A 40,689-nucleotide genomic window follows, 5' to 3' on the forward strand; every position below is an offset into this window, starting at 1 on the left:
GGTACGTGTGTGGCTTGAGAGCTGTTTGGGAAGCTAGGCCGTATCCTAAGGTTGCTGCAATTGGCCCAGCACCATAATTGCCGAGTTAATCTCACTATTCTAAATATACACAATGTTCTCGCATGAATGAGGCGGCGTAATGCTTTATAAACTAAGTAATTCCTGTGGATTAATGCAGGAACTCACCTTCACAACATCTGTGGTTGGTAGCTTCCCAAGGCCTAGGTGGCTAATCGAGGCCTTTGATAGGTATAATAAAGGTGAAGTCAGTAAGGAGGAACTTGATGAATACTTGGATGATGCTGTTAAGTTGACCGTTAAGGAGGAGGAGTTGGCAGGACTCGATGTATTAACCGATGGAGAGCAGAGAAGGACTAGCTTCGTGGCGTTTGTTGGTCAGAAAATACCTGGATTTAGGTTGATTTACGTGACTGATATTAATCCAAGGGCAATAGAAATAATGAAGCAATACAAGGCACAACTAACCTACTGGAGGGCAGTTGCTGTTGAACAAATAAGGGATTCAGTAATAGCTCTCGACGAATTCAAATTCACTAAGTCCGTCACTGATAGGAGAATCAAGATCACATTACCAAGTCCATACCTAATCATGTGGGAGACCTGGGATGCCAAATACTCAAGGCAGGTATACCCACAACCTGAGGATCTAGCCCAGGACTACATTAAGGTGCTTAGGCAAGAGATCATTAGGCTTAGGGATGCTGGTGTGGACTTCATACAACTTGATGAACCAATGCTTGGCGACTTAACGGAAGCAAAGGAGAATGAACCTGATAGGTATAGGAAAGTTATTGAGGCAATACATGGGCAGAAGTACAGGGGTTTCAAGAACGAGCTTTACCTAGCCAGGGACTTAGTGAATGAGACCGTCAAGGGAATTGATGGCGTAAGGATTGGGATGCATATGGATAGGTGGCCAAACCCGGACTCGCCATTCTATGGTATAGGCTTTGAGAGATTAGCACCCGAGGTTTATGATATAAAGGTTAGGCAGTACGTGCTTGAGTATGCAAGTCCAGGTAGTGGTGACCCAGCAGTATTTGCTAAGGATTTACCCAGTGATAAGGAGCTTGGGCTTGGCGTTATTGATGTTAGGAATCCACAGGTTGAGGATCCACAAATCGTCGTTCAAAGGGCTGAGAGGGTTGTGAAAGTTCTTGACCCAAGGAGGATATGGCTGAACCCTGACTGTGGGTTTGCGCCTGGTATGTATAGGAAGTTTGAGAGGAGGATAGCCTTCTCCAAGATACGCTCAATGACCGAGGCAGCAAGAATATTAAGGAAGAAATATGGCGAGAAGTAAGGATCACTTCTTTGAATGATGAGTACGGACCGGCTCGATAAAAATGAAGAGTGCTATCCTTGCTGATCAAAACAAACCCTAGGCATGAGTCAGTTAGGATACCCATCGTCACTAATCAGTTCCCAATTCATCATCATTCCGCTCTAATACCACAAGGTCTCTAAGTGGTTTTTACGCTTTAATGCCATTATTGATTAGATGATATCTCATCTCACTGAGTTTAATGGTGACGTATTCCTTAGAAATATATTAGTGAAAGGTTATTATAGTTATTAGGCGTTGATTCACCGTGACTGGAGCCTTAATAGATATTTTAAACATGACTGGCCAGTTAATAGCAATACTTAACCCAATAGGCGCCATACCAACATTATCCATATACATAATAAACATGGAACAAGAACAATTAAGGAGGGTCTACCAACTAGTTGGTATCAGCGTACCTTTACTAATGGTGATATTCGCAGTCGGCGGCAGGTACATACTACAGGCCTTCGGCGTTAACCTGGACGCCTTCAGGATTGCCGGCGGCGTATTGCTCATGGGCATTGCCATGGAAACCCTAATGGCCGGCGGTCCCAGAGCTGTTGGTGCCGTTAAGGAGCCCGAGGAATTCGTGCTAGTGCCAATAGTGACACCACTACTCGTTGGTCCAGGCACAATAACCGAGTTAATACTATTCTCGGCACTATACCCAATATACGAGGTCATAATAGCTGCATTAATAAGCTCAGTAGTCACATATGCAGTAATTAGGTTCTCACAACCACTACTCAAGAGACTGGGCAGCAATACGCTTAAGGTACTTGGCAGGTTCATGAGCCTGATAATCGCCGCGCTTGCCATAGGAATGATACTGACCGGTATTACAAATTACATAGAATCATTGCATATTAGTTAAGTTAAGTAATGAAATAAATAAAAACTTCCTGCCTAGCCAATACGTGAATACGATCAGATACCGTCCTCTTATAAATGCTTTTGAACCTAAATGCATTTTTATCCTTAATGAGTGAGCCCGTGCCGATACATGCTGAGGGTATATTCACAATGGGGATCGACGGCGGCGTATGGGAGAACCTCATTTTTGAGTACTTGGATGAGAATCATTACTACAGGGGCTTACTGAGGAATAGGGAGGGATTACTTAATGAGTTGAGGACTGTCATGAGGAATATGCAGGGCTTCCTGGATGAGGAGACTATTAAGATTAATGGTGAGGTTGTTAGGGCTAGGGTTATTGATGTTAGTCTCGGCTTTAGGGGCTCCTTCGATAGGCCCTACCTAGAGTTTTACATATACTTCAAGGGTAATCTGAGGCGTGGCGTTAATAGGTATGAGAATTACTATGAGGAGGAGGTTGCCGAGTATGATTATGAGATTGTCTGGTTCTTCCCGCCGGGTTTTAGGATTATTGAGTATGAATTTGCCGGGGAAGGCTCGGTAATGGGTGGTGGAAACATCCTGAGATTAATCGTGAGAAAAGGCCTTAAAGTTGGTAATTATGAAAGTATTATATTTGAGGTACCTTAAAATTTATAATAAACACTTTCAGGGTGCTATTGAATGCGTTCCTTATAATTTCCGGTATCATTGTTTGGTTGATACCTACGTCGCTGAATTTCGTAAATCATCGGCACAATGATCACTATTAGGGATAAACACCGCTATCATGATTACACCCTCCTAAAGTTCGATAAGCCCATACCCATTACTTATCCCGGATTTTCAAAGCCTTTTCTGCAAAAAGCCTAGTGTGAGTGAAATGCTGCATAATTAAGGTAACCTATTTCAAGAAGGTGCCGTGCTAATTCAAGCTCCTTAACTGCCTCTTCACGCATTTCCTTTAACCCTTAACTCTAGAGTAGTTTATATCCTTAAAACGATTTATATCATCATAATCGTGCAAATTTTCATAACGTTAAGTACTTACTCAATTCATCATTGTTTATTATACTTCTTAGTTGTTCGCGATCCTTTATTGGCCTTGCCGCAATTATTTTGTTCAGTATTTCCCTGCTCATGTGAGGGATATACTTAAGGAGTCTCTTTGGTGCCTCATTAACGTTAACTGGGTATGGCACGCCAATCACAGATCTAAAGCCGTGCTCAGACACGACAATGTCAATCCACCTCCCAAGCTCTATCTTGGTGGGTATGTAAATTAGCAGTGGGTATGAACCTACCTGCCTTGCGTACGTCCCATCCCCATAGTGAGTCTCTGTGAATACTCTCCTTAGTATTGTGCCCTTTGGCACAATCCTCCTGAGCATCTCATGGTCGAAGTTCCTCCTAACCCAGTACTTGAAGGCTAGGAAGTACTTCCTGTGAACCCTCAGTAATTGCCTAATCTCATCGGCTTGATTCCACAGCGGTGTCGGTGGTAGCACAAGGACCTGCCTAATGTTAACCCTCCTAACCCAAACATCATCATTAAGCAATCTCCTTAAGAATTCAATGTTTAACCTAAAGGTCTCCTTAGTCTCGCCGGGCAAACCAATGACAAAGTTAATGCCAGGCAGTAGCTCAGGCATTCCATTCCACCCCCTAACCCTACCCAACTCACTAATCGTCCTAACTGCGAAGTAGGCTTCGTCAGGCATCACCTTTAGGTTGTTCAATTTGACAACCCTTGGATCAGCGGTCTCGATACCCATCGCAGCCACGTCACCGGGCGTGTGGTACTTCATCAATACCTTCGTAACCTCAATACTCTCCCTGGGCCAGTGATAAACGGTGCCTGGATTAACATTGTCAATGTGTAGAGTCTCCAATTCGGGCGCCACGTTCCTAATACCAACGAGTAACTCCTCAATAGCCCCTGGGTTAGGCCTTGGGAATTCCAGCTTACCTGTGTCGTGGGCCATGTAAGTGTAGAAGTCGGCCTGCCTACCAAGTCTGAAGTGCCTAACCCCAAGACCATACAATGCCTCAACCTCTGCAATAATGGCCTTCACCTCCCTATACCTAACCGGGCCATACCTAACCGTGGCGCAGAAGGAACAACCACCTGAGATGTACCTTGGGCAGGACTTGTAGGTTTCAAGCTCAATGATTAAGTTCTTACCGTAATTGGGATGCTGTGTAACTATACGTGAGCCCAACACCGCAAATTGATTGATTAATTCATAATCAATGTGCATTAGGGCTGGCGAGACCTTCGATAATTGGTAATTATTTCTTAGTAATTCATAGATTACTAAGTCTACGTCACCCGTAACCACCAAGTCATAATACCCCTGGAACTTACTCCTTGGAATTGCTATTGTACCACCTGCCGAACCATAACCAAACCTAGCCACAGGGCCACCGAGAATCCTTATGGGTCTGGTAATTACACCTGTGATCTTCTCAATTTCCTCAAGCCTTATTGGTTCACCACCAAGATACTTACCTGGCGTTACGATGCCCGCTATGATAATGAGTACATGGGCTTCATTGGCAATCTTAACGAAATTAACCCAATCATTTCTAACCTGGTCAATAGTGAAGTACTTAACATCAATAGACTTATCAACGCTCCACACAGCACCAGCAATATAACGTGGATAAACATCTAGGTATGGTGGTACACCAAGTCCAGCTGGTTCATCAGTATACCCATCGAGTATTACCACTCGGTCCATGTCCCTATTGATTTTAATTTAAGGAACCTTTATATTTTTCATTGTATTATCAATAACTTCAACATACTCCAGGTCATTAAATATACCTGCCTGTTCATCAATGACCTGCCTCATGTACTCATCAAATGCTTGGCTCATGTAACTATAAACCTTCTCAACTTTTTCCTTAAATTTCTCATTACTAATTGGGTACACCCTAAGGCCAACCCTACCAAGGGCACTACGTACAATCATCCAGTGAGCAATAACCTCTTTATTATATAACTTAGAGATATCATTCCAACTAAGAAACCTATTATATAGCCAGTAAATCTCTCTCGTGAAATTCTTGGTGATTACGGCAAAGAACCTCTCTTCTCTACTCCTTATGGCTTCCCTACATGTATTAACGTCACTTAAGTACCTACGTAATTCATCATACAACTCCTCGCGGTTATTGTATATGGATATGTTGGTTATCGCCATTGTGAATTCCCTATCTTTAAGGAGGGCATTACAATCCTCATTAACATAAAGCCAAAGTGCTGTAGCCACGCTATCGAGAACACCCCTGAAAAATCTCTCCTCAAGTTCCCTTAAGTCACCCTCGAACACACTGCTTGAGTACTCGCCATCGAGCATTGCCTTAAGTCTCTTGAAGTCGACTATCCCTGCAAATACTAATTCGCCATTAATGAAAATACTCGGTACCGATCTAACTCCTCTCTCCATTGCGGTGTACGGATCCCTAGAGGTATCTATTATCTTAACAATATCTAGGTAATTCCACTGCTTCAGTAATCTAATTAATGTATGGCATGTTGAGCAGGTTGGGTGTATGAAGATCTCTATGTTTGTTTTGTTCACGGCATCGCGGTTAATAGCAACTTATTTTTAAGGGAATCGCGATTGCCATTAAATCCTTCACCCTGTGGCATTAATACCCAGTGAGTTGAGTAGTGTTGTTGCATTATTACTTAGGTAAACCCCATCCTGAATACTAGTCACTTGTAATGTTTGCGTAAGGTTTAATGGTGCTGAATAACCACTAACACTTAGTGTTGTGAATACACTCAGCTTTATTAGAAGTGGTACTCCATCCTGCGTCATGCATATCTCACTTGTAACATTTACAGGGACTGAACCAAGTCCCGCCTGGACGGCACTGGGCATTACACTTCCCAGTGTTGTGACATTCCTTGAAGCATAACAATATGCACTATACCCAAGTATTTTCTGGGTACCAATTAATGTGAATGATGATGAATTAACTATGGGGAGTGCTAGGTATACTAAATTGAATGTCTGATTTGCAGGAAAACAACCAGCGTACATGGGTTCGGCTACACACTGCACTATCGTTCCATTACTTAATTGCGTAGTTACTATGTAAAGGCTCATTTGAGGAGAGCTCGTGGTCGTAACAACTATGTACCTATCCATAGGTCCTCTCTGGCTATATAAGAAGAGGTATTCTTCAGTACTTACCTGCCCAGCTATATTTGAATAAACATAATAATTATAATTAGCTGTGTATGTATTATTATTGGTATAAGCAAATAATTCGTTAAAACTAGGACCTGTTGGTTTATAAATTATATGCGGGACAAAGACTAAAATCAGGACTACTATTACCACTACCACTATCGCTGTTATTAATACGTACCTTAAATTCATAATACATTACCGAGGATTTCACGCCAACCTATTAATAAATGTTTACCTACACGGCATTAAAACTTACACTGCACCCAGTAGTATGTACATAAGCAAAAACTATTATAACGTTAAACCATTAATGATTTAGTGGCCGACATATTTTATGACATTTATTATAAACGATTAATGGAATTGAATGAGAACCACAGTCTAAGAAGAATTAATACAATGCATGGTGTATTAAGTAAAATTATTGATGCCAGCGATATTAGGGATTTATGGAAATCACTTCCCACCTTCTCTAGGCATGATAATAATAAGGCAGTGGCTATTGATGGAGGCGTTAGGGAACTTGAACTTAGGGATGGAAGTGCCATAATAATCGCTAGGGCTATTGCAGTTAATAATATTGGTGAGCAACCAATTAAGGATGTGATTGTTGATTGGATACCCGTATTTACACCCGTTATTAAGTGGGTATTATTGTCGTATATAGAGAGCGAGGTTGCGCTGAGGACCATTGAGAGAGGTAAATATGACTTCCTGCTGTTAGATGGTAGTTTATATGCTAAGATTACGGCGTTAATCCACGAGTTAATATTAACGAAGGGTTTCTTAGATCTTTATTACATTCCTGAGGTTATAAGGGCATTGGAAAGCCTATATAATGTTCTTGAGAGAGCTAGGGAGTTAGGAGTTAATGTAATCTTTGTGGCTAAGGATTCTAAGTTAAAGATATTTAAGGACTACATACTATTTAAGGCACTTAAGGAGTTAATACTCAGTGACGTGCCCTTTGTTAATGTCAGTAAGGAACTCCTTGATATACTTAATAGGGGTATTGATTGGTATAGTATTGTTTGGATCAGGAATTATAGAAATAAGCTAATCTCATTGGCAAAGAATTACAATGGAACACACAGAGACTTAATTAGAATTGGCATTAGAATGGCACTGAGTCAATCAATATCTGATATTATGCTTCTAGAGGAGTTAGTTAGAATGCGGGGCATTAGGGCAGGTATAACCAGGAAACTACTAATAGGCGCAATGGACGCGTATCTAAACCATAAATCATTAACACAAATAGATAACCTATTAAAATTCATTAAGGATAGAATTGAAGACAGTGCTGGATTAAGAACCGTTGATGACTATGATAATCTAAATATTGATGAAGAACTAAATAAAGTTAGGAAGGTATTAATTAATTTTCCAAGAATAATCATGCTATACATAAAATTTAATGAAAGTGATACTCCAATATCAGTGGAAATACCTTACTATGACTGGCCAATGTTTAATCAAGGAGTTCCCTGGAAACTATTCTATGATAAAATTGATATTAGTAATCACCTAGGACTACTTATGAGCATGTACAAGGACCCCATTCATTATAATAAATTACTCTGGCTTGCTCATGAATATGCCAATTTTGGTGAGGATCAATTTCTCGAGTATGCAATGACTGCGGTGAGTAAGTTAAGAATACAGACCAAGAGAAGATTCGGTATGGCCTTCAACATCAACCTAAATCCCCAACCTGAGGATTTCCAAGAATGACCCAGTTAGAAGTGCACTATATACCTGACTATTCCCCGATAACCAGCAAGTCTCACAATGTCTACTTCTACGTAACTTACATACTTAAAGGCGATTATTTTTAGGAAATTCTTAATACCATTAACATGAATGTATGCCGAGAATATAACGTTACCCTTACTCTCCATTGAGGTACCATCAACCTCATTATTAAGTAAGTCGGGTAGTTCAAGTTCGTTGTATTGCCATGGCTCTGAATCAAGCCTTATGGCGTATAATTTTTCAATTGTTTTTCTTCCAAGCTTTAATTCATTTATTTTATTTATGATAACCTTTTCCTCAACATTAAGGGGTAAGGTTAAGTATGTTAATTCTTCATTAACAAAGAATTTATGTGGAGGCACTTTAAACGAATTAATCTCTATGTCATCAATAATCTCCTTAACTTTCACAGACTGTCTTAAGTATTCAGGAATTGAAGATGACATTACCCTCAAAATGATGGCTAAATAAGCAAGTTAAAAAAGCTATCTTATTACGATCCCTCTACAAACAATGGTCTAATTAATGTAACCTCAACTTCATCACCCTCATCAAACCCCTCCCTATTCTCAGGAACAATGAGAATACCATTACCCCTGACCAACGTACTCAGTACCCCACTACCTGTTAATGCAAGTGGATCCACATACACCTTACCATCTCTTCCCAAGTAAACCCTAACCCTCACAAATGACCTAGTATTAACTGGCGTTGATACCCTCCTGGTTAGAATGCCCCTGACAATGGGCCTTGGATCATCAGTAGCCCCCATCATATGAAGTAGTATAGGCCTTACAAGCACATCAAAACCTGTTGCGGCTGCAACAGGAAAACCACTAAGCATAAAGATAGGTTTTCCATTAACCACTGCTATGCTGTTTGGCTTTCCAGGCCTAATTGAAAGCCCGTGATTAATATACTCAGGTTTTAGTCTCATTACGGCTTTTATTGTATAATCAACCTTACCCACCGAAACACCGCCCGTTGTAATTACTGCATCATAATCCCTGAGAGCATTATCTATGGTTTCGGCTATCCTCTCCTCATAATCACCAACAATGCCTAGATAAACTGGTTCGCAACCAAGAGACTTGAGCAAACCCTCAATTACAAACCTTGAACTATTAACTACCCGGCCAGGTGGCGGTCCCTTACTTAACACATCAGTTACTTCCACAAGCTCATTACCCGTACTTATTATTGCAACTCTTGGTGAGAATACCTTAACCCTATAAATACCCATTGACGCTAATACACCTAAATCCCAAGGCAATATTTTCATGCCTTTCCTATACATTACCTCATTGGCCTTAACGTCCTCACCCCTCCTTGATACATTACCCATGGGTGGTACAGGTCTTAAAACCTCAACATAATCCCCTGCCCTGCGTGTATCTTCATACATAACCACTGCATCAGCATTAATAGGTAATGGAGCGCCAGTGCTTATTTCCACGGCCTCACCTGGATTTAATGAGTATTTGCTTGGATCATCACCAACCGACATAAACCCTATCACCCTCAGCGTTATTGGATTTGTTGATGATGCTCCAAAGGTATCTACGCTCCTTACTGCATAACCATCAACTGCCGACCTATTGAATCCAGGTACATCAAATTTAGCCACTGCATCCTCAGCCAAGTACTTATTAAGTGCTTCAGTTATTGTAGAATCAACGACTCTAGGCACGTGCTTAATATATTTAATAGCCTCATTGAGTACTTGATCCACGATCTTTGTCTCCTTAAAGCCCATGCTAATTAAACCCAATGCATAGGCGCCATTTAACTTTAATCAGGCTATTAAAATGACTTAAAAATAAGGTAATTACAATAAGTACGTGAGCTCTAACTACCTAAAAACACCACCTAGGATTAAGGTTCTTGAGGCCCTTGGAGCCCTTGCTGATGGTAGGGTTGAGGAAGTTAATGAGAAGGAGGCATTGGTTAGGTCGTCAGATGGTACGAGAACATATAAGGTCTATGTGGATATTTCTAGGAGGGAGGTCGACAGTACGGACAATGGTACTATATATAGGGGTTATGTTGGTTATCCAATAATATCATTTTTAATGACTAAGAGGTTACTACCGATTAATGAGAAATTGATGCAGTCCCTAAGGGGCATTCCCTGGAAAAAACTGAATGAGGAATATAAGAACTATGCAAAGGTTATGGAGGTAATAATTAAGGATAGAGAATTGAATGAAACCGAGGTAAATAAATACATTGATCAAGTACTATCGGTATTAAGGCGTATGAACCTAAAACGAGTACAGAAGTATCATGAAGTTGCTGAAGAGTAATTTTAGAACCAAAACTTGCATTAAGTAATTCATGATTTATCCTAATTAATTAGAGAATTACGGCCTAAGCATCACTCCTGTACGAATGACTTAAATGGGCATTTATTATTAAATTCACATACGGCGCATTTACCAAGTGATGGTGAGGCCTTGGGTTCTCTACGCATCAGCCAATAATCCAATGCCCATTTAAGGTGAACCTCTATTGATCTATCAAACTCATTAATGTAGACTATGAAATCCCTAAACCTAACCTTAGCAGGAAATTCCACAGCATTCGTTAAATACTTAACTGCCATGGATAGAATATTCCTGCGTAACTTCTCAGTGATATTGATATCACGCTTAGTCTTTATCACCATAACCAAGGGATCCTTACCTAATCCCATTTTATTTATTAGATATGCATATAATTGCGACTGTACATACTCGTTATCAAATAATTTATCCAACCACTTATTACTCGTCTTTAATTCAATAATAGCCTTAGCTATCCCGCTCATAAATACCACAGCATCGGGTATACCCAATATAGTGATGCCATTTATGTTTGCCATCAATGGTAATGTGGCTATTACTATCTCATTACTCTTAATAACGTTAAGAAACTCCTCCGTATTCACTCTCCTTCCCTTAAATACCTCATCATGAATTATTATTCCCATTTCCATGGATGGTGTTTGTAACCTACCTTCAATGACTGATAAATGTAATTTGTACTCACAATATAGTTGTTGGGCTATCTCAGAAACAGTTACGTAATCCCTACCGAATCTAATCACTGAATTACTTACCAAGACAATGCTTGATTAATATCCAGTCATTAATAAGGGTAATGAACCAGTTTTAATTTCATTAATCCTTAACGGCTATAACGGATATCTCTATCAAGGCACCACCAGGTAAATTACTCGCCTCAATAGTAATACGCGCCGGTGGATTCTCCCTGAAATACCTTGAATAAACCTCATTAAACTCCGAGAACTTACTCAAGTCCTTAAGTGCCACGAAGACCCAGGCAACATTGTTTAATGAATAACTTGCGGCCTCAAGAATGGCCTTAATATTCTCGAGAACCCTCTCAGTCTGCTCCTTAACACCGCCTTTGACTAGCTGCCCCGTGGATGGGTCAATGGGTATTTGGCCACTAATGAATAGGAAGTTACTGACCTGTACGGCCTGTGAATAAGGACCTATTGGTTTGGGTGCCTTTTCCGTAAATATTGTTGTTTTCGGCATTGTTAGGAAATATGACCATGTACTTTAAAGCATTACGGCTTCTCAATATTGAAATTGAAGCCGAGCTCCCTAAGCTTGCTAATGACCCTATTTGCGGCATTCTCCTCGGGTGGTAATTCCACAATGAAGGAAACCTGCGCATAACCTGGCGTTATTGTTGGGTCAAACCTCTCATGAAAGACATCAAGTATGTTCACCCCTAATTCACCTAGAGTTGAGGTAATCTTACCAAGCATGCCAGGTTTGTCTGGTAGTAAACCGGTTATCTTCACAATCCTACCCTCAAGAGCCAACGCCTTACTAATGACCCTGAATAGCATTGTCATGTCAATATTACCGCCACTCACGACCGCAACAACATTACCACTAACCTTAACTTTCCCACTTATTAAAGCGGCCACACTGGCTGCACCAGCGCCTTCTGCGATTACTTTCGCACTTTCCGCTATCGTTAGTATTGCCTTAGCAATTTCCAGGTCATTAACCAACACAATATCATCAAGTAACTCACTCATTAACTTAAAGGTCAAATCACCGATCTTCTTAACGGCAATGCCATCAGCAATCGTATCAACCTTTTCCATATTAACTATCTTACCACTCTTGAGACTTAGGTAGGCTCCAGGCGCTCCCTCGGCCTGAACCCCAATTATCTTGGTCCTAGGATTCACGGTCTTAATCACCGACGCAATACCCGATATTAATCCCCCACCGCCAACAGGCACTATCACATGATCAATATTATTAAGATCCTCGAGAATTTCGAAGCCTATGGTACCCTGACCAGCTATTACGTCTGGGTCATTATAGGCATGAACATAATATGCACCAACTTCCTTGGCCAGCTTCACTGCATAATCCTCAGCCTCACTATATGACTCACCATGGAGTATCACATCAGCCCCATACCTCTTGGTCCTCGCTATCTTAATCCAGGGAGTGTATTGAGGCATTACTACGGTGGCCCTTATACCGATAAGGCTTGCTGAGTAAGCAACGCCCTGGGCGTGATTACCCGCTGATGCAGTGACGACATGCTTAATATCCAGTCTCTTAACAGTATTATTAATTGCAAAGTAAGCACCCCTAACTTTAAAGGAACCCGTTTTCTGGAGTGACTCAAGCTTCAACCAAACATTTGCACCAGCTATATTACTTAAGGTCTCAGACCTAATCAATGGTGTCCTATGCACGAGACCCCTTGCCTGCGCCTCCTTAATCATTTTCAGTGCCTCAATGGCTCTCTCATATATTTCACGTGGCGTTGTCATAACCTATCAATACGTTAATCATATATTAGCCTTACTCTACTCCTGACCTGAATCCTTAAATGACCTCAATGCAACCCCTTAAGTAATGGTTAAGTTAAGTAATGATGCACTAAGGAGGATTATCTTCGCGAGTCTGGGCGTTAAAGATGAAGACGTAATTGTGGGGCCCAGGATTGGTGAGGACGCAGCAATAGTTAGGATTGGTGATAAGTACATGGCGGTACATACGGACCCAATAACAGGCGCTATTGAGGGTATTGGGTGGCTTGCCATAAATATCGTTGCAAATGACATTGCGGTTAGAGGTATTAGGCCGAGATGGTTCCTACTAACCTTATTATTGCCACATGGTGTGAATGAAGATGGCATTAGAACGATAATGACTGATGCTAATAGGGCACTTACTGAGTTAGGTGGTTCATTGATTGGTGGTCATACTGAGTACACGCCAGGCATTGATAGAGTTATTGCGTCAACAACGGCCATGGGCATTGGCAATAACTATGTAACAACCTCAGGGGCTAAACCTGGTGACTTAGTACTTGTGACAAAGTACGTGGCTATGGAGGGTACCGCAGTATTAGCAAATGATTTTGAAGAAGATTTAATTAGAAGGGGTGTGCCTAAGGAAGTTATTAATAAGGCGAGGGAATTTCTTAAGGAAGTAAGTGTTGTTAAGGAAGCCCTTGAGATAGCCGACATTGTTAATTCAATGCATGATCCAACAGAGGGCGGCCTAATCCAGGGATTACTTGAAATTGCCGAGACCAGTAATGTCAGGTTAAGGATACATATAGATAAGATACCCGCTTTACCGGAGACACTACGTATATTTAATGTTCTTGGCATTGATCCTCTTAAGTCACTGAGCTCGGGGATGCTTGTGGCTACGATACCGAAGGAGCACGTAAATATTGCTACCAATAGATTAGAGAAGTTGGGAATTAATTACTCAGTGATTGGTGAGGTTGTGAATGGTAAACCAGGTGTTGAACTTATTAGAGATGAAACAGTGATTAATGAGGTTCATGGGTTTATTGAGGATGATGTTATGAAATTGTGGCATCAAAAATATGGTAATTGAAATGCAGTATTGTTAGATTACATATTTAAATATATGAATTAAATGTATGAATTTAATATGGAGTCCTCAGCGCCTCCAAACTGGGATGTTGCCATAAATAGGGCCATGGCATCCAATATACCAGCTGTTTTTGATATATTGAAGAAACACTCATATTTATTGGATCTAGCTAAGGAACTTAGAAAGGCTAAGGAGGAAGTTATTAGGAACTTCGATTATTACATAGACCTTACGAAGAAATCAGTTGAGAGGATAGGTGGTAGGTTTTACCTAGCTGAGACGACTGATGAGGCTAAGGAAATCGTGAGTAAGATAGTGGGTAATGGCAAAACTGTAGTCATGAGTAAGAATAATGTAGCCTCAGAAACGGATTTAAGACCCCATCTTGAGAAGTTGGGTAATGAGGTTTGGGAGACAGATCTTGGAGAATTCCTAATACAAATAGCCAATGAGGAACCAAGCCACATACTAGCACCTGCACTTCATATGACTAAGGAAAGGATTGCAGAGGTAATGAGGGAGAAACTTGGGATTAATGTACCACCAGATCCGATTGCCATAGCCCAGAAGGCTAGGGAATTCCTTAGGGAGAAGTTTCTTAAGGCCAATATAGGTATTACGGGAGCAAACGCCATTGCGGCGGATACGGGCGCCGTATTACTCGTTGAGAATGAAGGTAACATAAGAATGACAAGCATATTACCTCCAGTGCACATTGTTTATGATGGTATTGAAAAGATCGTACCCACACTATATCACGCGATGATTGAGACGCTGATACAGGCGGCTTATGCCGGGCTTTATCCACCAACCTACGTGAACCTAACAGCCGGACCAAGTAGTACGGCTGATGTTGAGATGTACAGAGTCTCGCCTGCTCAAGGACCTAGGGAATTCTACATGGTACTTCTCGATAACGGGAGGAAGAAAGCAGCGAAGGACCCAGTGCTTTGGGAAATATTGCTGTGCATAAGGTGCGGTCGATGCAGCATGCACTGCCCAACATACTGGGCAATAGGACCGAGATTTGGGAAACCACCCTACACGGGACCAATGGGTATTCCATGGACAGCAGTAACTAGAGGCATAGTGGAGGCAGGCCCAGCAGCAATGCTATGCACCCACTCTGGGAATTGCAGGGAGGTATGCCCAATGGGTATTGATTTACCTAAATTAATACTCCATGTTAAAGAGGAATACCTAAGACAATTGAAGGTTTAAGTGATTATTATAAAAAGCGATCATAAAGAATTAAACCTACATTAATGCTATAATTATTAGGATCACCAATATTGCAATTGCCAACGTAATAAGCAGCATCTCTAAATATGTCCTTAAGTAACCCCTCTGTATTGACCTGATGTATCTAGACAATGTATTAAATGCACTTGGTATTAAGAAATTAAATAAGATATCAAAACCCTTATATATGTAAAACGCTGCTGTAGTCAATGCAAATCCAAAACCTGCCAGCACAACATCCATGAATACCTGTATATAGTATCTTCTCTCAAATATCTTTGTTATTAACCCTAAATTACCAACCCTGGGCTTCATTAGGGCTATCACGAAGATAATCCATAACACAATACCCAAAGCGATGACTATAGGATCAACACCTGCACTTATGAATATAGCTGGCTGTAGCACGAAGGGTATGATCAATGAGACAAGGGCTGCTGTTCCGGTAATGACGTATGCCGTAACCATGAGTGGATACTTACTATGTTCCTCGTGAGTATGTGGTTTCTCGCCCTTTATGAAGTTAAGCGAGACGAATCTTGATAGGAACGCCACATAGGCCAAGCTAGCCAACAACATGAGTATATACGCACCATAACCAACAACAGAAACTGTTTCTGTCGTAACTTCATCCATTGCAGCATGAACCCAATAACCAGCTAATGGAGGTACACCGCCGAGAGATACAGCTGCAGCTAACGCTGCGTAGAATGCAGCTTTCATTCTCTTACCAAGCTCCCAATCGCCCATATTAAATCTAGTGTGAGTTACATGTATTAAATGACCGCTGACTAGGAACAGTGTGGCTTTGGCAAGGGCGTGTATTATTAAGTATGAGAATGCCACAAGTACAGCCAATGGTACTACGTACATACCTATCGTGAGTGCTTGAGGTATAAATGGCGATAATGCGGTTACACCCATCATAAAACCTAAGGAAGACATTGTTGACCCTGCTAGGATTACTTTCCTTTCATCAATCATAGTAGCAAATAATGCTCCTAATAATGCAGTTAGTAATCCTATATATACTGTTATTAAGTACACAATCTCGACACCGGCACTTGTTAATGCGCCGGCCATATACAATGATTCTGTCAACCTCATGAATATGTAAACACCAGCAGCGACCATAGTCGCTGAATGCAGTAATGCTGAAACTGAGGTAGGGCCTGTCATTGCCGTGAGTAACCAGTCATTGAATGGAATCTGGGCACTCTTTGTATATGGGCCAAACATGAAGGCTAGTAATAAGGCTACGGTACCGCCAATTCCAATCTTTGAAATTATGTATGACCAATTAATTGAAGTGAACTCTAAAGGTGCTTGATTACCTCCTAATGCGCCTAATACGGCTATTGCAGCTATGGCACCCAGCATTGGTATATCACCGAATCTTATTGTGGCAATGGCCCTATATGCAGCGTAGGATGGTGTGGTCCAGGCCGGTTTATTCAAAATGAGTCTCTCACCGAATCTTCCTACATATGATAACTCATCATCATCCTTATACCAATGCCCTATGAGAGCCCAAGAGCTAAAGCCAAGACCCTCCCAGCCTATGAACATGAGAAGCAAATCATTGGAGTAAACAGTCAATAACATGGATGCTGCGAATAGGTTATAGAAGAACCAGAACCAACCAAGCCTATAATCATCGGCCAAGTAATCAAGACTGTAAACGCCTATTATGAAGGCTAACCAAGCCGTGAGCAGACCCATGTACCTACTTAGGAAGTCCACTATGAATGAAACCTGTATCGTAAATGCGGGGATACCATTCATACTCGGTATTACGATCCAGGGCGCAGAGTAGATTATTGGCTTCATTGGAAACTCAAGTGTTATGTAGGTAGACGTTATAGCAGCTATACCAAGCCCAATAACCGCTAAGTACGCCAACGGCCTGGCCTTACGAGGATCTTGGTTAAATAGCCAATAAATAGCTATGGGTGCAGCAAGTACTATAGGCGATAATAACATTAATCCCATTAATTTACCAAGTAAGGTTTCGAACATGCTCATCACCTCATTATCATACTAATACTTATTAGTACTGAATGCACGAGGTATGCGGATGCTGGTGGGAATAAAAGTATTATCGCAGCTAGACCAAGTACGTATAATGGTATTACGAGTTTAGGATCAACGCTTACCTTATGGTAATTACCCCTAGATTGCCCATAAAACACCTGTTTAAGAGCCCAGAAGCCGTAATATCCCGTCAACACAAATATGATAGCTAATCCACTGGCTAAACCTATAAATACCCATAATGGATATGAAGGCAGTATAACATTTACTAATCCAAGGAATAGGTAAAACTCAGCAAGCATTGATAATGTTAGTATTCCTGAAAGCGCCATCCAACCGAGTACAGCAGCTGCACCAACCGATGGCATATACGTCTGAAGACCACCCATTTTTTTCATGTCAAATTCTTCATAGTAAACAATTATTGATGCAGCGGTCATGAAGAGTATTGTTTTGCCGAATAAGTGTGATATATAATGCATTGTTAGTCCAAGTATTCCATAAGGACCTAGTGCAAGTCCTATTAATAAGTACGTGGAGTTAGCCGCTGTTGAATATGCAAGCAACCACTTATAGTGGTAACTATGCCTAATCACACCAAGACTTATTATGATCCCACCAACTATTGCATAAACGAGTATTGGTAATCTAAACATGTTTATGAAATATGGAGAGACTAGGTATATCCTAGCTAGTACATAAGCCATTAAACCAACAAGCCCTGATATTAACGCCGCTACTGGAGTTGGATGAGATCCATGTACCCAAGGTATCCATACATGTGGACCAAAGCTTGGTAATTTTATCAATAATCCTATGAACATTAATGCCCACGCTATAACTGATATGCTCTTTATTGTATAGAGATCCATTGTCCCATTCTCTAGACTAACCATAACGGCGCCTATTAGGAATAATGTACTTGCTAACATACCATATACGAAATAAAGAAGTGCAATCCAGCGTCTTGTCATACCCTGCGTATCATAACCATAGTAATAAATTAGTATGACAGGCGTTATTAATGAAACCTCTAGGGCTATATACATTAACAATAAGTTATATGAATATATCAGTAATTCCATACCTGCCGCGCATAAGGTAAAGAGTAGGTAATATACATCGAATTGCTCAGTTAGTCCTAATACATGGAATCTATGCTTCATGTATGGATAAGAAGCTATTTCCAGTGTTATTCCAACAAGCGCTATTGCTAAACCAAATGCATTACTTAAGCCATCGCTTATTAAATAGACCATACCTATTGGTCTTGACAGGGCGCCAAGTGGAATTAAGTAAGCCTTACCAAGTATTAGTAAGTATGATGAGTATATAAATAATGGTATAAAGGATATAGAGGTAATAATCATTGCAACCCTACTGAACCTCTTACCTATTATTCCAGCTATTACTGAAGCCACGAAAGGTAAGGCTAAAGATGCTAATAGTACTGAATCACTTTGTATGAGCATTACTCATCACCCGGCATTGCCTTCTTGTTTAATGATACATTTCTGCATTGATACGTCATTAAGTAATACCTTTGTAATTCGTTACTATTCATTAGCATACGTACCATAGGGAGAGACCGTATTTTTAAGTACTACCTCCATCATTAATAATCATGGAAAATGAAATAAAACAAAGTAATACGTACATAGCCAATGCAAGTATTTAGGCCATACATTGATCACCAAAAGTCAGCGCAGTTCCTGGATAATCTACGGCTTGGTAAACAACGAGTTGAGACCAAGCAGGTTCTGCTAGCAATACTTAGGAAGATGGGCATTATTAATGATGGTAAGCGTGGGTGGATTAATCACCCCATTGTACTTATGTACTACAATAATGGGAACCCCTACATCAATGACTTAGTTAATTATTTCTATGCGCTAATTGATGAATGGATAGATAGAGGATACAGGAATAATATTTCCTTGAATGATATTGAGAAACACCTAAAACATGTGAGTGGTACTTCTGGTACACCTATTACACCTATAATCGCTAGGGAGTATCGTAGAGTTTTACTAATTAAGAATCCATGCTATTATATACATAAACTAAGTAAGGATGAAGTCCTGGAGCTTATTTATTCAAAACCTATGTATTTCAGAGGTATTAATGAGTGGATTAGGGATGTTTACGATGATTACCTTAAATTTATTGATGCACTTAAAAAAGGCATTATAACCTGCAGCTCTATTTTTCCTAGGCGTAGTTGATCATCCTTTTCGCCCGTCTTTCATCACTTTTCAGAACCAACGCGCCCAATCACTAATTACTACCATTTGCATATGCTTATAAGCCCTAACTCAATTTGGTTTACTTGCTCAGAGGTTATGGGCTGGATTGAGCTGTTGCAGGGATTGGTTAGGGAGGGATTATCATCAAATCACAGAAGACTTATTGTGCTTGTGGGTACTAATGAGGAAAAAATTGCTAAGTATGCGGCAGAGTCCCTTAGGGTATTCTCATCGCTTGTTAAGGATCCACATGGACTATACATGTACCAACCGGAGTACTCTGATGCCCAGAGAAGGATGGGTAAGCTTAAGGACCTTATTGAGGGAATTCCCATAAATATTGATTATAGACCATATAAAGACACTGATAAGCTCCTTGGTATCACTGTCGATTTTGCTGTTCTCGACCTAATGAACGATTTGAAGCCAAATGATGTAGGTAGATTAGGAGGCATCGTTAGGGGTGGCGGTATTTACATCTTCATGATACCACCATTGAATGAATGGATAAGGCAATTAACGAAGTTTCAGCAAAGCCTTTTGGTCCCTCAATATGGACCTGAACATGTTAGGCACTTCCTAAAGGTAAGGTTCTGGAATAAGTTAATGAGTATGGATAAGATATTGATCATTGACGCCAATAATGATGAGATAATTAAGGAACCAATCCTCGGTGATTCGCAGACCTGGAAGCCAAGGGAGATAGTAATGCCTGAGAGAATGAAGTTCACAAGGACTATATATGAGCTCGCTAAGACCCAGGACCAGGTTGAGACGCTTAAAGCGATGGAGGTACTAATGGAGAGGCCTCCAAGGGGTAAGAAGGTCAATGTAGTATTGATTGCTGATAGAGGCAGAGGTAAGTCAGCAGTTATTGGTCTTGCGTTGGCTGCCTTAGCACATAGACTTAGGAAGATTAAGGGTAGGGTGAGGTTCGCGGTTACGGCAATGAATCCCAGTAATGTCTCTACATTAATGGAGTTCGTAATAAAGGGACTTAAGGCACTAAACTATGATGTGAGCACAAGCTATTGGGGTAATGATGTGGTTTCGGTGAAGGTCGGCATTTCAATCTTCATAGATTACATAAGGCCTTATGACATGCTTAGTGAGGATGGTAGGGATATTGTTGTGGTTGATGAGGCGGCAATGATACCATTACCCGTGCTTTACGGAATACACGAGAGGTTTAGCAGGGTTATATATGCATCGACAATACATGGTTATGAGGGCGCTGGCAGAGGCTTTAGCCTTAGGTTCCTTAAGTACCTACGTGAGGATAAGAATACGAGGATCATTGAGTATGAGCTTAAGGAACCAATTAGGTATGCACCCAATGACCCAGTGGAACAGTGGTTATTTGATACATTGTTACTTGATGCCGAGCCCGTCAGGATAACCGATGAGGATCAAGAATTGATAAATAGGCATGAATTCAATTACTTAATTCCCGATCTTAAGAAATTCTTCTTATTGAACGAGGAACAACTAAGGCAGTTCTTCGGAATATACGTTCAAGCACATTATAGGAATGAACCGGATGACTTAGGCATGATGATGGATGCGCCTCACCACTTCATAAGAGCGTTATCATTAAGTAATGGCAAGATTGTGGTGTCCGTTGAATTGGCTGAGGAGGGTGGTATAGGTGATGATATGATTGATATGGTTGTGAGAGGATTGAAACTACCTGGAAACATAATACCTGATAGGCTAATCAAGTATTGGGGACTTACGGATTTTGCTAAATTGAAGGGCTGGAGGATAATAAGGATTGCCACACATCCCGAACTTCAGGATAAGGGTCTAGGCACTGAGATGCTTAAGAGAATTGAGGAAGAGGCTAGGGAGAGAGGTATTGATTGGGTTGGTGTGGGCTTTGGAGTTAACGCCAAATTACTGAATTTCTGGATTAAGAATGGCTACATGCCCGTACACATAAGCCCCGAGAGGAATCCAATAAGTGGTGAGTATAGTGTATTGCTTGTTAAGCCAATAAATGAGAAGACAAGAGACATTATTATCTATGCAAATAAGGAGTTTAGATTAAGACTGCTTAATTCATTGCAGGGTCCATTCCATGATATGGAACCTGACGTAGTCAGGATGCTACTAACTGACTGGGGTCAGGCATTAGATCCTGGTTATACTCCAAGGCTTACTGAGGCTCAGATTAGGCGTTTAGTTGCTTATTCATGGGGTCCAATGACCTACGAGAACACTGCTGATGCAATAACAGAGTTGGTAAAAACGTATTATTTAAGGAGAGGTGTTGATAGTATTAATCTTCCTCAGTTCTACGAGGAAGCACTGATTTGTAAGGTGTTGCAGGCAAGGCCTTGGAGGGAGTCTGCTAAGGTTCTTAGTATTAGGAAGTCGACATTAATGCTTATGCTTAGGGAGGTAATTAAATTGCTCATTCAATACTATGTAAAGTATGTCGAAATACCGGAGTTTATGATTAGTGTCACTAAGTCACAAAAGAGGAGTAAATAGTCTGGGGGGTTAATTTTAAATTAGGTTAATGTTTATTCAGTGGCATGGCTAAAAATGGCAAGAGAAGAATTGTAATTGAGGTTGATGATAGGCAATATGAAGAGTTAAAGAAACTTAAGCAGTTGTATCATTCAAGGAGTTGGGCCGACCTACTTCTAAGGTGCCTTGATAATTCATTACTCATAGCAGAGATAATAGAGATTCATGATGACGTTAAGGACATAAGTAAGGCCATTAGTGAGATCTCCAGGTTGATTAGGGAGGAGGTATAGTGTTTAATTAATGTACGAGTCCCACCATTAACTCTCACAAGTAAAGAATAAATATAGCCTAATTAATGAGAATCTGAATGTTAGTACTTCTGTTTAACACAATTGAGGACGCAATAAGTAAATTGAATATAATTAAAGAACAATTATTAAACCTAAGGGAACGCTATGGGGCAATTAAGGAGAAGCTGAAAATAAACGCAGAGATTGAGGATAAACTTACAAAACTTGGTTTTCAACCGTCTCACCAAGTAATAACGGTACATGCTATACCTCACACGATGAACATACATATCGCACCGCATTCAACATGGTTACTAAGTAAGTTGAATGTAATAGATGATAATATTAATTATGTAATAAACGAAATTGAAAAAATAAATAAATACTTAAATGGCATTAAGGGTAGGGATGCCTCAGTAATGGTGCTTATTGATTATGCAAATAAAAAGACAAGACTGGTGATAATGCCATGAGCACGAATATAGATATTAATATTAATGTCGATGAGCTGCACAGGAGGATATTAGAAAGCAAAAGAAAGGTTACTGATTATGTTAAGAGACTATCTGATATATACGATAAGATAAATGAGGTTGATCTACCTGATAGGAGCGAAAAGGTGATAATTGACATACCCAACTCTATCCCAATAATAATATACAGGGAACCATCAAAGGAAGCTTATAGGGAATTATTTTCAAAGGCGCTTCAATTTCTTAAGTTGGAATACGCTATTTATGAAACTCTTGAAGGTAGATTAGGTAAGCTTAAGGGGCATGAATTTAAAGCAATGGTTAGATACTTTGGGGACGTACCATCTTTAGTGGTGATCGAACTTGATAGTACTAAGAAGTGATAGGTTGAAGGACCTAGCTTTAAGTCTTGGTAATAGGCTTAATGAGATACTCCAGGCTATTAGTGAGATATATGCATATAGTCCTGATAATGAATCCATGAATAAAATGATTAGGGAATTAAGGAGCAAATCACCAGCCACATTAGTTAAGGGCAATACCAATGTAACGACTAAGGCCGATGATATTGAGGTGATTTACACATTAACAGCTAATGGCTATAAAGACGCAATAAGGGATGCAATTAATTATTATACGAATATATTAATGTCTATTAAACAGGCCATGGAATTTACTGAAAAACTCGGCGTGAATGATGATTATGTGATTATAATAGATGATGCATCAATAGATGTGGTAATAGGTTATTCATTACCTGACATGTCGGAGACATCACTGTTATACTTACCTAACATCAGGGAAACCACTGAAATACCCAGCATTTTAAGTAGTATTGTTGGCTTAACCGCTGATGAGGTTGCTAGGCTCATGAAGATGATTGATGAAGTAATTTCATCAATTAGTAATAATTCAAGGAGTATCGAAACCGTCGTGAAATTAGATAATATAAGCTATCCAGAGCCATTTAAGAAGATTGAAGAGAGGGTAGGTGGTTTATCATGATTGTCGAAATTAAGAGATTTGAATCGCTAGATGAACTAATTCAGACATTAAAAGGTGAATTGAGTAACTCATACAGGTTTATGTATATGCTCAAGCAGAATTGGAATGAAATTTTAGGTGCTGAAAATAATATTGCATTGGCCAGTGAAATTTCTGAAAATGTTAGGTTTGTTGATGGTTCATCAGAAATATTCTCCTTAAGAATTATTTATAAGCCAGGTTCTAGTACAAGAAGTAATGTAATAAATGATGTCGCTGGCTATATACAAAGAAGATCTGCAATTATAAAGTCAATTATTGACAGATTAGAGACCCTCAATATTGATAGGAATCGCCCAATAATCACGTTACTTATTGATTCAATACCGATAATGATAATAATACAAAAAGTAAGTACTTAGCTCTCCTTATGAAGGGTTATGAACTTCCTTGGTATCCCATCAATATAGAGAACTAGTATCTGTGAATTAATCATATACTGGGAAATCTCTTTATCATGTATTAGCTTCTCGACTATATTGCTGAACTCCTCAACATAACCACTCATTAATTGTGCAGTGGTCGTTAAATCACCAGACACATCTTCAGGCTTCACATATACTATTAATTTATCCTCATTATCCTTAGACCTTGATCTTCTCTGCCTTTGCTTCTTAAATGCGGACTCCTCCTTTAAGGTAAGACCTAGCGATAGAGCTTTATTCTCATACTGCCTAATCCTCGATAGAAATAGGGCCTCCTTACTAATAATCTCTGTACTATCCTTAATGTCTATGAACCTTCTTGATATGCTTATTATAGTGTCGGTCCATCCATCGTAATACTCAACCCAACTACCCAATGCCTCATTAGTTGTTATCCCAAGTTTTAAGTCATTAATGGATTTAGGAATAATCCTATCTAAGTCCTCTGGTTTAATTTCTGGTTTTTTCTCACCTTTTTGCTTATTCGTGGTCTTTCTCGGTCTTTTAGAGACCGCCTTTTGACCCTGGTTTAGTTTGAATAATGACCGTACGTCAATACTCATATACTTATTTATTAATATGGATGTTCCATAGCCTATAGCTAAGCCTACTATCGGGATTATTATATATTTGATACTAAGATACTGATTAATTGTTAGGTTTGGTATTATGTATGGTATTAACATTAGTATTATGTAGATACCTAGGAGCGGTATTATGACTGTTAATGGTGGCCTGAGCAGGCCTAGGATCAGCATTCCAATCATTATTGCAATGATCAATACAGGTATTAGCATTATCATGGTACCTCACTCAGGGTCAGGGGCTGCGATAATAATACTCTCCTGGGTATGCCGTTATTAAACTCAAGTAATACAATGCCTGTGTAATTACTATCATTAAACTCATCCCTTATTTCCTCAAGTAGTGAATTAATTGTATCAATCCTATTATCAAGTTCATCTAATATTCCCTTTATCTCTGTTATTCTTTCTCTCTGTATAATAACGTTATTGTTCCTTATTTCGATGATGTCCACGAGCGACTCCTTATTCACTTCCTCCTCTAATATTTTCTTGGCTACTAATAATTTATTCAAGTCTTCATTTAAATATTTAACAAGAGAATTAAGATCTTTAAACCTAAGTAATACTTTCAACCTTGATCACCTTTACCAAGAACTTGATTAAGTATTTTGTCTGGGTTTGTATAATATGTCTGTACGTATGTAGATACGTCCTCAAAGTTCAGTATTTCATTCTCAACCATCCAATTAACAATACTAGCCCTAGTGTCTATTTCCTTGAGAATTTCATAAACATCCTTACCTGTCATATCACTTATCTGCTTAATTAGGACGCTCTTTTCTACATATGAATCGTGAGAGTCAGTTTTTGGATTCCACTTAAATACTGTATTAAATCTTATTTTATCGCCATCTATATAAACCTCACCAACCTCAGTGACTCTCCTCGTTAATCTACCATTAATCTTAACCCTCTTAATCATAACAAAGATGTTCATGGCAGGTATATAAGCCGGTGGTATGTTCATTGGCGGGCTCATGAGCCTATTAACAGCCGCCTCAAAGGACTCCGCGTGCATAGTGGATATGCCGCTATGTCCTGTGTTTACCGCTTGAAATAGAACATAAGCCTCCTCACCCCTTATCTCACCAACTATTAAGTAATCAGGTCTCATCCTAAGCGTTGCCTTAACTAAGTCAAATAATGTAATCTCATTTATCTTCTCAGAACCATAGCTTTGCCTTGTAACGAGCCTAATCCAATTCTTATGTGGTAAGTTTATTTCAGGGACTTCCTCAACGGTTATTATCTTCATGTGAGGCCTAATGAATGTGGCCATTGCATTGAGGAAACTCGTTTTACCTGCACCGGTAACACCAAGCACTAGGAATGACCTGCCATTATCCAGCATGACCCAGAAGTAACTCGCAATCTCCGCACTGATGTTACCGAACTTAACGAGTTCCGTGAATGTTAATGGGTTCTTCCTAAACTTCCTTATTGTGAATGTGGAGCCACCAGGCGAGACCTCTCTCCTATATGTCACGGCTATCCTAGAACCATCAGGTAATTGCGCATCAACTATTGGCGTTGCAACTGAGACATGCCTACCTGATAGGTGTATTAGCTTCACAACCAGGTCATCAAGGGCTTGGTCTGTCACTGGCACTATGTTTGTTGGTATTGATTCATACTTCCTATGAAACACATAAACAGGTCTACCTACGCCATCGCACGATATATCCTCAATATTCTCATCCTTCATTAAGGCATCTATGGGGCCGTAACCAAGTAAATCTCTCTCCATGTAGTATAGGAATTTAGCGAAGGATGATGTGGAAACATTTCTGAACAGCCTTCTGTATCGCCCAACGATCTTCTTTAATTCATTAAGCAGGTAATTCTTGACATCACCCATCTTTGTTAATTCCTCAGGTGGTGGTAGCTCAAGCATAACTATCCTTACCAACTCCTTATATACCTGCTGTTCGGTAGGGTCAAGTGTTATCTCCTCAAGGTAATACATTATATCTCCCGTCTTCTCATCCTGGACTATTGTGGCATATGCAAATGGTTCATATAATGGGTACCTCTCCAACTCCTTGAGTTGACCTACCAGTTTTACTAACTGAAAGTCTAAGCTCATTCAATTTACTAAAGAACAAGCCCCCTAAAATACTTTCTGTTTCATAATTTCAGTAACTCTTAATGATCAGAAACTTATATAATTGCTGGCGCTATATTAAATGGTAATGATTAACAACAAATGGATAATATTTGCAGTATTTCCAGCAATTATCTTCACATTAGTCTCATTTATCACATATGCAAATACTACCTATGGTCCAGCACCTACGCCCGTAGTTTACAGGACATACGTAATAACAATGAACCTGACAGATTCAAGACCAACAGCACAGTTCCTAAATAGCATAGTTAATGAGTACCCATTAACATACCGTGAAGATTCACTAATCACCAATACAACGCCTGTCTGGGTCGCCACAGCCAATAGGGAATTCACACTATACATAGTCAATGCATCAGAAACCACTATACAGCAGGAAGTAATGCTCAACTCAACAGCGCTGACCAACGATACTGGCGGTATCACGTGGACCTTAGAAGTCCCGCTATACCTAATATATCCGCAGCCCGTATACGCCAATTGGTACGTGATAATAACTGAGGACATAAATGGCGCTGAATACGTGGTCTTCGCCTTCGAAACAGGTAATGAAAGCCTTACGCAAATACTAAGTGAACTGAGTACGGTAGGCGGTTACCTAATCGCCCTTAATGGTGAGTCGTATCACCTATGGAATTATTACTATGGTTATAACCCAGTCACTGGAGGTATTAGTGAGCACTACGAGGTTGGTTTGCCCGGTCTGAGCCTGTTCACCATGTGGGTTGGACAGGGCATTAATGCAAGTTCATGGCCTAGCTCGGGCTTTCAGGAGGCGCTTCAGGTCCTTAGCTACTCATTCGATGAGTACGTTAATTCATCATCAATCACTCACCTAACCCTTAGTCCTAATGTGACTATTAGTGAAATCACGAATTACGGCTATACGGTATACCAAAGACCGAGGCTTGTGCCCTTTGGGCCCGTGATATACATATCGCCAATACTCCTGCTTCCAAATGGCACGATAATAAACCCAACCTGTTTGCCAGGTACTTATTACCTGCTCCAGGTTAATTACGTGACGCAGAGCGGTTATTCGATACCAGTTTATGAAACCAAGAACTACCCAATGGGACTATACCTACTCAATGGCTCATTATTATTTGGAGGTTATTTACAGGCGTATGACCTCTTCAATGAATCCATCATACCAATAACTCCTGGACAATACTTATCACCGATTTATCAATCACAGGTAAGTGAGGTTTCATGGTGTGCATTACGAGTGATTAATAATGAAATAATTACGCAGATGAACAGTATAATGAGCGATATAAATGTTAGCGCAATAAGCGTTAATAGCGTAATTACGGATGCAAATTCGCAATATGAAATTCATCAATATAGTAAGTCATCATATATCATTAATAGGATCAACATGGAATTAAGGTTGAGAACCTAGTAAAATCCCCACTATAAATGAAAACTTACCTATGTTAAAATTATTCACTTATCCTTGAGGACTTAATACCGAACTTCTGCTCAATATTACTTAGGGCCTTTATTAATAATGTGGCTGTGTCAACTCTAGCCCTGGTACTTAGGGCAGCCGCTAATACATGACCACCCCCCTCACCATTGAAGTATCGCGCTAAATCACTAAATACCTCGGCAAGTGATATCTTCTCGGCAATTCTCTTACTACCTCTACCGAATAATCTAATCTCTTCGTCATGTTCTGAGGCCACCAATGCTATGTCACAACCTGCCCTAATCATGGTATCAGCGAGCGATGATTCATACGCGTTCACATTACTTAAGCAAACGATGTAATCATTAATCCTATACACCCTCATCCTTAGTAATCCCTTAACTATAGCCATCCTCTCTGGAAAGGTCATTTCCTCAGACATGGCATTGATTATATCTCGATAATTCCTACCCGATAGTCTAAGTAACCATGCCATAACCTCAAAGGTTTCAGGTCTAGCTCTGCTTAACCTACCACTATCACTTAGGATCCCACCAATGAGCAAGGTGGCAACCTCATTGCTTGGCTCAATATCTAACTCCTTAAGTACTTGTGCAACTATCTCAGAGCAACTCGTAGCGCTTGAATTAATTATCGCTAATGTGGGTATAATGTTATGTACCTCATGGTGATCAATCACGACTATTGGTTTATTGCCTATGATATCCCTAAACTCATTTAATTGGGCGTATGTACTAACATCAACCAAGATCACCATATCTGATCCATCACTGCAATTGCTTAGGCCTTGATAACTAATGCTAAGTTTACTAATGAATGATTTGACATCATGGGACAAACCATCAGGAATCACTATATATGCATCACGGCCTAATTTAGTAATTAATTCCTTAACAGCCACTCCACATGCATATGCATCTAGGTCTGCATGCCTATGTGTTACTATACAGATTTTTTGCGTATTCCTCAGCAATTCTCTCAATTTCTCCAGTTGATAAACCAATCAATTCACCCCCCTTGAACTTATCCATTAGGTAATCAGCTATTTTAAATCCAAACTCAACAGCGTCATTTATTATATTATCAAGACCCTTTAATAATGGGTTCGTCATTGCTTCAATACTTATTTCAAGGTTGTAATTCGCGAGGTTTGTAAATCCCACGTTAATAACGAAATCCTCAAGCAATTTTTCAGGAAGCCTATGCATTAAATACCTATATATCTCCTCCGCAATCACATTAGCTATGTCATTAAGTATCTCGTAATTACTCATTACCTTTAACCACCACCCTTCGCAACTTCACCAGCCCCACCCTGTAACTTTGCCAAGGCTTCATTTATCTGGGTTCTTAGGTCCTCAATTTGCTTCATTAACATGCTCTCCTGCCTTGACAGCGTCTTTATATGAAGCTCAAGCAATTCCTTCCTATCCTTAAGTTCCTGAAGTGCCTGATCCTTAGTAACCAAAACCAGGAAGGAACCAACGATCTTATACACCTTACTCTCGGTGGATATCTTTTCAATTTCCGAAATAGCCTTCTCAACCTCCTTTAACTCACTCTCAAACTGTTGCTTCCTAACCCTAACACTATTTAATTGGTCCTGTAACGCCTGCAATTTCTCCAGGTCTGATTGTAATGACGGCGGTAATGAACTCATTAAATTGCCATTGAACTAAGCCTTAATAAGTATTAATCCGCATGTGAATCATGAATAAGCCTATGATTAAGAAATACAAAGCCATGACCTAGTCAAGTTCCTCAGCCTTTAATATTAAGTATAGTGATTTCATGACCCCACTGACTAAACTCCTTAAACTTGATAAATCCCTGGCGCAAATAACAATAATCACATTATTATCATTAACATCAACACTTACAAAACCCCTGCTAAACCTCATTTCTTTTTCAAGCGTCTTAAATGAATTAACTATTAATTCTTTGTCAACATTTTCTAATGAAAAAACAGTCTTAAACGTACATTCATTCAAACTTAATCACCCTAGGCCTTACATAAGTCACGTCGTTAACCTTCATGAAAGGACCATAAGGACCCAAGTCCATACCATTTAATATCTGAATCTCGTACTCATTATTAGCCCTATGAATCAGGAAGATCACATCATACATGCCCCTAATACTCTCAAAATCGTAAATTCTCACGCTAGGTAATTCAAGTTGCTCACTAAGTACATCCATTATCTCAGTATACTCCCTTAGGGCCACGATAATTCCACTCCGTACCCTTCGTCTATGCGTAATACTAACCTGCATATCAGTGAGGAGTTTAACCCCAAGTATTTTTATGAAGTACGGCATTACCTCAATCAATCCTTCCTTAATTCTTAAAAAACGCATGAAACCAGGATTACCACCCCTCGAACCAATATATAGTATTTTCATGGCCCCTAAACTCAATGCCTTACCTGCAACCTCAACTATTGATAACTTACCCCTATTCACCTTAATGACGCTGGGAATAACCACCTCTAACTCATTAAGAAATTGTCTCATTCGAGTACTGGGATTTCGTGATGATGTTAATACTATTAAACTCATTACGACAATGCCTTCATCTAGTGCTTTGTTTAGCCGCTGCTTCGGTGGCCAGGGTTTTACCCATTATTGTCTGCGGAATCCAGGCGCCACCTGCGAAGGTATAACCACACTTAGGGCATCTCCAAATGCCGAAGGCTATCCTCTCCATTTTAACCAGGGACTTACATCTTGGGCATCTATGCCTACCCCTCTGCTTAACCTCTATCTGTAGAACCTTCCTTCTAACGCCCATTCCATACCTAGCACCATACCTTCCAGTTGGCCCTACAATCTTTGTATGGCTAAACGGCATCAAGGACCTAGCATTTAACTAAATAAAAGCATTTCTATTGATGTTTACTTGGGCAATTTAAATAATGGCGCCACCTTGCCCCTGAGGCATGCTAGGTAGTGGTTGTAACTCCACATCAGAATTCATAAATACTCTAAAAATAAGGAGTATTTTCTCCCTATCCTTACCCATCTCATCCTTGCCCCTGTACATCCTCAAAATAGTACCCCCTGAATCTAAGACAACGCCAATGAAACTAATGCCACTTACCTTATTTATTAAATCCTTAGACGTCCTTATTCGGATTAACGGCATTAATGGTGAGTAGTGTATTGATAACTCGGCCTCATTGCCAACAGATTTTATGAATATTGGTATCTCAGGCTTAACGCTCTGGGCTAGGGCGGGTGGTATTGAAGCCATTAATCCAATTAAATTATTCAGCATGAGCCTTAGATAATCAAGTGCATCATCAGCACTCGGTATTGAAAGCTTAATCTCCGAAACCAAGCCCACTCTGACTATTTCTGAGATCATCTTGACAATATTGTTACAGGATTTTTTAGTATTTCCATTTACTTGGGCTTAAGGAACGAGACCAAAAATTTAATAAGGTTATTGCTTTATAAACCAGAGTTCGTCTATGCATAGACTTAACGTAACTATAGAGTTCAAGAATGGTAACGAGAGAGATATTGAAATCGCTGTTAGTGATCTAGTGATCTTTGTCTGGTCTGGGAGGACTACGGACATTATTAAAAAGGAGGTTGAAGAGTTAAGTAGGATAGGCATTAGTGGGCCTAAGAACATACCTGAAATATACATACTACAGCCATACCTGGTAACCACAAGCAACTACATCAGGAAGGTTAGTGATTTACATAGTGGTGAGGTTGAGTATGTATTGTTGATTAAGAATGAGGATGAGATATATGTGTCTGTGGGAAGCGATCACACGGATAGGGAAGCAGAGAGGTGTAGCATACTTGCTGGTAAGCATATGTATCCAAAGATTGTCGCGAGGAGGGCTTGGCCGCTTAAGGAGGTTGAGGACCATTGGGATGACTTAATACTAAGGAGTTGGATACTTGAGGATGATAAGAAGACGCTTTATCAGGAGGGCACCATGAAGTTTCTACTAACACCAGAAAAGCTGGTTGATTTGATACGTGAGGTTGTACCAGACCTAAAGAATGTCGTTGTTTTCTCGGGTACAATACCCCTAATAAAAGGCCAAATAAAGCCTAGTGGGTATTTCGAAATTGAGCTTCATGACCCAGTACTTAATAGGTCAATTGACCATTATTACTGGATTGAGTAAAATCCCTTAAGTGATGATGCTTGCAAGGTCTGAAGAGGTGATGTACTGGGCTAAGCTGATTACTTTAATTTTTCATAGTTAATACTTGCTGGTAAATCAATTGTTGACAGTACTCCATAATTATCGCACCCACTGAATATGTTCTTATTGAGTTCATTAATTAATGAGTTTAAATCTTCGAATTCATATACAAACAGAGTCACTGAAAAATTATTGGCAACTATCGAATTCAATTCCCTAATATACTTATTAAAATCAAGGTCCTTACACTTATAAACAAGAACCCTCAGGGCGCCGCCAAATCCCGCCCTTCTAAGTACCGTATTCATAGCACCTTTAAACTTATCTAATGTATCATTGCAAACATCCACAATCAACGTCAAGCAATTTTTCTGTACTCTCTTCACGGTGGTTACAGGGAGACATCAGATATTAATAAATATAATCCTCTAGTACGCTCTTTCAAGAGCTTCCTTGGAAAACATGCTCACTAACTCATCATATATAGCCCTAAACACGCCAGAATTTGGTTCCTCAAAGCTATTGAGCACGACCCAGGCATTAATTAAGGCCCTATATTCAAAACTTAATTTAATATCATTAAACCTATCAATTATTGGAAAGCCAGTATCTCTAAGGAACTTATGTAATCTCATTAAATCATCGGGGGTAATCTTCTTACCGCCAAAGTTTATGGATCGACCGCTCACGTGCCTCTCACCACCGCCAGGCATTATCACCTTACCATAGGCCGCCTTAACCCTCCAGGTACTCGTATCTGTACTATCAACACCTATCAACTTTAGTATTGGATTTATTATCGGTGATCCAAGGCCAAGTACATGAATGCACGTATCTGTTTCCTGTTTGATCCTTAGTAGAAACCTTAATGCCGATCTCCGTGAATCCTTAGGAACACCCCTACTGATCAATACATAAGGTACTAAACCTCCTATTGCAATACACTTAGGATTAAAGTCTAGATACTTAACTAGATACTCCATGATTATATCGGTCCTCCAGTGATAATGGAGCACTGGTAATACGTTATCAAATCTCTTAGTCAAATACTCATAATTAACCATTGACATCCTTAATTTCGCCTCCAACTCATGATCATTATCAGTAGGGCTTGGAGGATAATCAAGATTTAGAAAGTACCTAATATCCCAGAATTGGTCATAAACCTTAGCTAAGTCCTCTATTTCTGGTACTTTACCATGCCTAAGAAATTGAAATCCACCACTATCCATCCAAACCTCACCGTCGTATTGCAGTACATTCTTTATGACACGTTCCTTTTTGCTAATCCTATTTCTTATAACATCAAAGGCATTCACCATAATAGTCGGTACATGGAAATAAAGCCAGGGTTTAGGTCTCGAATTAATTGGCGTGCCTAAGATTATTCGCACGCTATACGTCAATGGGACATAATAAAAAGTTTTACCTAACTCTATTATACTTAAATTATACTTAAGTTACACACTTATGATATTATTTCCTGGGAATAAGCGTTGGTGTCACACCACCATGCTCAGTTAACCTATCCCTAACCTTAACAGGTAATGGCATTGGAACAGCCAATCCCGTTACCAAGGCATCATCCTCATTAAGAACCCTTACCTCCCATAGGTCCTCATCAGAGATAAACTCCACAACATTTCTAACGTACTTAAGATCGATGGGATTAATAATCCTCTTAAAAACCTGTGTTAGACACTGACTTAATACATCGGGGTGAACCTTAGAAGGCCTTTGACTAATTATGCAGAGCCCAACACCGAATTTTCGACCTTCTCTGGCGATCTTTATTAGCGTCGATGTACTAAGTGATGAGCTAACTGATGGAGCATAATTATGCGCTTCCTCAACGACGATAAGTATAGGCTTGTCCCTCCTCACTGTGGATGCCCTAAATATATCACTTAGTATTAAGGCCACAAGAGCCTGCTGATCCACTAGGTCTAAACCACTTAAGTCAAGTACGTGGATTCCATATTCCATGAGCTCCTTAATATCCAACAACCTTATTGGTTCATTTCCATAAAATTCGCCAGGTCTCGTTATAAAGAATGGCCTATTCTCCACCAGCATTCTAACCTTAGTTAGTAATGTGGATAATGCTAATTCATTACCATAACCCCTAACGACCTTACCACCACTCTTCTCCAAATCATTTAGGAATTCCTCCATGCTCGTTAATTCATTATTCATACCCATGTACTGCCAGGCCTCCTCAAGAATCCTCCTTTGGGCATCCGTAAGTCCATAGTAATGATTTAGTAATCCTTCCATAAGCCTTAACGATAATGCCCTAGGATTAATACCAAACCTGGTATACCTCCTCTCAACACCAAACCTACTCCTGAAGTATTCATCAAGGCTTGTGGTATCAACCTTACCTGGCACATAAACCCGTACTAAACCTGATACGTACTTGGCGTCATCAGTGGTAAACTTAGGGACCTGCATTGCTGAGTATTCGCCATGTGGATCAATGATTATTATCGGTATTTCGGCCCTCAATGCTAATTCCTCAACTATAACACCCGCCAACCAAGACTTACCACCACCAGTGGCAGCAAGTATTGCGCAGTGATGAGAAACCAGCTTATTGGCATCTAGCTCTGCAGGTATTGATAGTGATCTAATATTACCTATCACCAACATAACACCATTATTATCAAGCCTCAGTAACCTACTTAATTCACCCTCAGCTGGTAAATGCACAAAATCCATAGGCTTAGGGGGCTTGAGCGGTTTAGAAAATCGTGCACCAACCCTATAACCAATAATTGATGCTCTGGCTAGTGTTGACTGCGCAATATACTGTATATCTACCCCATAATCCCTAAAGGTATTTATCACATCCTCACTACCCAGCTGGGCAATGACTCTATCATCCACCAGGTAATTATGCCTAATAACCCTTGTTACCCTGGCGAGTATTGGGCCATTAGTCCTATTTTCATAATTATCGAGGGTTACGAATGTGCCAACGTTTATTCGATCCTCCACATTATCAAATACCCTAAACCAAAATGATCTAGGGCTTTGCGCCTTAATTATAACACCAACCCTCACATCATTAATCGGGAATTACCTAGTTTTATTATTATTAAATAAAATAAGGAGTCGTGCATTGGTGTTAAATTAATTAAACAGAATCTCACCAATTACTTTAACATGGATTATGAAATAAAGTTTTTAACGCAACAGTTAATAATTACTAAACGTGACAATTAAGGATTATATAGTACTAATGAAGCCAAGAGTTATTTGGCTACTTATTCTCGCCGCTATAGCTGGGTACATATTCGCCGCGGCACCCAGTATTAATGCAATTTATGTAATAGAACTGGCGCTCATAGGGCTTCTGAGTACTGGTGGTTCTGCAGTATTTAACATGTATTATGAGAGAAATATTGATGCTGAGATGACCAGGACTAGGACTAGGCCAATACCTGCAGGCCGTGTGAGTCCAGGTAATGCATTAATCGAATCATTGATCTTGTCTATTATTGGATTCATATTATCATATTTATGGCTTGGCTTGTTGCCGACGATATTTGTGGTGCTTGGTTGGTTCTTCTATGCAGTAATCTATACAATACTCCTGAAATGCAGGAGTTGGAGTAATATCCTAATTGGTGGTGTGGCTGGTAATGCGGCATTACTGGCTGGGTGGACTGTGGCAAGGCCTTTGGACCTCGAGGCTATCCTATTATCCATGGCCATATACCTATGGATACCCGCACACATATGGAGCCTCGTGATTAGGGCTAAGGATGATTACTCAAGGACTTGCATCAAGATGCTGCCTCTTGAGATGAGTGAGGATAAGGCCATGATAATGGTGGCACTACTAAATGTACTCTCAAACATATACATGCTATTCCTCTACATACTCATACTCAAGAACTTCATTGGATTAGTGATACTAATCATTACAGCAGCCTGGAGCAGTTATTACAGTATTAAGGCCATAATTAAGCCCAGTAGGGAGGTATTCTGGCAAATGTTCAAGGCAAGCTCACCTGTACTAACGGTCTTCCTAATAATCGGCATGGCATTATCATTCATTAAATGAAGAACCCAGCCAAATCACTCCTAAACTCCCTAATGAGGCGACTATGATTAAGCCATACACTTCCCGCTAATAATGAAGCATTCACGTAATTAATTGCCTCATTAACGTCCGAAAACCCCCTTATATTAACCCCCATGCCATTCCTAACAGCCTCCCTTGCCTGCCAGATGCCCACAGGAACCTTATATTCTGGTGTTACCTCCCTAATTGCTATCACAGATGCTTGCCTACCAACCTTATTGAGATACTCAAGGACACCAAGCCTAATTGCGTAAAACGCACCACCCGTGTTTTCCGCATATCCCTTCATGCCCCTTGTCCTCTCGTAATCTGCGAATACCTTGGGCGAGTTACCGTCTCTATTCCATATCGAGCCGGGCATTTTCAATTCAATAAGTTCATACCTCCAGGGACCTGGTATGAGTATTACGAAATACCTATTTCCCATGTACTCCATTTTGTGAACCTCTACCTGCCCAACCTCGTCATACTCAATAATCCTGTTCCTAAGGTAATCACCAATTATTGAATCAACAGCCGTTATAGACCACCTTGTCGGTACTAACCTCCTAAATCTCCTACTGCCTAACAATCCAATCGTAAACATGCGCTGTATACGGGATACAGGTATTGAGCCACGGTAAAGCTCAATAACGGCCGTCTCGGCATCCACATCATAGTCATTGATTAACCGCTCAACCACATTCTCGGCACTGACATTAGACGTTATCCTCAAATCCCTTAACTCACCAATATTACCAAGCGGTGCGTGATAATCATCAGCCAACGCCCTAAGCACCAATTTCCTCAACCTAACCTCAACATCAACCGAATTACGCCCAATACTTAATTCCTGAATCCTACTAATTATGGGATTATTAAGTGAATTAACTGAAGCCCTCGTCCTACTGAGTATTATCCTAGACCTTAACCGGACAATATCCCATTGGGTAAAGCCACGTTTAAACCACTCCTCTGGGTTATCAAGTATTGATGCGTCACTGCTACCGTCATTAACTAATGCACCAACATTAATGTATGGGTAATTCATAGAACCAATGAAATTTCCAGGTGGTGATAAACCACTGATTTCATTGCCCACACTACGCCAAAGCCTAAATTCTCTCCAGAATTCAGGCGATAATTCGCTAAATCTAACCATTGCCTATATTTAATAATCCTGGAAAATTAAATAGATTTGCTGTTAAATAAGGAATGCTGGGTGAAGAATTCATTTGAATACTTTTATAATCATTAACATTTATTTACATGCTGATTAATGCAATAATAAATAATGAATTTTTAAGTGTAAAAATAAGTGCATCAAATGCATCCATATGCTGGTTTATATATTGTAATCAAGTAAATGAGAATGGTGATTGAGAATGGCAGGTCTCTTTATGGACCCACTGGACATCTGGCTAATGATACTTGGAATAACACTAATAACCGCAGCGTATGGCGTCTTCATGAACTTCATTAGGAGACCTAGAATAGCCGCTGATGGATCTAGGGCAGAGACTGTGGAAAGAATTCAGGGGGTTACTGCCTGCATTAATATAAATAAGTGCCTAAGCATCTTTTTCATAAGTGTTGGGATCTACGCACTAATCACTGGTCTTTGGGCTTCAATGACTTGGCCGCTTCCAAGTTCGTACAACCTGGTCTTTTCCGACGCTTGGCCAATCTTTGGCTTAGTAACATTAATGCTTGGCTTAGCAATGTACATAGGTGCTGACTTAAGGTACCTAGCGCTACCCATAGCGTTATTTAGCATACCAGTTATTGTTTATGGTGTTGATATACTAGTACATGGGTTGACTACAGAGCCTTTATTTGCGAGTGCTATGTACCTGTTCCTGGGGATAGCGATGCTAATTAGCCCAGGCGCCATGTTGCCTAGGAATAATGCAGGTAGGTACGTTGGTGTCCTTGTCATGGTCTTACTAATCCTATCCGGTATCCTAGCATTCTTCATAGGTATAAGTGCCACATTTGAACACACATTGATCTGGGCTAAGTGGGCTCCTTGGTATGGCGTGTCAGGCTGATAATTAAATTCAATTCTGTTTCAAAATTAAAGTTTATTTTCCTTCCTTTTCTTAAAAACCTGGTGAAGATAAGGGCTGCTGCCTGATGAGTGATGATTGGGAAGAGCACTGAGTATTAGGTTATTACGCTTGCAGGTCTCATGCTTAAGTACTTAGGCATCGTAAGTGGTCTTCTCGGGTAATCCTTAATCTCCTCCTCAATCTTGCTGGTAAACTCGTCAATGCCCATCTCAATGGGCTTTTGCACACCCCTAACCCTAACGCTTAATTTACCAGTCTTAACTTCCCTATCGCCAATAACTACGATATAGGGCACCCAGAAGGTTTCCGCGTCCCTAACCCTCTTGGCCAGTGTCTCATCAAACCTGTCATCAATGTCAACCCTGATCATCCTATCCTCAAGTCTTGAGACAATTTCGTTTGCAAAGGTCAAGTGCTCCTTGCTAATCGGTATTACTCTAACCTGTATTGGTGAAACCCACGTTGGTAATCTTGGGATCTCACCCTTAGACTCGGTTATTGCCGCCGTGTCAAGGAGCGCGTATATGTATCTCTCAACACTACCTATTATCGCCGTATGTATAATCACCGGGTACCTAACCTCCCCATTCTCATCCCTATACTTAATACCAAACCTCTGAGCGTTACCAACATCGAACTGGAACGTGGCTATCTCCCTAGGTCTCCTCAATTCATCAACTATGTGAAACTCAACATTGAGGACCCAGTAGTACTTCTGCTCTGGCATTATCCTGATGAGCATCGGCTTGCCCTCACGCTTAGCCAACTCGATTAGGTAATCCCTATGTTCATCGTAGAATTGCTTAGTGACGTTGTATAGGCTCACGTAGTCCCTACCCAACTTCCTAACCTCCCTAAATATTATCTCATGAAGCTTCAGGGCAACATCCATTGCGTTCTTTAGATCCTTCGTAAAAATGTGCAGGTCAGGCATGTAAAACCTCCTGAGCCTAAAGCATAGCACGGTCTCGCCAGGTTGCTCATACCTATAGCTATCAGCAACCTCAAGCATACCAATGGGAATATCCCTATAACTCAACACCCAGTCCTTAATCATTGCAAATTGCTGGAAGCAGGCGGCATACCTCATTATCAACTCGTCCTTATCGCCCTCAATCGTATACATCCTCTCATTGAACAACCTGGCATGCTCATCAATAGCCCTCTCACCACGCCTAAACATGTTAGTACCCCTGATCTTAAACACGGGTATGCCAAGTTCATTCGCTAATTTCCATGCATAGTCCTCAACGAGCTCCATCATTAATGTTGCTGCTGGTCCATACCTCATGTGACCCACATCACTCATGGATTCCCATTCAAAGCCGAATTTACGGCAGTAATCGATATACCTAGGTTCCTTACCACCCTCAAGCTCCATCTTCAGCACCTCCTTCTCAACCAAAGCCTTCAAGTCATCCTCACTAGGCTTGAATTGATATTTCATAGCGTCGTATTCCTCACCATTAGGAGTCAATATAACGTAGTAATCCTTACCCACAGCCTGTTGCTGAACTGTCTGTGCACTAATCATGCTAGGACTAAGCGACTTACTGAGCTCTGAGAGTGGATGCCCATAGCATTTAATGTCGAATGCCTTATAGTATCCAAATGGTGCTCTCATTACAGGAACTGGTGATCTCTCTCTCAATTTATTATAAACAGCCGATAAAACGCTTAATGCCTTACTTGGCCTTGCAAGGTTAGGGCTTAAGTGCGCGTACGGATATAGGACTAATTGTGACGCCTTAACCTCATTTAGTACGCTTAGTATTTCATTAACGACGTAATTTATATAGCTGGGTTCCTCATTATCGTTATCCTCAACGCTCACAAAAACCACAAGCGCGTTCTTTGCGGTGCCTCTCTCAAGTTCTGGTGTTAATGGTTCTGGATTTTCAACAGCCTTATCCCTAACC

44 protein-coding genes (1 of these 44 cut by a window edge) are annotated in these 40,689 nt (G+C 40.2%); 19 read left to right on the top strand and 25 right to left on the bottom strand.

The features are described 5' to 3' along the window. The 4 genes from ACP5L5_RS05580 to ACP5L5_RS05595 all read left to right on the top strand — a co-directional run. A protein-coding gene (locus ACP5L5_RS05580; protein ID WP_428762225.1) for an asparagine synthetase A crosses the window boundary here: on the top strand, nt 1–77 show its end. 997 nt of this gene lie to the left of the window's left edge; only the last 77 of its 1,074 coding nucleotides appear in the window; its start codon lies beyond the left edge, outside the window; it ends in the stop codon at nt 75–77. 95 nt (nt 78–172) lie between these two features. Continuing rightward, nucleotides 173–1,324 (top strand): cobalamin-independent methionine synthase II family protein, encoded by a 1,152-nt coding sequence (locus ACP5L5_RS05585; RefSeq protein WP_428762227.1) that lies wholly within the window; start codon nt 173–175, stop codon nt 1,322–1,324. Between the two features lie 289 nt (nt 1,325–1,613). After that, entirely contained in the window at nt 1,614–2,225 is a 612-nt protein-coding gene (locus ACP5L5_RS05590) for a MarC family protein (RefSeq protein ID WP_148224731.1), read from the top strand. A 107-nt stretch (nt 2,226–2,332) separates the two neighbouring features. Further along, the gene (locus ACP5L5_RS05595) at nt 2,333–2,857 is read left to right on the top strand and encodes a hypothetical protein (protein ID WP_428762228.1); all 525 of its coding nucleotides are present in this window, start codon (nt 2,333–2,335) and stop codon (nt 2,855–2,857) included. 380 nt (nt 2,858–3,237) lie between these two features. Here the strand turns inward: ACP5L5_RS05595 and ACP5L5_RS05600 are convergent, their stop codons facing one another. From ACP5L5_RS05600 to ACP5L5_RS05610, 3 genes are read right to left on the bottom strand one after another with little or no spacing between them, the layout of a single operon-like run. Beyond that, nucleotides 3,238–4,950 carry a radical SAM protein gene (locus tag ACP5L5_RS05600; RefSeq protein WP_428762229.1) on the bottom strand — a complete coding sequence of 571 codons (1,713 nt, stop codon included), beginning with the start codon at nt 4,948–4,950 and terminating at the stop codon, nt 3,238–3,240. Between the two features lie 18 nt (nt 4,951–4,968). After that, nucleotides 4,969–5,796, bottom strand: a complete 828-nt coding sequence (locus ACP5L5_RS05605) for a thioredoxin family protein (protein ID WP_428762231.1) — start codon at nt 5,794–5,796, stop codon at nt 4,969–4,971. 57 nt (nt 5,797–5,853) lie between these two features. Further along, nucleotides 5,854–6,606: a hypothetical protein gene (locus ACP5L5_RS05610; protein WP_428762233.1), complete on the bottom strand. Its 753-nt coding sequence runs from the start codon at nt 6,604–6,606 to the stop codon at nt 5,854–5,856. A gap of 129 nt (nt 6,607–6,735) precedes the next feature. Between ACP5L5_RS05610 and ACP5L5_RS05615 the strand changes: the two genes are divergently transcribed. Continuing rightward, nucleotides 6,736–8,151 carry a DNA double-strand break repair nuclease NurA gene (locus tag ACP5L5_RS05615; protein ID WP_428762235.1) on the top strand — a complete coding sequence of 472 codons (1,416 nt, stop codon included), beginning with the start codon at nt 6,736–6,738 and terminating at the stop codon, nt 8,149–8,151. A gap of 5 nt (nt 8,152–8,156) precedes the next feature. Here the strand turns inward: ACP5L5_RS05615 and ACP5L5_RS05620 are convergent, their stop codons facing one another. Together ACP5L5_RS05620 and ACP5L5_RS05625 are read right to left on the bottom strand one after the other, a co-directional pair. Next, a complete protein-coding gene (locus ACP5L5_RS05620) occupies nt 8,157–8,618 on the bottom strand; it encodes a hypothetical protein (protein WP_428762236.1) in 462 nt (153 codons plus the stop codon). 47 nt (nt 8,619–8,665) lie between these two features. Beyond that, the gene (locus ACP5L5_RS05625; RefSeq protein WP_013605185.1) at nt 8,666–9,928 is read right to left on the bottom strand and encodes a molybdopterin molybdotransferase MoeA; all 1,263 of its coding nucleotides are present in this window, start codon (nt 9,926–9,928) and stop codon (nt 8,666–8,668) included. Between the two features lie 85 nt (nt 9,929–10,013). Between ACP5L5_RS05625 and ACP5L5_RS05630 the strand changes: the two genes are divergently transcribed. After that, nucleotides 10,014–10,478, top strand: a complete 465-nt coding sequence (locus tag ACP5L5_RS05630) for a hypothetical protein (RefSeq protein WP_013605184.1) — start codon at nt 10,014–10,016, stop codon at nt 10,476–10,478. 71 nt (nt 10,479–10,549) lie between these two features. Here ACP5L5_RS05630 and ACP5L5_RS05635 read toward each other — a convergent pair whose 3' ends face one another. From ACP5L5_RS05635 to ilvA, 3 genes are read right to left on the bottom strand one after another with little or no spacing between them, the layout of a single operon-like run. Continuing rightward, the gene (locus tag ACP5L5_RS05635; protein WP_428762238.1) at nt 10,550–11,275 is read right to left on the bottom strand and encodes a CRISPR-associated protein Cas4; all 726 of its coding nucleotides are present in this window, start codon (nt 11,273–11,275) and stop codon (nt 10,550–10,552) included. A gap of 58 nt (nt 11,276–11,333) precedes the next feature. Next, nucleotides 11,334–11,717: a RidA family protein gene (locus tag ACP5L5_RS05640; protein ID WP_428762240.1), complete on the bottom strand. Its 384-nt coding sequence runs from the start codon at nt 11,715–11,717 to the stop codon at nt 11,334–11,336. A gap of 32 nt (nt 11,718–11,749) precedes the next feature. Then, nucleotides 11,750–12,988: a threonine ammonia-lyase gene (gene ilvA, locus ACP5L5_RS05645; protein WP_428762242.1), complete on the bottom strand. Its 1,239-nt coding sequence runs from the start codon at nt 12,986–12,988 to the stop codon at nt 11,750–11,752. An 85-nt stretch (nt 12,989–13,073) separates the two neighbouring features. On the opposite strand from ilvA, the gene ACP5L5_RS05650 reads away from it, so the two are divergent. Then, nucleotides 13,074–14,072: an AIR synthase family protein gene (locus ACP5L5_RS05650; RefSeq protein WP_428762244.1), complete on the top strand. Its 999-nt coding sequence runs from the start codon at nt 13,074–13,076 to the stop codon at nt 14,070–14,072. 57 nt (nt 14,073–14,129) lie between these two features. After that, nucleotides 14,130–15,293 (top strand): LUD domain-containing protein, encoded by a 1,164-nt coding sequence (locus ACP5L5_RS05655; protein WP_428762246.1) that lies wholly within the window; start codon nt 14,130–14,132, stop codon nt 15,291–15,293. Between the two features lie 36 nt (nt 15,294–15,329). Here the strand turns inward: ACP5L5_RS05655 and ACP5L5_RS05660 are convergent, their stop codons facing one another. Continuing rightward, entirely contained in the window at nt 15,330–17,339 is a 2,010-nt protein-coding gene (locus ACP5L5_RS05660; protein ID WP_428762248.1) for an NADH-quinone oxidoreductase subunit L, read from the bottom strand. Further along, the gene (locus ACP5L5_RS05665) at nt 17,339–18,820 is read right to left on the bottom strand and encodes a complex I subunit 5 family protein (RefSeq protein WP_428762250.1); all 1,482 of its coding nucleotides are present in this window, start codon (nt 18,818–18,820) and stop codon (nt 17,339–17,341) included. Before ACP5L5_RS05665 ends, ACP5L5_RS05660 begins: the two co-directional genes overlap by 1 nt. 192 nt (nt 18,821–19,012) lie before the next feature. On the opposite strand from ACP5L5_RS05665, the gene ACP5L5_RS05670 reads away from it, so the two are divergent. The 7 genes from ACP5L5_RS05670 (at nt 19,013) to ACP5L5_RS05700 (ending at nt 24,241) form a co-directional block, all read left to right on the top strand. Further along, on the top strand, nt 19,013–19,573 hold the full coding sequence (locus ACP5L5_RS05670; RefSeq protein WP_428762252.1) for a pyrimidine dimer DNA glycosylase/endonuclease V: 561 nt from the start codon (nt 19,013–19,015) through the stop codon (nt 19,571–19,573). 117 nt (nt 19,574–19,690) lie between these two features. Beyond that, nucleotides 19,691–22,090, top strand: coding sequence for a tRNA(Met) cytidine acetyltransferase TmcA (locus ACP5L5_RS05675; RefSeq protein ID WP_428762254.1), 2,400 nt, complete (start codon nt 19,691–19,693; stop codon nt 22,088–22,090). A gap of 44 nt (nt 22,091–22,134) precedes the next feature. Beyond that, nucleotides 22,135–22,362 (top strand): ATPase, encoded by a 228-nt coding sequence (locus ACP5L5_RS05680; protein ID WP_428762255.1) that lies wholly within the window; start codon nt 22,135–22,137, stop codon nt 22,360–22,362. Between the two features lie 77 nt (nt 22,363–22,439). Beyond that, nucleotides 22,440–22,835, top strand: coding sequence for a hypothetical protein (locus ACP5L5_RS05685; protein ID WP_428762257.1), 396 nt, complete (start codon nt 22,440–22,442; stop codon nt 22,833–22,835). Further along, a complete protein-coding gene (locus ACP5L5_RS05690; protein WP_428762258.1) occupies nt 22,832–23,218 on the top strand; it encodes a hypothetical protein in 387 nt (128 codons plus the stop codon). Before ACP5L5_RS05685 ends, ACP5L5_RS05690 begins: the two co-directional genes overlap by 4 nt. After that, nucleotides 23,199–23,840 carry a hypothetical protein gene (locus ACP5L5_RS05695; protein WP_428762259.1) on the top strand — a complete coding sequence of 214 codons (642 nt, stop codon included), beginning with the start codon at nt 23,199–23,201 and terminating at the stop codon, nt 23,838–23,840. Before ACP5L5_RS05690 ends, ACP5L5_RS05695 begins: the two co-directional genes overlap by 20 nt. Beyond that, entirely contained in the window at nt 23,837–24,241 is a 405-nt protein-coding gene (locus ACP5L5_RS05700) for a hypothetical protein (RefSeq protein ID WP_428762260.1), read from the top strand. Before ACP5L5_RS05695 ends, ACP5L5_RS05700 begins: the two co-directional genes overlap by 4 nt. On the opposite strand, the gene ACP5L5_RS05705 is transcribed toward ACP5L5_RS05700, so the two are convergent. From ACP5L5_RS05705 to ACP5L5_RS05715, 3 genes are read right to left on the bottom strand one after another with little or no spacing between them, the layout of a single operon-like run. Next, on the bottom strand, nt 24,238–25,107 hold the full coding sequence (locus ACP5L5_RS05705) for a hypothetical protein (RefSeq protein WP_428762262.1): 870 nt from the start codon (nt 25,105–25,107) through the stop codon (nt 24,238–24,240). The two genes, ACP5L5_RS05700 and ACP5L5_RS05705, sit on opposite strands and share 4 nt — an antisense overlap. After that, entirely contained in the window at nt 25,104–25,463 is a 360-nt protein-coding gene (locus ACP5L5_RS05710; RefSeq protein WP_428762263.1) for a hypothetical protein, read from the bottom strand. Before ACP5L5_RS05710 ends, ACP5L5_RS05705 begins: the two co-directional genes overlap by 4 nt. After that, nucleotides 25,460–26,977 (bottom strand): type II/IV secretion system ATPase subunit, encoded by a 1,518-nt coding sequence (locus ACP5L5_RS05715; protein ID WP_428762265.1) that lies wholly within the window; start codon nt 26,975–26,977, stop codon nt 25,460–25,462. The genes ACP5L5_RS05710 and ACP5L5_RS05715 overlap by 4 nt, the downstream gene beginning before the upstream one ends. Before the next feature lie 106 nt (nt 26,978–27,083). Here ACP5L5_RS05715 and ACP5L5_RS05720 point away from each other — a divergent pair, with 106 nt between their 5' ends. Beyond that, nucleotides 27,084–28,424, top strand: coding sequence for a hypothetical protein (locus ACP5L5_RS05720; RefSeq protein WP_428762267.1), 1,341 nt, complete (start codon nt 27,084–27,086; stop codon nt 28,422–28,424). A gap of 40 nt (nt 28,425–28,464) precedes the next feature. On the opposite strand, the gene ACP5L5_RS05725 is transcribed toward ACP5L5_RS05720, so the two are convergent. From ACP5L5_RS05725 to ACP5L5_RS05755, 7 genes are all read right to left on the bottom strand, one after another. Continuing rightward, nucleotides 28,465–29,457, bottom strand: a complete 993-nt coding sequence (locus ACP5L5_RS05725) for a DHH family phosphoesterase (protein WP_428762269.1) — start codon at nt 29,455–29,457, stop codon at nt 28,465–28,467. Next, nucleotides 29,387–29,728, bottom strand: a complete 342-nt coding sequence (locus ACP5L5_RS05730) for a DUF3194 domain-containing protein (RefSeq protein WP_273304664.1) — start codon at nt 29,726–29,728, stop codon at nt 29,387–29,389. The genes ACP5L5_RS05725 and ACP5L5_RS05730 overlap by 71 nt, the downstream gene beginning before the upstream one ends. A gap of 5 nt (nt 29,729–29,733) precedes the next feature. Further along, a complete protein-coding gene (locus ACP5L5_RS05735) occupies nt 29,734–30,114 on the bottom strand; it encodes a prefoldin subunit beta (protein ID WP_013605163.1) in 381 nt (126 codons plus the stop codon). An 88-nt stretch (nt 30,115–30,202) separates the two neighbouring features. Next, nucleotides 30,203–30,355 carry a CTAG/PCC1 family protein gene (locus tag ACP5L5_RS05740; protein WP_013605162.1) on the bottom strand — a complete coding sequence of 51 codons (153 nt, stop codon included), beginning with the start codon at nt 30,353–30,355 and terminating at the stop codon, nt 30,203–30,205. Between the two features lie 82 nt (nt 30,356–30,437). Continuing rightward, on the bottom strand, nt 30,438–30,968 hold the full coding sequence (locus tag ACP5L5_RS05745; protein ID WP_428762271.1) for a Brix domain-containing protein: 531 nt from the start codon (nt 30,966–30,968) through the stop codon (nt 30,438–30,440). Between the two features lie 58 nt (nt 30,969–31,026). Continuing rightward, a complete protein-coding gene (locus ACP5L5_RS05750) occupies nt 31,027–31,305 on the bottom strand; it encodes a 50S ribosomal protein L37ae (protein ID WP_013605160.1) in 279 nt (92 codons plus the stop codon). Between the two features lie 57 nt (nt 31,306–31,362). Then, complete coding sequence (locus ACP5L5_RS05755; protein ID WP_048056997.1) at nt 31,363–31,821, bottom strand: hypothetical protein; 459 nt, start codon at nt 31,819–31,821, stop codon at nt 31,363–31,365. Between the two features lie 106 nt (nt 31,822–31,927). Here ACP5L5_RS05755 and ACP5L5_RS05760 point away from each other — a divergent pair, with 106 nt between their 5' ends. Continuing rightward, a complete protein-coding gene (locus tag ACP5L5_RS05760; RefSeq protein ID WP_013605158.1) occupies nt 31,928–32,605 on the top strand; it encodes a DUF2848 domain-containing protein in 678 nt (225 codons plus the stop codon). 59 nt (nt 32,606–32,664) lie between these two features. Here the strand turns inward: ACP5L5_RS05760 and ACP5L5_RS05765 are convergent, their stop codons facing one another. The 3 genes from ACP5L5_RS05765 to ACP5L5_RS05775 all read right to left on the bottom strand — a co-directional run bounded on the left by ACP5L5_RS05765 (nt 32,665) and on the right by ACP5L5_RS05775 (nt 35,692). Continuing rightward, nucleotides 32,665–33,012, bottom strand: coding sequence for a hypothetical protein (locus ACP5L5_RS05765; protein ID WP_048056996.1), 348 nt, complete (start codon nt 33,010–33,012; stop codon nt 32,665–32,667). 42 nt (nt 33,013–33,054) lie between these two features. Then, a complete protein-coding gene (locus ACP5L5_RS05770; protein WP_428762273.1) occupies nt 33,055–34,020 on the bottom strand; it encodes a hypothetical protein in 966 nt (321 codons plus the stop codon). An 82-nt stretch (nt 34,021–34,102) separates the two neighbouring features. Continuing rightward, a complete protein-coding gene (locus tag ACP5L5_RS05775; RefSeq protein WP_428762275.1) occupies nt 34,103–35,692 on the bottom strand; it encodes an ATP-binding protein in 1,590 nt (529 codons plus the stop codon). Between the two features lie 151 nt (nt 35,693–35,843). Between ACP5L5_RS05775 and cyoE the strand changes: the two genes are divergently transcribed. Then, on the top strand, nt 35,844–36,698 hold the full coding sequence (gene cyoE / locus ACP5L5_RS05780; protein ID WP_013605154.1) for a heme o synthase: 855 nt from the start codon (nt 35,844–35,846) through the stop codon (nt 36,696–36,698). Here the strand turns inward: cyoE and ACP5L5_RS05785 are convergent. Continuing rightward, nucleotides 36,691–37,860 (bottom strand): hypothetical protein, encoded by a 1,170-nt coding sequence (locus ACP5L5_RS05785; RefSeq protein WP_428762277.1) that lies wholly within the window; start codon nt 37,858–37,860, stop codon nt 36,691–36,693. The two genes, cyoE and ACP5L5_RS05785, sit on opposite strands and share 8 nt — an antisense overlap. Nucleotides 37,861–38,083: 223 nt before the next feature. Between ACP5L5_RS05785 and ACP5L5_RS05790 the strand changes: the two genes are divergently transcribed. Continuing rightward, complete coding sequence (locus ACP5L5_RS05790) at nt 38,084–38,749, top strand: DUF981 domain-containing protein (protein ID WP_273304679.1); 666 nt, start codon at nt 38,084–38,086, stop codon at nt 38,747–38,749. Between the two features lie 115 nt (nt 38,750–38,864). Here the strand turns inward: ACP5L5_RS05790 and ACP5L5_RS05795 are convergent. Beyond that, nucleotides 38,865–40,689 (bottom strand): threonine--tRNA ligase (locus ACP5L5_RS05795; RefSeq protein WP_428762279.1); only part of this gene is annotated, 1,825 nt, incomplete at its 5' end.

This window comes from Vulcanisaeta sp. (assembly GCF_049966235.1).
Classification (GTDB): Archaea; Thermoproteota; Thermoprotei; order Thermoproteales; family Thermocladiaceae; genus Vulcanisaeta; species Vulcanisaeta moutnovskia.

Coding starts and splice junctions, on each gene's coding strand:
- ACP5L5_RS05585 (WP_428762227.1), top strand. CDS start 173: ATGCAGGAACTCACCTTCACAACATCTGTGGTTGGTAGCTTCCCAAGG.
- ACP5L5_RS05595 (WP_428762228.1), top strand. CDS start 2,333: ATGAGTGAGCCCGTGCCGATACATGCTGAGGGTATATTCACAATGGGG.
- ACP5L5_RS05600 (WP_428762229.1), bottom strand. CDS start 4,950: ATGGACCGAGTGGTAATACTCGATGGGTATACTGATGAACCAGCTGGA.
- ACP5L5_RS05610 (WP_428762233.1), bottom strand. CDS start 6,606: ATGAATTTAAGGTACGTATTAATAACAGCGATAGTGGTAGTGGTAATA.
- ACP5L5_RS05620 (WP_428762236.1), bottom strand. CDS start 8,618: ATGTCATCTTCAATTCCTGAATACTTAAGACAGTCTGTGAAAGTTAAG.
- ACP5L5_RS05625 (WP_013605185.1), bottom strand. CDS start 9,928: ATGGGCTTTAAGGAGACAAAGATCGTGGATCAAGTACTCAATGAGGCT.
- ACP5L5_RS05640 (WP_428762240.1), bottom strand. CDS start 11,717: ATGCCGAAAACAACAATATTTACGGAAAAGGCACCCAAACCAATAGGT.
- ilvA (WP_428762242.1), bottom strand. CDS start 12,988: ATGACAACGCCACGTGAAATATATGAGAGAGCCATTGAGGCACTGAAA.
- ACP5L5_RS05650 (WP_428762244.1), top strand. CDS start 13,074: ATGGTTAAGTTAAGTAATGATGCACTAAGGAGGATTATCTTCGCGAGT.
- ACP5L5_RS05655 (WP_428762246.1), top strand. CDS start 14,130: ATGGAGTCCTCAGCGCCTCCAAACTGGGATGTTGCCATAAATAGGGCC.
- ACP5L5_RS05660 (WP_428762248.1), bottom strand. CDS start 17,339: ATGAGCATGTTCGAAACCTTACTTGGTAAATTAATGGGATTAATGTTA.
- ACP5L5_RS05665 (WP_428762250.1), bottom strand. CDS start 18,820: ATGCTCATACAAAGTGATTCAGTACTATTAGCATCTTTAGCCTTACCT.
- ACP5L5_RS05670 (WP_428762252.1), top strand. CDS start 19,013: ATGCAAGTATTTAGGCCATACATTGATCACCAAAAGTCAGCGCAGTTC.
- ACP5L5_RS05675 (WP_428762254.1), top strand. CDS start 19,691: ATGGGCTGGATTGAGCTGTTGCAGGGATTGGTTAGGGAGGGATTATCA.
- ACP5L5_RS05680 (WP_428762255.1), top strand. CDS start 22,135: ATGGCTAAAAATGGCAAGAGAAGAATTGTAATTGAGGTTGATGATAGG.
- ACP5L5_RS05685 (WP_428762257.1), top strand. CDS start 22,440: ATGTTAGTACTTCTGTTTAACACAATTGAGGACGCAATAAGTAAATTG.
- ACP5L5_RS05690 (WP_428762258.1), top strand. CDS start 22,832: ATGAGCACGAATATAGATATTAATATTAATGTCGATGAGCTGCACAGG.
- ACP5L5_RS05700 (WP_428762260.1), top strand. CDS start 23,837: ATGATTGTCGAAATTAAGAGATTTGAATCGCTAGATGAACTAATTCAG.
- ACP5L5_RS05705 (WP_428762262.1), bottom strand. CDS start 25,107: ATGATAATGCTAATACCTGTATTGATCATTGCAATAATGATTGGAATG.
- ACP5L5_RS05715 (WP_428762265.1), bottom strand. CDS start 26,977: ATGAGCTTAGACTTTCAGTTAGTAAAACTGGTAGGTCAACTCAAGGAG.
- ACP5L5_RS05720 (WP_428762267.1), top strand. CDS start 27,084: ATGATTAACAACAAATGGATAATATTTGCAGTATTTCCAGCAATTATC.
- ACP5L5_RS05730 (WP_273304664.1), bottom strand. CDS start 29,728: ATGAGTAATTACGAGATACTTAATGACATAGCTAATGTGATTGCGGAG.
- ACP5L5_RS05735 (WP_013605163.1), bottom strand. CDS start 30,114: ATGAGTTCATTACCGCCGTCATTACAATCAGACCTGGAGAAATTGCAG.
- ACP5L5_RS05740 (WP_013605162.1), bottom strand. CDS start 30,355: ATGAGGTTTAGCAGGGGTTTTGTAAGTGTTGATGTTAATGATAATAAT.
- ACP5L5_RS05745 (WP_428762271.1), bottom strand. CDS start 30,968: ATGAGACAATTTCTTAATGAGTTAGAGGTGGTTATTCCCAGCGTCATT.
- ACP5L5_RS05750 (WP_013605160.1), bottom strand. CDS start 31,305: ATGCCGTTTAGCCATACAAAGATTGTAGGGCCAACTGGAAGGTATGGT.
- ACP5L5_RS05755 (WP_048056997.1), bottom strand. CDS start 31,821: ATGATCTCAGAAATAGTCAGAGTGGGCTTGGTTTCGGAGATTAAGCTT.
- ACP5L5_RS05760 (WP_013605158.1), top strand. CDS start 31,928: ATGCATAGACTTAACGTAACTATAGAGTTCAAGAATGGTAACGAGAGA.
- ACP5L5_RS05785 (WP_428762277.1), bottom strand. CDS start 37,860: ATGGTTAGATTTAGCGAATTATCGCCTGAATTCTGGAGAGAATTTAGG.
- ACP5L5_RS05790 (WP_273304679.1), top strand. CDS start 38,084: ATGGCAGGTCTCTTTATGGACCCACTGGACATCTGGCTAATGATACTT.